This window comes from Ruegeria sp. G10 (assembly GCF_056533645.1).
Genome location: NZ_JBQFOQ010000012.1, coordinates 54,911 through 106,037, shown reverse-complemented (window position 1 = coordinate 106,037; position 51,127 = coordinate 54,911). Strand labels below are relative to the sequence as shown.

53 protein-coding genes (1 of these 53 only partly in view) are annotated in these 51,127 nt (G+C 59.7%); 27 read left to right on the top strand and 26 right to left on the bottom strand.

Features of this window, described 5'->3' with window-relative positions:
- Positions 1-863: 863 nt before the first annotated feature.
- The gene (locus tag ACR0KM_RS17935; protein WP_480860957.1) at positions 864-1,229 is read left to right on the top strand and encodes a hypothetical protein; all 366 of its coding nucleotides are present in this window, start codon (positions 864-866) and stop codon (positions 1,227-1,229) included.
- A 200-nt stretch (positions 1,230-1,429) separates the two neighbouring features.
- Positions 1,430-2,050: a 30S ribosomal protein S4 gene (gene rpsD / locus ACR0KM_RS17930; RefSeq protein WP_480860954.1), complete on the top strand. Its 621-nt coding sequence runs from the start codon at positions 1,430-1,432 to the stop codon at positions 2,048-2,050.
- Positions 2,051-2,174: 124 nt separating this feature from the next.
- On the opposite strand, the gene ACR0KM_RS17925 is transcribed toward rpsD, so the two are convergent.
- Positions 2,175-2,636 (bottom strand): Lrp/AsnC family transcriptional regulator, encoded by a 462-nt coding sequence (locus tag ACR0KM_RS17925; RefSeq protein ID WP_480731225.1) that lies wholly within the window; start codon positions 2,634-2,636, stop codon positions 2,175-2,177.
- Positions 2,637-2,739: 103 nt separating this feature from the next.
- On the opposite strand from ACR0KM_RS17925, the gene ACR0KM_RS17920 reads away from it, so the two are divergent.
- From ACR0KM_RS17920 to ACR0KM_RS17905, 4 genes are all read left to right on the top strand, one after another.
- A complete protein-coding gene (locus tag ACR0KM_RS17920) occupies positions 2,740-4,155 on the top strand; it encodes an aminotransferase class V-fold PLP-dependent enzyme (RefSeq protein WP_480860952.1) in 1,416 nt (471 codons plus the stop codon).
- Between the two features lie 64 nt (positions 4,156-4,219).
- A complete protein-coding gene (hisC, locus tag ACR0KM_RS17915) occupies positions 4,220-5,305 on the top strand; it encodes a histidinol-phosphate transaminase (protein WP_480860950.1) in 1,086 nt (361 codons plus the stop codon).
- Complete coding sequence (locus ACR0KM_RS17910) at positions 5,302-6,222, top strand: prephenate/arogenate dehydrogenase family protein (RefSeq protein WP_480860948.1); 921 nt, start codon at positions 5,302-5,304, stop codon at positions 6,220-6,222. Before hisC ends, ACR0KM_RS17910 begins: the two co-directional genes overlap by 4 nt.
- A complete protein-coding gene (locus ACR0KM_RS17905; RefSeq protein ID WP_480860945.1) occupies positions 6,219-7,037 on the top strand; it encodes an extensin-like domain-containing protein in 819 nt (272 codons plus the stop codon). The genes ACR0KM_RS17910 and ACR0KM_RS17905 overlap by 4 nt, the downstream gene beginning before the upstream one ends.
- On the opposite strand, the gene ACR0KM_RS17900 is transcribed toward ACR0KM_RS17905, so the two are convergent.
- On the bottom strand, positions 7,034-8,035 hold the full coding sequence (locus ACR0KM_RS17900; protein ID WP_480860943.1) for a DUF2125 domain-containing protein: 1,002 nt from the start codon (positions 8,033-8,035) through the stop codon (positions 7,034-7,036). The two genes, ACR0KM_RS17905 and ACR0KM_RS17900, sit on opposite strands and share 4 nt — an antisense overlap.
- 67 nt (positions 8,036-8,102) lie before the next feature.
- On the opposite strand from ACR0KM_RS17900, the gene ACR0KM_RS17895 reads away from it, so the two are divergent.
- The 3 genes from ACR0KM_RS17895 (at position 8,103) to ACR0KM_RS17885 (ending at position 11,584) form a co-directional block, all read left to right on the top strand.
- The gene (locus tag ACR0KM_RS17895) at positions 8,103-8,633 is read left to right on the top strand and encodes a gamma-glutamylcyclotransferase (protein WP_480860941.1); all 531 of its coding nucleotides are present in this window, start codon (positions 8,103-8,105) and stop codon (positions 8,631-8,633) included.
- A 68-nt stretch (positions 8,634-8,701) separates the two neighbouring features.
- A complete protein-coding gene (locus ACR0KM_RS17890; protein ID WP_480860939.1) occupies positions 8,702-9,880 on the top strand; it encodes a biopolymer transporter ExbB in 1,179 nt (392 codons plus the stop codon).
- A 3-nt stretch (positions 9,881-9,883) separates the two neighbouring features.
- On the top strand, positions 9,884-11,584 hold the full coding sequence (locus ACR0KM_RS17885) for a peptidoglycan -binding protein (protein WP_480860938.1): 1,701 nt from the start codon (positions 9,884-9,886) through the stop codon (positions 11,582-11,584).
- Positions 11,585-11,636: 52 nt separating this feature from the next.
- Here ACR0KM_RS17885 and clpA read toward each other — a convergent pair whose 3' ends face one another.
- Together clpA and gloB are read right to left on the bottom strand one after the other, a co-directional pair.
- Positions 11,637-13,961: an ATP-dependent Clp protease ATP-binding subunit ClpA gene (gene clpA, locus ACR0KM_RS17880; RefSeq protein WP_480823105.1), complete on the bottom strand. Its 2,325-nt coding sequence runs from the start codon at positions 13,959-13,961 to the stop codon at positions 11,637-11,639.
- Positions 13,962-14,135: 174 nt separating this feature from the next.
- Entirely contained in the window at positions 14,136-14,903 is a 768-nt protein-coding gene (gene gloB, locus ACR0KM_RS17875; RefSeq protein WP_480860936.1) for a hydroxyacylglutathione hydrolase, read from the bottom strand.
- A 61-nt stretch (positions 14,904-14,964) separates the two neighbouring features.
- On the opposite strand from gloB, the gene ACR0KM_RS17870 reads away from it, so the two are divergent.
- From ACR0KM_RS17870 to ACR0KM_RS17840, 7 genes are all read left to right on the top strand, one after another.
- Complete coding sequence (locus tag ACR0KM_RS17870) at positions 14,965-15,699, top strand: class I SAM-dependent methyltransferase (protein WP_480823101.1); 735 nt, start codon at positions 14,965-14,967, stop codon at positions 15,697-15,699.
- 299 nt (positions 15,700-15,998) lie between these two features.
- Positions 15,999-16,559: a F0F1 ATP synthase subunit delta gene (locus ACR0KM_RS17865; protein WP_480860934.1), complete on the top strand. Its 561-nt coding sequence runs from the start codon at positions 15,999-16,001 to the stop codon at positions 16,557-16,559.
- On the top strand, positions 16,560-18,098 hold the full coding sequence (gene atpA / locus ACR0KM_RS17860; protein ID WP_480783926.1) for a F0F1 ATP synthase subunit alpha: 1,539 nt from the start codon (positions 16,560-16,562) through the stop codon (positions 18,096-18,098).
- A 12-nt stretch (positions 18,099-18,110) separates the two neighbouring features.
- Complete coding sequence (locus ACR0KM_RS17855) at positions 18,111-18,986, top strand: F0F1 ATP synthase subunit gamma (protein WP_480860932.1); 876 nt, start codon at positions 18,111-18,113, stop codon at positions 18,984-18,986.
- Between the two features lie 18 nt (positions 18,987-19,004).
- Positions 19,005-20,429 carry a F0F1 ATP synthase subunit beta gene (atpD, locus tag ACR0KM_RS17850; protein WP_480860930.1) on the top strand — a complete coding sequence of 475 codons (1,425 nt, stop codon included), beginning with the start codon at positions 19,005-19,007 and terminating at the stop codon, positions 20,427-20,429.
- A 12-nt stretch (positions 20,430-20,441) separates the two neighbouring features.
- Positions 20,442-20,852, top strand: coding sequence for a F0F1 ATP synthase subunit epsilon (locus ACR0KM_RS17845; protein ID WP_480823095.1), 411 nt, complete (start codon positions 20,442-20,444; stop codon positions 20,850-20,852).
- 111 nt (positions 20,853-20,963) lie between these two features.
- Positions 20,964-21,314 carry an H-type lectin domain-containing protein gene (locus ACR0KM_RS17840; protein WP_480860928.1) on the top strand — a complete coding sequence of 117 codons (351 nt, stop codon included), beginning with the start codon at positions 20,964-20,966 and terminating at the stop codon, positions 21,312-21,314.
- A gap of 33 nt (positions 21,315-21,347) precedes the next feature.
- Here the strand turns inward: ACR0KM_RS17840 and rpiB are convergent, their stop codons facing one another.
- Complete coding sequence (rpiB, locus tag ACR0KM_RS17835) at positions 21,348-21,791, bottom strand: ribose 5-phosphate isomerase B (protein WP_480860925.1); 444 nt, start codon at positions 21,789-21,791, stop codon at positions 21,348-21,350.
- Positions 21,792-21,806: 15 nt separating this feature from the next.
- Positions 21,807-22,826, bottom strand: coding sequence for a ribose-phosphate pyrophosphokinase (locus ACR0KM_RS17830; RefSeq protein WP_480823089.1), 1,020 nt, complete (start codon positions 22,824-22,826; stop codon positions 21,807-21,809).
- A 108-nt stretch (positions 22,827-22,934) separates the two neighbouring features.
- On the opposite strand from ACR0KM_RS17830, the gene ACR0KM_RS17825 reads away from it, so the two are divergent.
- Complete coding sequence (locus ACR0KM_RS17825) at positions 22,935-23,537, top strand: DsbA family protein (protein WP_480860923.1); 603 nt, start codon at positions 22,935-22,937, stop codon at positions 23,535-23,537.
- Between the two features lie 82 nt (positions 23,538-23,619).
- On the opposite strand, the gene ACR0KM_RS17820 is transcribed toward ACR0KM_RS17825, so the two are convergent.
- The 7 genes from ACR0KM_RS17820 to ACR0KM_RS17790 all read right to left on the bottom strand — a co-directional run bounded on the left by ACR0KM_RS17820 (position 23,620) and on the right by ACR0KM_RS17790 (position 29,769).
- Positions 23,620-24,654 carry a threonine aldolase family protein gene (locus ACR0KM_RS17820; protein ID WP_480860921.1) on the bottom strand — a complete coding sequence of 345 codons (1,035 nt, stop codon included), beginning with the start codon at positions 24,652-24,654 and terminating at the stop codon, positions 23,620-23,622.
- Positions 24,654-25,127, bottom strand: coding sequence for a YcgN family cysteine cluster protein (locus tag ACR0KM_RS17815; RefSeq protein WP_480860919.1), 474 nt, complete (start codon positions 25,125-25,127; stop codon positions 24,654-24,656). The genes ACR0KM_RS17820 and ACR0KM_RS17815 overlap by 1 nt, the downstream gene beginning before the upstream one ends.
- Positions 25,124-26,056: a bifunctional riboflavin kinase/FAD synthetase gene (locus tag ACR0KM_RS17810; protein WP_480860917.1), complete on the bottom strand. Its 933-nt coding sequence runs from the start codon at positions 26,054-26,056 to the stop codon at positions 25,124-25,126. The genes ACR0KM_RS17815 and ACR0KM_RS17810 overlap by 4 nt, the downstream gene beginning before the upstream one ends.
- A gap of 60 nt (positions 26,057-26,116) precedes the next feature.
- Positions 26,117-26,560, bottom strand: coding sequence for a MaoC family dehydratase (locus tag ACR0KM_RS17805; RefSeq protein ID WP_480860915.1), 444 nt, complete (start codon positions 26,558-26,560; stop codon positions 26,117-26,119).
- Positions 26,561-26,661: 101 nt separating this feature from the next.
- A complete protein-coding gene (locus ACR0KM_RS17800) occupies positions 26,662-27,537 on the bottom strand; it encodes a TIGR01459 family HAD-type hydrolase (RefSeq protein ID WP_480860913.1) in 876 nt (291 codons plus the stop codon).
- Positions 27,538-27,768: 231 nt separating this feature from the next.
- The gene (locus tag ACR0KM_RS17795; RefSeq protein ID WP_480860911.1) at positions 27,769-28,689 is read right to left on the bottom strand and encodes a manganese-dependent inorganic pyrophosphatase; all 921 of its coding nucleotides are present in this window, start codon (positions 28,687-28,689) and stop codon (positions 27,769-27,771) included.
- A gap of 99 nt (positions 28,690-28,788) precedes the next feature.
- Positions 28,789-29,769 (bottom strand): TraB/GumN family protein, encoded by a 981-nt coding sequence (locus ACR0KM_RS17790; RefSeq protein WP_480860909.1) that lies wholly within the window; start codon positions 29,767-29,769, stop codon positions 28,789-28,791.
- 91 nt (positions 29,770-29,860) lie between these two features.
- Between ACR0KM_RS17790 and ACR0KM_RS17785 the strand changes: the two genes are divergently transcribed.
- From ACR0KM_RS17785 to ACR0KM_RS17760, 6 genes are all read left to right on the top strand, one after another.
- A complete protein-coding gene (locus ACR0KM_RS17785) occupies positions 29,861-30,535 on the top strand; it encodes a DUF2161 domain-containing phosphodiesterase (protein ID WP_480860908.1) in 675 nt (224 codons plus the stop codon).
- Positions 30,536-30,687: 152 nt separating this feature from the next.
- A complete protein-coding gene (locus ACR0KM_RS17780; protein ID WP_480521535.1) occupies positions 30,688-30,975 on the top strand; it encodes a co-chaperone GroES in 288 nt (95 codons plus the stop codon).
- A 56-nt stretch (positions 30,976-31,031) separates the two neighbouring features.
- Complete coding sequence (gene groL, locus ACR0KM_RS17775) at positions 31,032-32,675, top strand: chaperonin GroEL (RefSeq protein WP_480823069.1); 1,644 nt, start codon at positions 31,032-31,034, stop codon at positions 32,673-32,675.
- A gap of 180 nt (positions 32,676-32,855) precedes the next feature.
- Positions 32,856-33,698 (top strand): DMT family transporter, encoded by an 843-nt coding sequence (locus ACR0KM_RS17770; RefSeq protein ID WP_480860905.1) that lies wholly within the window; start codon positions 32,856-32,858, stop codon positions 33,696-33,698.
- A gap of 38 nt (positions 33,699-33,736) precedes the next feature.
- Positions 33,737-34,510, top strand: coding sequence for an esterase/lipase family protein (locus ACR0KM_RS17765; protein WP_480823065.1), 774 nt, complete (start codon positions 33,737-33,739; stop codon positions 34,508-34,510).
- Positions 34,507-35,658, top strand: a complete 1,152-nt coding sequence (locus ACR0KM_RS17760) for an alpha-D-ribose 1-methylphosphonate 5-triphosphate diphosphatase (RefSeq protein WP_480860902.1) — start codon at positions 34,507-34,509, stop codon at positions 35,656-35,658. Before ACR0KM_RS17765 ends, ACR0KM_RS17760 begins: the two co-directional genes overlap by 4 nt.
- A gap of 62 nt (positions 35,659-35,720) precedes the next feature.
- Here the strand turns inward: ACR0KM_RS17760 and ACR0KM_RS17755 are convergent, their stop codons facing one another.
- The 4 genes from ACR0KM_RS17755 to ACR0KM_RS17740 form a co-directional block, all read right to left on the bottom strand.
- The gene (locus ACR0KM_RS17755; protein WP_480860900.1) at positions 35,721-36,788 is read right to left on the bottom strand and encodes a 5-(carboxyamino)imidazole ribonucleotide synthase; all 1,068 of its coding nucleotides are present in this window, start codon (positions 36,786-36,788) and stop codon (positions 35,721-35,723) included.
- Positions 36,789-36,790: 2 nt separating this feature from the next.
- Positions 36,791-37,546, bottom strand: a complete 756-nt coding sequence (locus ACR0KM_RS17750) for an NAD(P)-binding domain-containing protein (protein ID WP_480860898.1) — start codon at positions 37,544-37,546, stop codon at positions 36,791-36,793.
- On the bottom strand, positions 37,543-38,028 hold the full coding sequence (purE, locus tag ACR0KM_RS17745) for a 5-(carboxyamino)imidazole ribonucleotide mutase (protein ID WP_480860896.1): 486 nt from the start codon (positions 38,026-38,028) through the stop codon (positions 37,543-37,545). Before purE ends, ACR0KM_RS17750 begins: the two co-directional genes overlap by 4 nt.
- Positions 38,029-38,104: 76 nt before the next feature.
- Entirely contained in the window at positions 38,105-38,329 is a 225-nt protein-coding gene (locus ACR0KM_RS17740; RefSeq protein ID WP_010441787.1) for a YdcH family protein, read from the bottom strand.
- Between the two features lie 165 nt (positions 38,330-38,494).
- On the opposite strand from ACR0KM_RS17740, the gene ACR0KM_RS17735 reads away from it, so the two are divergent.
- From ACR0KM_RS17735 to ACR0KM_RS17725, 3 genes are all read left to right on the top strand, one after another.
- A complete protein-coding gene (locus tag ACR0KM_RS17735; protein ID WP_058275530.1) occupies positions 38,495-38,908 on the top strand; it encodes an Hsp20 family protein in 414 nt (137 codons plus the stop codon).
- A gap of 5 nt (positions 38,909-38,913) precedes the next feature.
- On the top strand, positions 38,914-39,138 hold the full coding sequence (locus tag ACR0KM_RS17730) for a DUF1150 family protein (RefSeq protein WP_480530911.1): 225 nt from the start codon (positions 38,914-38,916) through the stop codon (positions 39,136-39,138).
- An 85-nt stretch (positions 39,139-39,223) separates the two neighbouring features.
- The gene (locus ACR0KM_RS17725) at positions 39,224-40,102 is read left to right on the top strand and encodes a PhzF family phenazine biosynthesis protein (protein ID WP_480860894.1); all 879 of its coding nucleotides are present in this window, start codon (positions 39,224-39,226) and stop codon (positions 40,100-40,102) included.
- A 5-nt stretch (positions 40,103-40,107) separates the two neighbouring features.
- On the opposite strand, the gene ACR0KM_RS17720 is transcribed toward ACR0KM_RS17725, so the two are convergent.
- From ACR0KM_RS17720 to trxB, 5 genes are all read right to left on the bottom strand, one after another.
- Entirely contained in the window at positions 40,108-40,956 is an 849-nt protein-coding gene (locus tag ACR0KM_RS17720) for a glycosyltransferase family 32 protein (RefSeq protein ID WP_480860892.1), read from the bottom strand.
- A gap of 124 nt (positions 40,957-41,080) precedes the next feature.
- On the bottom strand, positions 41,081-42,799 hold the full coding sequence (locus ACR0KM_RS17715) for a bifunctional sulfate adenylyltransferase/adenylylsulfate kinase (protein WP_480860890.1): 1,719 nt from the start codon (positions 42,797-42,799) through the stop codon (positions 41,081-41,083).
- A 203-nt stretch (positions 42,800-43,002) separates the two neighbouring features.
- Positions 43,003-44,688 carry an adenylate/guanylate cyclase domain-containing protein gene (locus ACR0KM_RS17710; RefSeq protein ID WP_480860888.1) on the bottom strand — a complete coding sequence of 562 codons (1,686 nt, stop codon included), beginning with the start codon at positions 44,686-44,688 and terminating at the stop codon, positions 43,003-43,005.
- A gap of 57 nt (positions 44,689-44,745) precedes the next feature.
- Positions 44,746-45,219: an RES family NAD+ phosphorylase gene (locus ACR0KM_RS17705; RefSeq protein ID WP_480823049.1), complete on the bottom strand. Its 474-nt coding sequence runs from the start codon at positions 45,217-45,219 to the stop codon at positions 44,746-44,748.
- A 1-nt stretch (position 45,220) separates the two neighbouring features.
- On the bottom strand, positions 45,221-46,162 hold the full coding sequence (gene trxB, locus ACR0KM_RS17700; RefSeq protein ID WP_480860886.1) for a thioredoxin-disulfide reductase: 942 nt from the start codon (positions 46,160-46,162) through the stop codon (positions 45,221-45,223).
- 227 nt (positions 46,163-46,389) lie between these two features.
- On the opposite strand from trxB, the gene ACR0KM_RS17695 reads away from it, so the two are divergent.
- A complete protein-coding gene (locus tag ACR0KM_RS17695) occupies positions 46,390-46,890 on the top strand; it encodes an Lrp/AsnC family transcriptional regulator (RefSeq protein ID WP_480823045.1) in 501 nt (166 codons plus the stop codon).
- Positions 46,891-47,008: 118 nt separating this feature from the next.
- On the opposite strand, the gene ACR0KM_RS17690 is transcribed toward ACR0KM_RS17695, so the two are convergent.
- The 4 genes from ACR0KM_RS17690 to lgt form a co-directional block, all read right to left on the bottom strand.
- Positions 47,009-47,791, bottom strand: a complete 783-nt coding sequence (locus ACR0KM_RS17690; protein ID WP_480823043.1) for a Hint domain-containing protein — start codon at positions 47,789-47,791, stop codon at positions 47,009-47,011.
- 728 nt (positions 47,792-48,519) lie between these two features.
- A complete protein-coding gene (pgeF, locus tag ACR0KM_RS17685) occupies positions 48,520-49,278 on the bottom strand; it encodes a peptidoglycan editing factor PgeF (RefSeq protein WP_480823041.1) in 759 nt (252 codons plus the stop codon).
- Positions 49,275-50,342, bottom strand: a complete 1,068-nt coding sequence (locus ACR0KM_RS17680) for a class I SAM-dependent methyltransferase (protein ID WP_480860885.1) — start codon at positions 50,340-50,342, stop codon at positions 49,275-49,277. The genes pgeF and ACR0KM_RS17680 overlap by 4 nt, the downstream gene beginning before the upstream one ends.
- On the bottom strand, positions 50,339-51,127 hold the 3' portion of the coding sequence (gene lgt / locus ACR0KM_RS17675; RefSeq protein WP_480860883.1) for a prolipoprotein diacylglyceryl transferase. Its footprint extends 96 nt past the window's final position; only the last 789 of its 885 coding nucleotides appear in the window; the start codon falls outside the window, past its right edge — the gene reads right to left on this strand; the stop codon is at positions 50,339-50,341. The genes ACR0KM_RS17680 and lgt overlap by 4 nt, the downstream gene beginning before the upstream one ends.

Genomic DNA, 51,127 nt, shown 5'->3' with positions numbered 1-51,127 from the left:
TCATCTCCACTCCTTGGCGGTTACGATGAGCCAGAAACCCTCTCTTATCAAATCGACTTAAACTGTCCCATTGGTGCTGACGTCAGACAGTCAGAACGGTTCAATTTATTGGGCATCTGAAATCGCCGAGGCGGACCGAAACAAAAAATCAAGGAAGGCAAAAAAAGTAGTTCGGGATCTGACGTTTCGAGAGCTTCAGCAAAAAGACAGCGAAGAATTATCTGATTACGAGACTTACTTACTGCTATTGGTATCTCACTTTCTGAATTAGATCAGGTGTGCAGGTCCATCGACCTACTCAATTACGGTGCCGCTGATTTGCTGTTCCCCTTTTTTTCGTCAGGCGCTGAAAGCAGCCATTGGCGCAGCCGCAGCGAAATGGCGCTTTGGTCCCGCATAACAGAAGTTTAGTGACGAGTTGTGCACGTCGGGTTCGTGCCTATACCTGACATTTCAATTGTGTTCGGCAACGGTGGTTGCATCCTCCCGCAACCAATATCCAAACAGCCCGTTCAATCTACAAAAAGCCCACCAGACTGCGTGCTTAACGTCCTCACCGCGGGGCTAGCGTCCAAAACCTAAGCCGAATCGCGGATGAGACACCTAGTCTCAAAGTGAGTTTGTTCTTTGGCAACATTTTTGTGAATGCTGCAATTCGGTCTCTTTTCTGCCCATTTCATCATTGATAGACAGAAATTGTTAATGGTGGGATGAGTAAAAGTGCGGGCGGGTAGATGAGAACCGGAACAAACGGTCATATAGCTATTTCTTGGTCTCAAACAGAAGTTGACGGTCTTGAGGCGGCACCTCTTGGTTTGGTGTCTGTAGGGGCGTCTTGGTCTTGGCGAGGTCGCGCGATTCAATTGACAAGCGAATTTGGTGGCGACCTGCGAGGTCAGGTGTTGTCCGACGAGTTCTCGGATATTGCGCGCTGGTTGCAGGGTGAAGCTGTTCAGGTGAGTTCGGATCTGGACAGGATTGAATTTTCGAATGGAGCACAGAAATTCGTGGCCCGATTGGCGACGGTTCTGGGCGAAACTGCACCGGTCCTGGTGTTTGAGAACGAAGCACCGCAGGCTGGTCAGGAATTCTGGATCAGCGCTGTTGCGGATCCGATCGAGCCTGCCGTGATCCACCGGGCAGCAGACAGCACCGTTATCGCGTTCCCAGCCGCAGCGCAGCCGCTTGCGAGAGCGGCTCCGGGCATGGCGACGCTGGCGGCAGAGTAATCTGACCTCAGATATTAATGGTCCGAATCTTGTTCAGTAGGTAACGAGACGTGTTGACTCTGCCAAAGTCCCGGATATAAGCGCGACTTCATTGGTGTTGGTGGCCCCCGCAAGGGGATGCCTGTCATGGGGGAAACCTCAAGAGGACAACGCCCTTCATAGTGGCCCACTGGGCCTCGACCTAAAGAAGGAGATCAGCCGTGACCAAACGCACGTCTGCCAAGTATAAAATCGACCGCCGGATGGGCGAAAACATCTGGGGTCGTCCGAAATCCCCGGTCAATCGTCGTGAATACGGCCCCGGCCAGCATGGCCAGCGCCGCAAGGGTAAGCTGTCGGACTTTGGTTTGCAGCTGCGCGCCAAGCAGAAGCTGAAAGGCTACTATGGCGACCTGACCGAGAAGCAGTTCCGCCGCATCTATGCCGAAGCCGAGCGTGTCAAAGGCGACACCGGTGAAAACCTGATCGGGCTGCTGGAGCGCCGTCTGGACGCGGTCGTTTACCGCGCCAAATTCGTACCGACCGTGTTTGCTGCGCGTCAGTTTGTGAACCATGGCCACGTCAAGGTGAACGGCAAGCGGGTCAACATCCCCAGCTACCGCGTCAAAGAAGGCGACGTGATCGAAGTGCGTGACAAGTCCAAGCAGTTGGCCGTTGTTGTGGAAGCTGTCGGTTTGGCTGAGCGTGATGTGCCTGACTACATTGATGCCGACCACTCGAAAATGACCGCGACCTTCGTGCGCGCACCGGGTCTGAGCGATGTGCCGTATCCGGTGATGATGGAGCCGAACCTGGTCGTCGAATTCTACGCGAAGAACTGATCTTCGCCGATATCGAGAAAACAAGGGCCGCGCTTTCAGCGCGGTCTTTTTTGTTTGGATGGGGGCTCTGCCCCCGTCGCTGTGCGACTCCCCCGGGATATTTTTGGCCAGATGAAGATCTGGATCAGATTGGGAGGGGGCGGCCTTCGGCAATGGCCTCCATGGCGAAGTAGGAGGTCACGCTGTCGAGTTCGACCTTTTCGATCAGGCGTTGGTAGACCTTGTCATATGAGGTCATATCCTGTGTGACGACCTTGAGCTGATAGTCATAATCGCCGCCGATGCGGTGGAAATCTACCACCTCGGGTATGGTCAGCACATGGCTGCGAAAGGCCTGCAGCCACTCGGCCGAATGGTGGCGGGTGCGGAGCATGACGAAGACCACGAGGTTCAGCCCCAGTTTCTCACGCGCGATCCGTGCTGACGAGCCTTGCAGTACGCCGTTATCGTTCAGGGCCTTCAGCCGTCGCCAGCAGGCGTTCTGGGACAGGCCGACCCGATCCGCCAGCTCGCGTTGGGACAGTGTGGCGTCTTTCTGCAGCTCTTTCAGGACGCGTTTGTCTATTTGATCTATTTTGTCTGCCATAGAGGGTCATATGACACAAAAAATTGTAATAGGATATAAAAATAGGGAACGTTTCCGCGCGACGCATCAATCACATTGGGTTTAGCAATACGGAGCTTGTGCAATGACCTTGTCGATCTTTCGCGCGGATATTCAATCTGCCATTCACGGAAATACGCTGCGTGACGGGCTGATTGGTGAGGGGGTACTCATCCCGGGTCTGCATCAGGATGTGCCGCTTGTATATGCGGATTACGTCGCCTCGGGTCGCGCGTTGCGGCAGGTCGAGGATTTTGTAGCTGCGCATGTGTTGCCGTTTTATGCCAACAGCCACACCGAAGCCTCCTATTGTGGGTCTCACATGACCCGTCTGCGCCGCGAGGCGCGGGCCGAGGTCGCCCGCATTGTTGGTGCCAGGGAAGAGGATGCGGTGATCTTCACCGGGTCCGGTGCCACCGCGGGCCTCAACCGGTTGGTCAGTCTGCTGGGAGTGCAAGAGGCTGACCGACCGGTTGTGCTGATCGGGCCGTATGAGCATCACTCAAACATCTTGCCATGGCGAGAAAGCAAGGCTGAGGTGGTGGAAATCCCTGAGGCAGCGGACGGTGGGCCGGATATGCAGGCGCTTGAGGCGGCTCTGGTCGAACATGCGGGTGCTGATCTGGTGATCGGATCGTTCTCGGCGGCCTCCAATGTCACGGGCATCATCACTGATCCTGATCCGGTAACCCGGCTGCTGAAGGCGCATGGGGCGCTGGCGGTCTGGGATTATGCGGGTGGTGGGCCGTACCTGCCGATGGATATGGGGTCGGATGGCGCGCGGAAGGATGCGATTGTGGTCTCTCCGCATAAGTTTCCGGGCGGGCCGGGGGCGTCCGGGGTGCTGGTGGTCAATCAGAATGCGGTTCAGCGCAGCTGCCCAAGCTGGCCGGGTGGAGGCACCGTCAGCTTTGTTTCGCCCTGGCGGCATGATTACAGCACCGATCTTGCGACGCGGGAGGAGGCGGGCACGCCCAATGTCATCGGCGACATCCGCGCGGCGCTGGCGTTTATGGTCAAGGATGCGGTCGGAACCGACGAAATCGCGCGGCGCGAAGCGCTTTACAACAAGATGGCCATCGAGGGTTGGTCGGACAATCCGCACCTGACCTTGCTGGGGACCGAGAATGCGCATCGTCTGCCGATCTTCTCGTTCCTTGTACGGGACAGCGACGGGCAGCCCGTGCATCAGCAGCTATTCACGCGGATGCTCAGCGATATCTACGGGATACAGGCGCGGGGTGGTTGCGCTTGCGCGGGGCCTTATGCGCACCGTTTGCTGGGGATTGATCGCGAAACCTCGGACCAGTTGCACGCCGCTTTGTCAGCGGGGGAAGAGATGAAGAAACCCGGTTGGGTGCGGCTGAATTTTTCGTATCTCATGAGCGAAGAGACGGTTCAGTTCATCATCGACAGCGTCAATGACCTGTCCCGCCGGACCGAAGAATACGCGCCGTTCTACAACGCCGATCCGGCGACGGCCCGCTTCAAGGCGGCCTGAGGGAATTGCCACTTTTCTCAACCCGTTGAGACAGGTATGAGGGGCGCAAGGAACGGAGCCCCTCATGACCAAACCCATACCCCAACCCGGCATTATGGACATCGCGCTGTATCAGGGCGGTCAGTCCCATGTGGCAGGGGTGGCCGAGGTCATCAAGCTCAGCTCGAATGAAAATCCGTTCGGGCCAAGCCCCAAGGCGATTGAAGCGGTACGTGATAGTGCCGCGACCTTGCATCGTTATCCCAGCACCGACCATGCCAGCCTGCGGGCCGCGATCTCGCGGCGGCACGGGCTGGACGCGGATCGGTTGATCTGTGGTGTTGGCAGCGATGAGGTGCTGCAATTCGTGGCGCAGGCCTATACCGGGCCGGGGGACGAGGTGATCTATACCGAACACGGATTTTCCATGTATCCGATCATCGCGCGCATGGCTGGGGCCACGCCTGTGATGGTGCCCGAGCGGGATCGGCAGGTGGATGTCGACAATATCCTGAACGCTGTGACCGACAAGACGCGGATCGTGTTCGTGACCAACCCGGGCAATCCGACCTCGACCATGATCCCCGAGGCCGAATTGGAGCGTCTGGCCGAAGCTCTGCCCAGCAACTGTCTGATGGTGCTGGATGGGGCCTATGCCGAGTTCGTCGATGGCTTCGACGGTGGGGCTGCACTGGTGGACCGGTTCGAGACAGTGGTCATGACCCGGACGTTCTCAAAGGTGTACGGGCTTGGGGGGATGCGTGTGGGCTGGGGCTATGCGGCGAAAGAGATCATCGATGTGCTGAACCGCGTGCGTCAGCCTTTTAACCTGTCGCTGACCGCCTTGGCGGCCGCTGAGGCTGCGGTGCAGGATGAAGACTACCTGCAATTCTGCCAGTCCGAAAATGCGCGCCTGCGGGTCTGGTTGTCGGATGAGCTGGCCAAGATCGGTGTGCCTTCGGACCCGTCATGCACCAATTTCATCCTTGCCCGTTTTACGGATCGGGCCGAGGCCGAGGCTTGTGATGAGTTCCTGAAAACTCAGGGTTTGATCGTGCGACGGGTTGCGGGCTACAACCTGCCAAATGCGCTGCGGATCACCGTCGGCGATGAAGAGGCCTGCCGCCGTGTGGTCGCAGCCATTACCGCGTTCAAAGGGGGCGCTGCATGAGCCAGATTTATGACCGTGTGGCGCTGATCGGGCTGGGCCTGATCGCCTCGTCGATGTTCTGGGCGATCAAGCGCGCAGGACTGGCCGGAGAGGTCACAGGTTATGCCCGCTCGGATGCGACCCGAGAGACCGCGCGCCGCATCGGTCTGTGCGACCGCGTTTGTGACACGGTGCAAGAGGCCGTTGAGGGGGCCGATCTGGTCGTGCTCTGCGTGCCCGTCGGTGCGATGGGTGCGGTTGCAGAACAGATGGCACCCGTCCTGAAGCAGGGCGCGACGGTTTCGGATGTGGGCTCGGTCAAGAGTCATGTGATTGAGGCGGTGTCGCCTCACATACCCGAAGGCGTGCATTTCATCCCGGCGCACCCGCTAGCCGGGACCGAGCATTCCGGGCCGGAATCCGGGTTTGCTGAACTGTTTGACAATCGCTGGTCCTTGCTGGTGCCGGTCGAAGGGTCGGACCCGGATGCTATCGCCCGCCTGCGTGCGTTGTGGGAAGGCATGGGCTCGAATGTCGATGAGATGGATGCCGATCACCATGACCTTGTGCTGGCGGTGACGTCGCACGCGCCGCACCTGATTGCCTACACGATGGTTGGTGTTGCCGACGATCTTCGGCGGGTGACAGATACCGAGGTTATTAAATACTCGGCGGCTGGCTTCCGGGATTTCACCCGGATCGCAGCCTCGGACCCGACCATGTGGCGCGATGTGTTCCTGACAAACAAAGATGCGACGCTGGAAATTCTGGGCCGCTTCACGGAAGAGCTTTTTGCGCTCCAGCGCGCGATCCGAACAGGTGACGGAGAGCAACTGTTCGATTACTTTACCCGCACCCGCGCCATCCGGCGGGGCATCATTGACGCCGGGCAGGATACAGACGCGCCGGATTTCGGACGGGGGAAAGCATCCACATGAGAGGGTTGAGCGGCTGTATTGCAATTGGTTTCGTCGTACTGGCGACGACTGTTCACGCGGCGGCACCCGAAACCTCTCTTGTTCCGTTGAAACGCCCGACGCTGTCGGATGCGGGGGCGGTCATCGTTCCAGCAAAAACCCGTCCAGCACTGCGGCCGGTTTCGCCTCAGGTGACGGCTGCTGCTGCCCGACCGTCAGACCTGCCATTTCTGAGCCCGGAAAATTCGATCCGGCCCTATCTGCGGTCCGAGGAAATGGAGCAGAAGATTCTGTTCAAAAAACGCAAGCTGCGGAAAAGCTCGGTGTGTGGCGATGTTGATATTCAGGGCACGCCTGTTGGCCGGGTGACTGGGAAGATCAAGGCCTGCGGGATCAAGGACGCGGTTCAGATCACCTCGGTCGCGGGGGTCAAGCTTAGTCGTCCTTCGACCATGGACTGTGGCACGGCGCAGGCCTTGAACAAATGGGTGGAAAAGAGCGTAAAGCCGACCTTCAAGCGACGTGGACCGGTTGTCGAACTGCAGGTCGCGGCGCACTACGCCTGCCGAACCAGAAATAACCAAAAGGGGGCCCGGATATCCGAGCATGGTAAGGGCCGGGCGATCGATATTTCGGGTTTCCGGATGGCGGATGGTGAGGTTGTGACGGTGCTGAAGGGCTGGCGCAAAAATCCATCAAAGAAGCAGCTGGTCAAAGTCTGGCGTGGGGCGTGTGGACCGTTTGGAACGGTGTTGGGACCATATGCAGATCGCTATCATCGCGACCATTTCCATCTGGATACAGCGCGTTATCGCAGAGGCTCTTACTGCCGTTAGCGCAGAATGAACCGCGGGGCGGGGCCCAGAGGCAGCGGCCCCAAAGCCACAAACCCATCGCGGAAGTTCAGCTGCATATCCAGCGCGTTTGGATTTCCGCCAAGACCCGCCATGAACCCCAGCGCCCGCGTCACCGGATCAACCGCCTGATCCGGTAGCGCCCCTGCAGCGTTGGCCATAGCCACCATGTCACGCCAGTTTTCGGCCTTGACCGCGATCTCTCCGGTGGGGATGCCCTGATCGTCAACGTCCAGTTCGCCGGTTGCGAACAGCCGTAGCTCGCCCCATTTCACCTCGGCCAGCCTCAGGTCAATCGCGACCGGCTGCGGGCGACCCTGTTCCAGCGCGCTGCGATCCCATGGCTTGTCAAAGGTGATAAAGCTATCCAGCTCCAGCGTCTCAAAGGACTGCGGCAGAGAGGAAGCCGAGCGCATAAGCCGTCGCAACTCTTCGCCCGGTGTGAAGCCATCAACTTTGGCGGTGATGTTGTAGCTTTCGGGCGTTCCGGATTGCGCCATGATCAGGCTGAGGCTTTGCCCGCCAGCCTGCGGGGCCTGCTCATCCGAGATCAGCCAGCGCTCGGCGGTCAGGGCCATCCGTTCAAGCACCAGCGCGACACCGGGTTGCAGGTGCAACTCGGCCTGCATCCCCTCGGCCTGAACGGTGGTGGTCTGGTCGAAATAGGACAGCCGCTGCGGTGTGCTGGCAAAGCGTAGCATCTGACGGCCCGGCCAGATGGCAGGACTTTCGAATTCGATCCAGTCGGCGCTCCAGGCGGTGCCGTTCACTGGATCGGCCAGCGCGGGATTGTTCAGACGCGTGATATGCTGCAGCGGATACCCGGCGGTGGCGACATCCGAGTAATCGGCCTGCCAACCCAATTCCTGCTGGCGATCGAACCACCCGGTGATGGCATTGCGCAGCCCGTAGCCTGCGACAAACCAATAGGCGCTCCACGCGAGGGCAATGAACACAAGTACGCGTATCAGACGCCGCATGATGAATGGCCCTTTTTCCTGCCTCGGATTTGGTGTTTACAGGGCCAAACGGGCAAGGACCAGAGCTATGACGATGTGGGTTTTCGGATATGGATCGTTGTTGTGGAATCCCGGCTTTCCGGTGGCCCGCAGCGAACGCGCCACGCTGCACGGCTATGCTCGGTCGTTCTGCATGCGTTCGATCCACCATCGCGGCACCGAGGAAGAGCCTGGTCTGGTGCTGGCCCTAGACGAACAGCCCGAGGCCCGCTGCACCGGTCTGGCGCTTGCGGTCGAGGCCGGGCATGAAGACCGCACGCTAGCGGAACTGCGCGAGCGCGAACTGATCTCATCCGCCTATCTTGAGCGAATGCTGGACGTGCATCTGGACGCCGGTGAGGTCGTCAACGCGGTGACATACGTAATCGACGCGCATCACGTTCAGTATTGTGGCGGCCTGCCGTTGGAAGAGCAGGCCCAGATCATCGCGCATGCCGTCGGAGGGCGCGGTCCTAACGACGAATACCTCTACAACACCGCTTCACATCTGAGCGAGATCGGCCTGCATGACCCCGACCTTGAGTGGTTGTCGCAACGGGTCCGCGCAATCAGCGCATAAACCCTTGGCGTCATGCCCGGAACTTCGATAGGTTCAGCCCAGAGCAGACAATACCGGGAGCCACGCGCATGGCGCAGGCACAACAGGGCGTGAGACCGCATTTCTCGCAGCCGATCCGTCAAATCCTCATGATGCTGATCGCAATCGGGCTGTCGGGCCTTGGCGTGTTCATGGCCCTGCCTTATGTGCTGCCCGTGATTCAGGCCAACCTGTACCTGAATGGATTCATCCTGCTGGTCTTTGTCATTGGTGTGGCGGCCTGTTTCCTGCAGGTGACGCAACTGATCGGTTCCGTTCGCTGGATCGAGGCCTTTGTCGGCGGTGTTGAACGCGACGACGTGCGCCCGCCGCAACTGCTGGCCCCTTTGGCCTCGCTGCTACGCGCACGTGGGGCGCGGTCCCAGATCAGTTCCAGCTCGACCCGGTCGATCCTCGACTCTGTGGCTGAACGGGTCGAGGAAGAACGCGAGATCACGCGCTATATCACCAACGTCCTGATCTATCTGGGCCTCTTGGGCACGTTCTTTGGTCTGGCGACCACGGTTCCGGCCATCGTAGACACCATCCGCAGCCTGAACCCGCAGGAAGGCGAGGAAGGGTTGGCGGTGTTCAACCGCCTGATGACCGGGCTGGAGTCTCAGTTGCAGGGCATGGGCGTTGCGTTTGGCTCGTCCCTGCTGGGGCTTGCCGGGTCGCTGATCGTCGGCCTGCTGGAGCTGTTCGCGGGTCACGGCCAGAACCGGTTTTATCGCGAGCTAGAGGAATGGCTGTCCTCGATAACCCGCGTCGGCTTTGCGGCGGGGGATGAAGGGGGCGCGGAACTGGCGGTTCTGACGCCAGTGCTGGATGCGATGTCCGAACAGATGGATGCGCTGCAGGACCTGTTTTCGGCGCATGAGGCGGACCGCTCCCAGGTCTCGGCCAAACTGGGCCATCTGGTGGATGCGATCACTGACATGAACCAACGGCAGGCCCAGACCGAAGGCGTCACCGCCGCGTTGGAACGCGTGGCGCTGGGGCAGGATGCGCTGCTAGATCACATGCGCGAACATGGCGCGGGCGAGGGGATTGATGCCGAAAGCCGTATGCGCCTGCGCTCGATGGACGTCCAGTTGCTGCGCATACTGGAAGAGATTTCTGCCGGTCGTCAGGACAGCATGAACGAGCTGCGCAAGGATTTTGAGCTGCTGGTCAAGGCCCTGACGCTGCCGCGCGGGGCTGTGCGCACCCCGTCGGACGGGGAGTAAAAGATGGCCCTGTCCCGCCGCACCGGTCATCGATTCTCGGGCTCGGTTTGGCCCGGCTTCGTCGATGCGATGACAGGGCTGTTGATGGTTCTGACCTTCGTGCTGACCATCTTCATGATCGTTCAGTTTGTTTTGCGCGAAACTATTTCGGGTCAAGAGGACGAACTGACCGCGCTGTCGGATGAGGTCGCAGCCCTGGCCGGGGCGCTGGGATTGGAGGAACGCGAAAACAGCCGCCTGCAGGCACGGTTGGGCACACTGAACGCAACACTCGGACAGGTCGAGGACGAATTGTCTGAGGCGCAGTCGCAGATCACGGGTTTTGAGGCACAGGTTGCAGCATTGCTGGCCGATCAGGTACGCGCGCGGGACGATATTGCCACCTTGGTTGATCAGCAGGATGCCTTGCTGCAAGAGCGTGCGGCATTGCTGGACGAGCAGGAGGCCCTGAACCTCGCTCTGGCCCAAAGCCGTAACGAGATTGATGCCCAGACCGAAGCCGCCCGCCTTGCTGCGGCCCGTCGCGAGGCGCTTGAGGCGCTGGTGGCCGATCTTGAGGCCAGCGAGGCCACGCAGGCGGGTCAGATTGCCGATTTGCAGCAGCAGCTAAGCGATGAGGAAGCCGCGCGTCTCGCGGAAGCCGCCGCCGCCGAAACTCTGCGGAACCGGCTTCAGGATGCGGATGCCGAGCTGACCGCTATGACATTGGCGCTCGAGGCGCAGCGACAGGAAGCGGAAGAAACCCTGACATTACTGGCCGCAGCACAGGCAGCCAGAGCCGAGCTTGAGCGGCAATTCGGTGAGTTGAATCCCGATGAACTGAAGGCGCAATTGCAAGCGGCACTGGACGCGCAGACGCAGTCGCAGTCGCAGGCAGATGAGCAAAGTTCACTGGCTGAAGAGCGTGCGGCCTTGTTGGCTGTGGCACAGGAGGCACTTGCGTCAGAGAAAGAAATCTCAACCGAGGCGCAACGCCAGACAGCTTTGTTGAACCAGCAGATGTCCGCGCTACGCGGCCAACTTGGATCGTTGCAGGCGCTGTTGGACGATTATGAGGAACGCAACGCGGCGGCCGAGATTCAGATCCAGTCGCTGGGCCAGGACCTGAACGCAGCGCTTGCCCGCGCCGCCTCGGAAGAGCGCCGTCGCCGCCTGCTGGAAGAGGCAGAACGCGTCCGGCTCGAGGCCGAGGCGGAAAGGCTTGCCGGGCAAAATCAGGAACTGACCGCGCAAGCGGAAGATTTGCAACGCTATCGGTCCGAGTTCTTCGGGCGACTGCGCGATGTATTGGGTGATCAGGAAGGCGTACGCATCGAAGGCGACCGCTTTGTGTTTTCGTCCGAGGTCTTGTTTGACACGGGCTCTGCCACGCTTTCTGTCGAAGGTCGTCAGGAGGTCGCGAAGGTGGCCGAAATCCTGCGAACTGTCGCTGCCGAAATCCCCGAGGGTTTGAATTGGGTCATTCGGGTCGATGGGCACACGGACAACGTGCCATTGGCGGGCAGCGGGCGGTATCGCGACAATTGGGAACTTAGCCAGGGTCGCGCGCTGTCGGTGGTGCGGTTCATGGTTGATGCGTTGGGTATCCCGCCCAATCGGCTTGCGGCCAATGGCTTTGGCGAGTTCCAACCGGTCAATCCCGCCGACACCCCCGAAGCCCGCGCCCAAAATCGTCGGATTGAGCTGAAACTGACCGAGCGCTAAACGAAAAACGCCCGCCGAAGGGCGGGCGCTGTTGTCTTCCAAGGTCTTTAAATCAGTCCGCTGTCAGCAGCGGAGGTTTATCGCCCGGAATACGAGGCTGGTCGGGTCCCAGAATTTCAAGGTTCAGATCACCTTTCTTGACCGAGACACGCACCACTCCACCCTTGGCCAACTTGCCGAACAGAAGTTCTTCGGCCAGAGGTTTCTTGATGTGCTCCTGAATGACGCGACCCAGCGGGCGGGCGCCCATCTTGTCGTCGTACCCCTTGTCGGCCAGCCATTCGGCGGCCTTGGGGGTCAGATCGATGGTCACATTGCGATCCAGCAATTGCGCCTCAAGCTGCAGGACGAATTTCTCGACCACTTGCAGGATGACTTCTTTGGGCAGCGGCGCGAACGAGATCACGGCGTCCAGACGGTTGCGGAATTCCGGCGTGAACATGCGTTCGATCGCGGCGGTATCCTCGCCCTCGCGACGGTCACGGGCAAAGCCGATGGCGGCCTTGGCCTGCTCCTGCGCGCCCGCGTTCGAGGTCATGATCAGGACCACGTTGCGGAAGTTCACCGTACGGCCGTTGTGATCGGTCAGCTCGCCATGATCCATCACTTGCAACAGAATGTTGAACACATCCGGATGCGCCTTCTCGATCTCGTCCAGCAGCAGCACACAGTGCGGATGCTGGTCGACGCCGTCGGTCAGCAGACCACCCTGATCAAACCCGACATAGCCCGGAGGCGCACCGATCAGACGGGAGACAGCGTGTTTCTCCATGTATTCCGACATATCGAAACGCAGCAGTTCCACTCCCAACGTATCCGCCAGCTGTTTCGCGACCTCGGTTTTACCCACACCGGTCGGACCGGCGAACAGGTAGTTGCCGATGGGCTTCTCAGGCTCACGCAGACCCGCGCGGGCCAGTTTGATCGCGCTGGACAGCGCCTCAATCGCTTCATCCTGACCGAACACCACCCGTTTCAGCGAGGTTTCGAGGTCTTTCAGAACCTCCGCATCATCCTTGGTCACATTCTTCGGCGGAATGCGCGCGATCTTGGCGACGACGGCCTCGATCTCTTTGACGCCGATGGTCTTGCGGCGCTTGCTTTCGGCCAGCAGATGTTGCGCGGCACCGGCTTCATCAATCACGTCGATGGCCTTGTCCGGCAGCTTGCGGTCGTTGATATAGCGCGCCGAAAGCTCCACAGCCGTTTTGATCGCATCTGCGGTGTATTTGATCGCGTGATGCTCTTCAAAATAGGGTTTCAGACCGCGCAGGATTTTCACGCTGTCCTCGACCGAAGGTTCGTTCACGTCAATCTTCTGGAACCGACGGCTCAGCGCACGGTCTTTCTCAAAATGCTGGCGGAACTCTTTATAGGTGGTCGAGCCCATCGTGCGCAGCTTGCCGCCCTGCAGGGCAGGCTTCAGCAGGTTCGATGCATCCATGGCACCGCCCGATGTGGCACCGGCACCGATCACGGTATGGATTTCATCGATGAACAGCACAGCGTCGGGGTGATCTTCCAATTCGGTCACGACCGCCTTCAGCCGTTCTTCGAAATCGCCGCGATAGCGGGTACCCGCCAGCAGCGCGCCCATGTCGAGAGAATAGATCGTGGTTTCCGATAGAACATCCGGGGCCTCACCGGCGACAATCTTGTGAGCCAGACCCTCGGCGATGGCGGTTTTGCCCACACCCGGATCACCCACCAGCAGCGGGTTGTTCTTGCGGCGGCGGCACAGCACCTGAATGCAGCGTTCCACCTCGTCCGAGCGGCCGATCAGCGGATCGACGTCGCCGGCGCGCGATTTGGCGTTCAGGTCGACGCAATACTTACCCAGCGCGCTTTCTTTCTGGTCCGCCTCGCCAGATGTGGTCTGCGCCTCATCTTCCACCTCATCCGCGCCGGTGACCGGTCGGTTTTCGCCGTAGGCCGGATCTTTGGCAACGCCATGGGCGATGAAATTCACCGCGTCATAGCGGGTCATGTCCTGTTCCTGCAGGAAATAAGCCGCGTTGCTTTCGCGTTCGGCGAAGATGGCAACCAAGACGTTGGCCCCGGTCACCTCGGTACGGCCCGAGCTTTGCACATGGATCGCTGCGCGTTGGATGACACGCTGAAAAGCCGCCGTCGGCACCGCTTCGGACCCGTCAATATCTGTGACGAGGTTTGACAGGTCCTCGTCGATGAATTCGACCAGTGTGCTGCGCAATTCGTCCAGATCGACGCTGCACGCTTTCATGACGCGCACTGCATCGGGTTCTTCCAGCAGCGCCAGCAGCAGATGTTCTAGCGTTGCGAATTCATGTCGCCGTTCATTCGCCGCCGCAAGGGCCGCGTGGATGGCTTGTTCCAATGTGCTCGAGAATGAAGGCACGCGGGTGCTCCTCTATATTGGGCCGGAAGGGGGTCCGAGCATCGGCCGGATCCCCATCCCAACCATGTCCTCATACTATTAGAGTTTGGTTGATCGTGGCCCGGCTTCAAGGGTTTTCTTTCACTTGACAGTCACATTTCCTGTGACCGTGGCCGTGAAGAGGGTTGAAACGCATCAAAAGCGGTCTTTTCGGGCACGGATTTCCGCAAAAACCGACGCAGGGTCAGATTTTTCCATGCCCAGATGCGCCTGAATCGCCGGATCGGCCGCGCGCAGAAACGGGTTTGTGGCCTTTTCAAGCGCCAGAACCGAGGGAACGGTGGGCTCCTGAGCGACGCGGGCGCGGTTGATATCGGCGACTCGATCCTGCAGGGCCGGGTTGTCGGGGTCGACGGTCAGGGCGAATTTGGCGTTTGACTGGGTATATTCATGTCCAGAACACACGATTGTTTCGTCCGGCAGTGCCGCCAGCTTGCTGAGAGAGGCCCACATCTGCGCAGGCGTGCCTTCGAACAGTCGCCCGCATCCCAGCGCCATCAAGCTGTCGGCAGTGAAAACCGCGCCCGAGACCGGCATATAAAAAGCGATGTGCCCCACGGTATGGCCCGAGACATCCAGAACCTCGACAGGCTCTCCTCCGATGTAAAAACTATCCCCCTCAACCACAGACTGATCGAGTTTCGGCAGACGATGTTCATCGGCCTTCGCGCCGATCAGGCGCGCGGGGTGTTTTTCCAGAATGCCGGGCAGGCCATCGACATGATCCCAGTGATGGTGCGTCAGCAGGACATGGCTGAGCCGCCAGCCACGTGCGTTCAGTTCCGCCAGAATCGGCTCCGCCTCGGGCACATCGATCAGCGCGGTCTCACCGCTGACCGGATCATGGGCGAGAAAGGCGTAATTGTCGCTGAGGCAAGGAATAGTGACGATCTCAAGAGGCATGGCCTTTTGCCCTTTCATTGCTAGACTGTGCCCAGCTAAGCCGATTGACCGGGTGTCCGCAATGCATCTTGATGTGCAGGATCTGAGGAATTTTTACTATCGCAGCACGCTGGGCCGTGCTGCGCAGGCGGCGATCCGCGGGCGGTTGGTCGATCTGTGGCCCGAAGCCAAAGGGCAAACCGTTGCAGGGTTTGGTTTTGCCGTGCCTCTGCTGCGACCCTATCTTGCGGATGCGCGGCGGGTGATCGGGCTGATGCCAGGGCCGCAGGGCGTGATGCCGTGGCCGGCGGGGATGCCCAATGTCTCGGTTCTGACCGAAGAAACGCTCTGGCCGATCGAGACAGGGCATGTCGACAAATTGGTGGTGATGCACGGGCTTGAGACCTCGGAACAGCCCAGCAAGGTGCTTGAGGAATGCTGGCGCGTGCTGGGGCCGGGGGGCAGGGCGCTGTTTGTGGTGCCGAACCGGGCCGGGCTTTGGTCGCGGTCGGACCGGACGCCCTTTGGCTTTGGGCATCCTTACTCTGCCACGCAGCTTGAGAACCTTCTGCGCAAGCATCATTTCGTCCCCGAAAACCACTGTTCGGCGCTGTACCTGCCGCCTTCATTCCGCCGGTTCTGGCTGAAATCGGGCAGCCTGATCGAAAAAACCGGCCAGCGCATCCCGACCGTCATGGCGGGCGGTGTGCTCATGGTCGAGGCCAGCAAGCTGATCCGCCCGCCCAGCGGCAGCGTGACCAAGGACACCGCCAAGCGTCCGATCAAAGCGCTAGACGGGCTGTTGAAGCCCGCCTGAGGCGGATCTTTGACTCGGCGAAAGTTGCGGGAAAAAAGTCACAGGAATCGCAAAAACCTGCATATTCGTAACATTTTTCAACTGCCCCAACCGGTCCAAAGGGTCGCACTTGGTGTAAGTATCTGAAAGTTAAAGGTTTGTGGATAAGTATGTTACCGCTATAGCGTATTGCTAGGTTGGAATACCTCTGCTACATCCCCGGTGATTTTGATCCCCGCCCTACATGGACGGGGTTTTCTCACGCCCCAAGGTAGCGGCCGCTACCCGAAATCGGGGCCTCAAATATCGGAAGGGTGGACGTGTCCGAACCAGCTTCGATTTCCACAGGCATCGCCGAGCGCTATGCCACTGCGATCTTCGAGATCGCGAAAGAGAATAATGACCTGGCGGGTCTGGAAACCGGCATCAACGATCTGGCAGCAGCATTGGGCGAAAGCGCCGAACTGCGTGACCTGATCGCTTCGCCTCTGGTTTCGCGCGCTGAACAAGAAGGCGCAATCACCGCAGTCGCCGACAAGATGGGTCTGAACCCGATCCTGCGCAACACGCTGGGTCTGATGGCGCAGAAACGCCGCCTGTTCGTTGTGCCGCAACTGGTGCAGGTTCTGCGCGACATGCTGGCCGAAGAGCGTGGCGAAGTGACCGCCGATGTCGCCTCGGCCAAGGCACTGACCAAGACTCAACTGGATAAACTGTCCAAAACGCTGTCCGAGCGTGTGGGCAAGACCGTGACAATCAATGCGACCGTGGATGAAAGCCTCATCGGCGGTCTTGTCGTTAAAGTGGGCTCGAAAATGATCGATAGCTCGATCCGTTCGAAGCTGAACTCCCTACAGAATGCAATGAAAGAGGTCGGATAAATGGGAATCCAAGCTGCAGAGATTTCTGCAATCCTGAAGGACCAGATCAAGAATTTTGGTCAGGAAGCCGAAGTGGCCGAAATCGGCCGCGTGCTGAGCGTCGGTGACGGGATTGCCCGTGTATACGGCCTGGACAACGTGCAAGCGGGTGAGATGGTCGAATTTCCCGGCGGCATCATGGGCATGGCGCTGAACCTGGAAAGCGACAACGTGGGTGTTGTTATCTTCGGGTCTGACCGTGACATCAAAGAAGGTGACACCGTCAAGCGCACCAACTCGATCGTGGACGTTCCGATCGGGGATGAGCTGCTGGGTCGTGTTGTGGACGGTCTGGGCAACCCGCTGGACGGCAAAGGCCCGATCAATGCATCCAAGCGTGGCGTTGCTGACGTAAAAGCCCCTGGCATCATCCCGCGTAAATCGGTGCACGAGCCGATGGCAACCGGCCTGAAATCGGTTGACGCGATGATCCCGATTGGCCGTGGCCAGCGGGAACTGATCATTGGTGACCGTCAGACCGGTAAAACCGCGGTGGCGCTGGACACCATCCTGAACCAGAAAGTCTATAACGACGCAGCAGGCGACGATGAGTCGAAGAAACTGTACTGCATCTACGTGGCTGTTGGTCAGAAGCGTTCGACCGTTGCGCAGCTGGTGAAGAAACTGGAAGAATCCGGTGCGATTGAATACTCGATCGTTGTGGCCGCGACCGCGTCCGACCCGGCACCGATGCAGTTCCTGGCGCCTTACTCGGCGACCGCGATGGCCGAATACTTCCGCGACAACGGCCGCCACGCTCTGATCATCTACGATGACCTGTCGAAGCAGGCTGTGTCTTATCGTCAGATGTCCCTGCTGCTGCGTCGTCCGCCCGGACGTGAAGCCTATCCGGGTGACGTTTTCTACCTCCACTCGCGTCTGCTGGAGCGTTCGGCGAAGCTGAACGAGGACTTTGGTGCAGGCTCGCTGACCGCTCTGCCGGTTATCGAAACCCAAGGTGGTGACGTTTCGGCGTTTATTCCGACCAACGTGATTTCGATCACCGACGGCCAGATCTTCCTGGAAACCGAACTGTTCTATCAGGGCATCCGTCCTGCTGTGAACACCGGTCTGTCGGTTTCGCGTGTGGGCTCCTCGGCTCAGACCGATGCGATGAAGTCGGTTGCCGGTCCGGTGAAACTGGAACTGGCTCAGTACCGCGAAATGGCGGCCTTTGCGCAGTTCGGTTCGGACCTCGACGCCGCAACTCAGCAGCTGCTGAACCGTGGTGCGCGTCTTACCGAGCTGATGAAGCAGCCGCAGTACTCGCCGCTGACCAACGCGGAAATCGTCTGCGTCATTTTCGCTGGCACCAACGGTTACCTCGACAAGATCGACGTCTCGGATGTTGGCCGCTATGAGGCCGGTCTGCTGGCGCACCTGCGCGGCAAACATGCTGACCTGCTCAAGTGGATCACCGACGAAGATCCGAAGATCAAAGGTGACGCAGCAGACAAGCTTAAGGCAGCGATCGACGAATACGCCGCGACCTTCGCTTGATAGGGGGTTCCGATGCCTAGTCTGAAGGACCTTAAAAACAGGATCGAGTCGGTCAAATCGACCCGCAAGATCACCAAGGCCATGCAGATGGTCGCGGCTGCAAAACTGCGCCGTGCCCAGGAATCTGCCGAAGCCTCGCGCCCTTATGCCGAACGGTTTAATGCCGTGATGGCGGGGCTGGCGGCGTCGGTCGGGGGCAGCGACAGCGCCCCCAAGCTGCTCCGTGGTACGGGCAGTGATGATGTCCATCTGCTGGTTGTGATGACAGCTGAACGCGGCCTGTGTGGCGGCTTCAACGCGAACATCGCCAAGCTGGCCCGTCAAAAGGCGGAAGAGCTGCGCGGGAAAGGCAAAACGGTCAAGGTTCTGACCGTTGGTAAAAAGGGTCGCGATGCACTCAAGCGCGACTTTGCCGATTTGTTCGTTGGTCACGTCGACCTGAGCGAGGTCAAGCGTATTGGTTACACCAATGCGCAGGACATCGCCAAGGACGTCCTGTCCCGCTTTGACGGGGGTGAGTTCGATGTTGCCACGATCTTCTACTCGAAGTTCGTCAACGTTGTGACCCAGATTCCGACGGCACAGCAGGTCATCCCGGCCTCGTTCGAAGAGACCGAGGGTGACGACAGCGGTGCCATTTTCGACTACGAGCCCAGCGAAGAGGCCATCTTGGCCGACCTGCTTCCCAAGGGGGTCGCGACCGCGATCTTCTCGGCTCTGCTCGAAAACGGAGCGTCTGAACAGGGTGCACGGATGTCCGCGATGGACAACGCGACACGTAACGCGGGTGAGATGATCGACAAGCTGACGATCCAGTTCAACCGCTCACGTCAGGCCGTGATCACCAACGAGCTGATTGAAATTATTTCCGGCGCCGAAGCGCTGTAAGAAAACCGGAGACGAAACATGGCGAATGCAAAAGGCAAAGTCACACAGATCATCGGGGCCGTCGTTGACGTGCAGTTCGAAGATCAGCTGCCTGAAATTCTGAACGCGCTGGAAACCACCAACAACGGCAAGCGCCTGGTGTTGGAAGTTGCTCAGCACCTGGGTGAAAACACCGTCCGTACCATCGCGATGGACGCGACCGAAGGTCTGGTCCGCGGCGAAGCGGTCACCGACACCGGCGCACCGATCTCGGTTCCGGTTGGTAACGCCACCCTGGGCCGCATCCTGAACGTCGTCGGCGAGCCGATCGACGAAAAAGGCCCGGTCGAAGCAACCGAAGCCCGCGCGATCCACCAGCCCGCGCCCGAGTTCGACGAACAGTCGACCGAGTCGGAAATCCTGGTCACCGGCATCAAGGTTGTTGACCTGCTGGCCCCCTACGCCAAAGGCGGTAAAATCGGCCTGTTCGGCGGGGCCGGCGTTGGTAAAACCGTTCTGATCATGGAACTGATCAACAACATCGCAAAAGTGCACTCGGGCTTCTCGGTGTTCGCGGGTGTTGGTGAACGGACCCGTGAAGGCAACGACCTGTATCACGAGATGATCGAATCCAACGTGATTAAGCCCGACAATCTGTCGGAATCTCAGGTTGCGCTGGTTTACGGTCAGATGAACGAACCTCCAGGAGCGCGTGCGCGTGTTGCTCTGACCGGTCTGACCCTGGCTGAGCAGTTCCGCGACCAGTCCGGTACCGACGTTCTGTTCTTCGTCGACAACATCTTCCGCTTTACGCAGGCGGGTTCCGAGGTTTCGGCTCTGCTGGGTCGTATTCCTTCGGCGGTGGGCTACCAGCCGACACTGGCCACCGACATGGGCGCCCTGCAGGAACGCATCACCTCGACCAAGTCGGGCTCGATCACCTCGGTGCAGGCCATTTATGTTCCTGCGGACGACTTGACCGACCCCGCGCCGGCGACCTCGTTTGCGCACCTGGATGCGACCACCGTTCTGAACCGTGCGATCTCGGAAAAGGGTATCTACCCGGCTGTTGACCCGCTCGACTCGTCCTCGCGTCTGCTGGACCCGGCCATCGTTGGTGAAGAGCACTACGCGGTTGCGACCGACGTTCAGCAGATCCTCCAGCGCTACAAGTCGCTGCAGGACATCATCGCCATCCTCGGCATGGACGAACTGTCGGAAGAAGACAAACTGACCGTTGCTCGTGCCCGTAAGATCGAGCGCTTCCTGTCGCAGCCGTTCGACGTTGCCGAAGTCTTCACCGGTTCGCCCGGCGTTCAGGTTCCTCTGGACGTGACCATCGCATCGTTCAAAGCTGTTGTGGCTGGCGAATACGATCACCTGCCCGAAGCGGCCTTCCTGATGGTTGGGGGCATCGACGAAGTGATCGCCAAAGCGGAGAAGATGGCCGCAGAAGCCGCCTAAGGAGTATCCCTGATGGCAAACACGATGCAATTCGACCTCGTCAGCCCCGAGCGGAGCCTTGCTTCGCTTGAGGCCACTGCGGTCCAGCTACCCGGCGCGGACGGGGACATGACGGCAATGCCCGATCATGCCCCCACCATCACCACGCTGCGCCCCGGTCTGCTGAAGGTTGAGGCACCCGCAGGAGCCAGCGAATACCTGGTCACCGGCGGGTTTGCCCAGATCAACGGCGACAGCCTGTCGGTTCTGGCCGAAAAGGCCATTCCGGTGAGTGAAGTGACCCGGTCGCACTTGGATGACATGATCGCCGAAGCCCGCGCCTCGCACGAGGCCGCAAAGGCTGGTGACGATCAGACCATTGTCGACGATGCCGCCAAACTGCTGGCCGACATGGAAGCTCTTGGAACGCATATGAGCCTGTAACGGCTCATGTCAGTTTATTCGAAACGGCCCTGCTATGCGGGGCCGTTTTTTTGTCGTGATTTCGTCAAAGGCGCGCGGTAAGGTGCCGGAATTGAATGAAAAGACGACACGATGAAGAAGTTTCATACCCACCCCATTGGTATCGATCAGGGCGAGGTTGTTCTGTTCTCGGATTTTGCCGACGGCGGAGAGATGTGGACTGGCGAGGGCGCACGTGAACGGCGTACAAGCGTCCAGTTTAGCGAAGCATTCCGATCAGCTCCGACTGTGCAGATCAGCGTTTCGCTGTGGGATGTGGACACGTCATCGGCCCTGCGTGCCGAGGTTCAGGCGCAAGACATCACACCACAGGGGTTCAGCGCCGTATTTCGCACGTGGTCAGACACGCGCATCGCACGTATACGCGTAATCTGGACCGCGATCGGAGAGGTCTTTCACGCGGATGATTGGGACATCTCGTAGGTTTCTGGTTCCCCCGGACGATCAACAGCGTCTTCAGCCTGCCTCGATCATGTCCACCCGCGTCGCGTGGCGGCCGCCCTCGAATTCGGCAGAAAGAAACGCATCGACAATATCCAGCGCTTGTCCCTCGCCGATGACGCGCGCTCCGATGGACAGCATATTGGCATCGTTGTGCTGACGGATCATCCGGGCTGAAAACGCATCTGAACACACCCCGCACCGGATGCCGGGCACCTTGTTGGCGGCCATCATGATGCCCTGCCCAGTGCCACAAAGAATGATGCCCAAACGGCAATCGCCGGCAACAACCATCTCGGCTGCGGCCTTGCCGTGCAGCGGATAGTGCGTGCTTTCAGCGGTGGTCGGCCCGATATCGACGGCCTCCCACCCTTGTTGGGTAATATGTTTGGCGATGGCTTGGCGCAGTTCAATCGCAGCGTGGTCGCTGGACAGAACGATACGGTTGTTCCCGGTCACGTCTGAGCCTCCCGCTCAATCCATATGGTAAAGAGATTCATAGATCGGTGTCAGGGTCTTGTCCTCGAACAGGGACGAGACGCTGGTGCCGTTCCAGATGTTCAGGATCGCCTGCGTGAAAATCGGCGCGGTGGGCACGATGCGGATGTTGGGCGCGTTGGCGACCTCAGGTTTGGGCTGGATCGAGTCCGTCAGAACCAGAGATTTCATCACCGAGTTGGTCACGCGCTCAACCGCCGGGCCGCTCATAACCCCGTGGGTGATGTAAGAATGAACCTCTTTCGCGCCATTGTCGATCAGCACCTGAGCGGCCTTGCAGAGGGTACCGGCGGTGTCGCACATATCGTCCACGATCAGGCAGATTTTATCCTTCACGTCGCCGATCACGGTCATCTCGGCCACTTCGCCCGCCTTTTCGCGGCGTTTGTCCACAATCGACAGCGGCGCGTTGATGCGCTTGGCCAATTCCCGCGCGCGGGCCACGCCGCCGACATCCGGCGACACCACCATCAGATCATCCATTTGCCCCTTGAACTGCTTCTTTACATCCAGCGCAAAGATTGGTGAGGCGTAAAGGTTGTCGACCGGCATGTCGAAAAAGCCCTGAATCTGCGCAGCATGCAGGTCCATGGTCAGAATACGCTCGATCCCCGCTCCGGTCAGCATATTGGCCACCAGCTTGGCGCTGATGGGCGTACGCGCCTTGGTGCGGCGATCCTGCCGCGCATAGCCAAAATAAGGGATCACGGCAGTGATGCGTTGCGCGGACGACCGGCGCAGGGCGTCAGCGATGATCAACAATTCCATCAGGTTGTCATTGGCCGGATTTGAGGTCGGCTGGATGATGAACATATCCTCGCCGCGCACATTCTCGAAAACCTCGACGAAAATCTCACCATCGTTGAAGCGTTCCACCCGCGCCTCGACCAATCCCTGATCAACGCCGCGGTGCAGGCTCATGCGGCGGGCAATGGTTTTGGCAAGCGGAAGATTTGCGTTCCCAGCGATAAGCTTGGGTTCGTGAAGTGTCGGCATCGGCTGATTTTCCCCGGGCAGCAATGGCAATGTGACAGATTCGTGATGTTGACACCGCTTAGCATGGCCTTACCGTCCCGCAAAGGTAACGCAGCGGAGAAAGTGAACATGGCCCAGATTGACTACTATTTTGCGACAATTTCGCCCTATTCCTACCTGGCGGGCACAAGGCTGGAAGAGGTTGCGGCAAAGCACGGTGCGACCATCAACTACAAACCGCTCGATATCATGGCACTGTTTTCCAGAACCGGGGGCACCCCGCCCAAGGACAGACATATCTCGCGCACCGAGTACCGCGCGCAGGAACTCCTGCGTCAGTCCAAAAACCTGGGGATGGATTTTAACCTTAAACCCGCCCACTGGCCGACCAATATGGCTCCGTCCTCATATGCAGTGATCGCTGCCACTCAAGAGGGTTCGGGGGATGTCGGGCAGTTGTGCCACTCTTTGCTGCGTGCCTGCTGGGCCGAGGAAAAAGACATCGCCGAGGACAGTGTGATCCGGGATTGCCTGACGCAAGCGGGGTTCGATCCGAACCTTGCCGATACCGGCCTGCTGGCGGGCGCTGAAACATACGCAGCCAACCTCGAAGAAGCCGTAGAACGCGGTGTCTTCGGCGCGCCCTTTTACATCACGCCAGATGACCAGCGCTTCTGGGGTCAAGACCGCCTCGACGACCTCGACCGTCACCTCGCGACGCTAAAGGCGTGACACAGTCCGCCTGCTTCATCTGGCCATAAATATCCCGGGGGAGTCGCAGCCTGCTGCGACGGGGGCAGAGCCCCCAACTCCCTTACAACAAGCCCAGAAATTGATCGATCTGATCCGCCGATATAGACCAGTCACACACCAGACGGCACGCGAGCATCTCATCTTCATCCGCGCCCTCCAACGTGTCGCCCCATAGGTGATATATTGCACCTGCGTCGTGCAGCTTGCGATGCAGACGACGCGGGAAGCGCGCAAAGATCATGTTGGCCTGAGGCTCATGCAAGAACGCAGCCCCCGCGGCGCGCAAACCATCAGCAAGACGCGCGCAGTTGGCGTTTGCCTGACGGGCTGATCTCAACCAAAGATCAGCCCTGAGATAGGCGGCCATCTGTGCCGACAAATAGCGATGCTTGGAAAACAAATGCGCCCCGCGTTTGCGGCGCAGCTCGAATTCCCAGGCTTTGCTTTCATCAAAGAACACCACAGCCTCGACGCCCATCAACCCATTCTTGGTCCCGCCGAAACTGACGGCGTCGACACCGGATTTCCACGTCATCTCTGCCGGAGAACAGTTCAGAGCGACCAAAGCATTGGTAAACCGCGCCCCGTCCATATGGACGGGCAGATCATACGTCTTCGCCACCCCGCACAGCGCCTGCAGTTCTTCCAGCGTATAGACCGACCCGCGCTCGGTCACTTGCGTGATGGAAACCGGACCTCGTTGCGGCCCGTGCACGCCGCGGGTTTCTTCGCCTTCGATGGACTGACGCAGCGCGTCGGGGCTCATCTTGTCACTACCTTGCACAAGGGTCAGCTTGGCCCCGCTGTAGAACTCGGGCGCATTGCATTCATCCTCATGGATATGCGCCACGGGGGAACAGAATACCGTCTCCCACGGTTGAGATAACGTAGCCAAGGCCAGAGAATTCGCCGCCGTCCCCGTCGCCACAAGATACACCGCCGCGCCGGGAGCCTCAAAAATACCTCTGATGCGATCGCGCACCTCATTCATCAGAGTGTCCGCGCCATAGGCCATCTGATAGCCCTGGTTGGCTTCGGCCAAAGCGGCGAGTACCTCGGGGTGGACAGGCCCGGAATTGTCAGAGGCAAAATGCATCAGCTCGGCTCCTCGATGATATAGTCTTCCCACTCTTCCAAGGGGGTTTCGAATTCAGATACGGTGCGCCCCTGCACGGATACGCCTGCGGCATGAACGCTGTCCGGCGTACCAGATATCAACGGATGCCAGTCGTAAAGGGGCTTGCCTTCCCACAGCAGCCGATAGGCGCAGGTCTGTGGCAGCCAATAGGCATGGCTGTCGATGTTGTCGGGGCGCATCACGATGCATTCTGGAACGAACTGATGCCGGATGTCATACTGCGTGCAGCGGCAGCTTTCGTCATCCAGCAGGCGGCATGCGACACAGGTCAGGGCAACCTCGCCCGTGTCTTCATCCTCCAGCTTGTTGAGGCAGCATTTGCCGCACCCATCACACAGCGCCTCCCACTCGCGCGGGTTCATCTTCTGCAGCGGCTTACGCTCCCAAAAACGCGGGGTCAGCCCCGTACGGTCGATGGGGTCTTTGCTCATGGGGCAGCCAAAAGCGCGCGGGCGCGGGTGCAATCGTCGTTCATCTGGGTGATCAACCCGTCGAGGCCATTAAAGGTCATCTCCGGGCGCAGATATTCTACCAACCCAACCGAGAGTGTCGCGCCATACAGATCGCCCGAGAAATCGAACAGGAAGGTTTCGATATTGGGTACTTCGCCGTTGAACATGGGCCGTGTCCCCACCGACGCCGCCCCGCGATAGCTGCCCTGATGCGGGCCGTCCAGCACGTCGACCAACACGGCATAAACCCCGAATTTCGGTGGGTGCAACCCTTCAATCGACATATTGGCTGTTGGAAAACCCAGTTCGCGACCGCGCTGTTCTCCGCCAACAACTTTGCCCTCGATACGATGCCAGTGCCCCAGCATTGCGGCAGCATCGCGCGGCCGGCCCTCGGACAAGGCCGTCCGGATCGCGGTGGACGACACCACATTCTCGGACCGTTCCATCAAAGGGGCGATCGTGACGCCAAAACCCATCTCGTTGCCGAACTGTTGCAGGTCCTGCGGCGTGCCACTGCGTCCTTTGCCAAAGCAGAAATCGGCGCCTACGACCACATGCGCCAAACCCAACCCATCGCAAATCACGTTCCGGGCAAATTCGATTGGCGTCAGACCGGCCAAGGCGGCGTTGAACGGCAACTCATAAAGCTTCTGCACGCCCAGTTTCTGCAACCGGTGCGCACGGGCATTGCCACGCATCAGGCGAAAGGGCGGGGCATCGGGGGCAAAATACTCCCGCGGATGCGGCTCAAAGGTCATCACACCCAGCGGAGCCTCGGGGTGAGCATTGCGCGCAAGTTCAATGACGGATTGGTGCCCAAGATGAACCCCGTCAAAATTCCCTATGGCGACGCTGGCACCACGGTCTTCTGGCTCGACAAACTGGAAGTCACGTATGATCTGCATGAAGATTGCCTAGCGGGACTGCCCGGCAGGTTCAAGCTGCAGATCGGACCAAGCGGGGGATCAGTCGAATTTACGGCTGGGGGCCAGCACCATCGCCTCACCCACCAAGACCTTTTTCCCATCGACCGCACAGTGACAATCCAGCTTCACGCGGCGTTTGGCAAAGTCGATATCGATCACCTTGACCTCGGCATAGACCATATCGCCGGGGCGTACCGGGGCGAGGAATTTCAGCGACTGGCCCATATAGACAGTGCCATGTCCCGGAAGTTGCTCTCCGATCACCGCCGAGATCAGGCCTGCTGTCAGCATCCCATGCGCAATGCGGCCTTCAAAGATCGTGTCACGGGCATAGTCATCGTCCAGATGCACCGGATTGCGGTCCGTCGAGACCTCGGCAAACATCTCGATATCCTCGTCCGTCACCACCTTACGCAGGTGTCGGGACATACCCATTTCAATGTCTTCGATACAAATCGTTCCGCGCGGAAGGTTGTCCAACATGTCGCCCTCATTCGAGATCTTGCGGGTAACAAAAGTCCATCAGAAGTCACCCCTCGGCAACTTTATTACTTCGCAACTGCAGAAAATCAAGCTTTTTCTGATTAACGCAAGCGACCGATAGAGAAGGTCGGATTTATATTTTCCTTTTCATTGTGGTATCTTAGCGCGTCCTCATCCGGGTGGTGCGACGTTTTGGTCTCTGCTGCTGCCAGCCCGCCGGTGATGAACAGCGTATCAATCCCTTCGCCCATCCCGCCCGCGATGTCGGTTTGGGGCCCATCGCCGATGGCCAGAATCTCGGAATCCCCGATATCGGCGCCAAGCGCCGTCAGCCTTCGGCGCGCCAGATCGTAGATCGGAGGGTGCGGTTTTCCAAAATACAGGCTCTCGCCACCCATATCGGTATAAAGCCGCGCCAACGCCCCCGCGCACCACTCCCGGGTCTCACCCCGGTCGACAACAATGTCGGGATTGGCGCAGAGCAGTTTCATGCCTTTTTGCTTGGCAAACAGAAAGTCGGGCCGGTTCACCGCGGGATCGGCCATCGGATCAAACGGGCCGCAGCACACGATGCCTTCGGCCTCATCCAGCGGCACGCGCTCGATGTGAATTGGATGATCCAAAATCTTCAGGGGCTCAAAGAAACCTGCGTCGCGCTGCCACTTACCCATGAAGTAAACCTTCTCACCCACCGCTCCTCGAAACATCGCCGACCGAGCCGAGTCGCCGCTGGTTGCAATCGTGTCATAGGCATCCTTGGGAACACCGAACTGAGCAAGCTGTTCGGCCACCCCGGCACGTGGTTTGGGAGAGTTCGTGACCAGCACCACAATACCGCCACTCTGCCGATACGCCTGCAAGGCGGCCACGGCCTCGGGGTAAGCAGTGATACCGTTGTGCACACAGCCCCACAGATCGACGAATAGCGCTTTGTAGTTGTCCGAGATTTCGGCAAGGGAAGAGATGATCCGGGTCATAGGCCCCTCATGTGGCATTGCTGTGAGATACCCAAGCCTATGGCAGAGCTGGCCTTGTTTGGCCAGAGGGGGCTCTGCCCCCGACGCGGCAAGCCGCGTCTCCCCCGGGATATTTGGGGCCAGATGAAGCAGGGGATCCGCACTTCATCTGGCTAAAAATATCCCGGAGCGCGAGGCAGAGCCTCGCAAAAAGAAAAGGGCGTCCGCTTGGGACGCCCCGTGGGATTGGGATCAAACCTTGAGGTTCGGGATGATCTGCTTTTTCCGGCTCATGATACCGGGCAGGACGACGGCATCGCCATCGACGGATGCGCCGAAGCTCTTTTCGGCAACACCTTTCACCAGATCGTTGGGCACCAGCAAGGTGGCCTCTTCGTTCAGGATGTCGACGACAAACAGCAGAATCTGATCCACACCATCTTCTTTGGCCACGTCGACCATCGACGCTGCAAGGCTGTCCTTGCGGTCCAGCACAACGCCCGGTGCGGTGGTTTCCAGGACCGAGACGCGGAATTTGGTGCCGTCGACCTCGTATTCCTTGCTGTCCATGCGGATCAGCTCGGCATCAGAGAATGACGATACATCAGATTTCGCGGCGAACATGTCGGCGGCGTAGGCCGATACGTCCAGTCCCAGATCGGCGGCCAGCTTCTCGGCCACGGCGCGATCATGCGCGGTGGTAGTGGGCGAGCGGAACTCCAGCGTGTCCGACAGGATGCAGGTCAGGGCTGCGCCCTTGACCGCGTCGGGCATTTTGGCAGCATCGTCGCCGATCAGGTCGATCATGATGGTTGCCGTGCAGGCCAAGGGGCGCACGGTGATATCGATCGGGCCTTTGGTTTCCAGACCACCGACCAGCTTGTGGTGGTCGATGATCGCGCGGATGTCGGCGCTGTTGATGCTGGCGGGCAGCTCTGCAGGGTTATTGGTGTCGACGATGACAACCGGCGCGCCTTCGGCCACGTCTTCGATGATCTGCGGCTTGGGCAGGTCCCAGCGCTGCAGCATGAAGTTGGCTTCGGTGTTGGGTTCACCCAACAGAACCGGGGAGGCTGCCTCGCCTTTGATCTCGTTCAGGTACCAGGCCCAAAGGATAGGTGAGCCGGTCGAGTCGGTGTCAGGGGATTTGTGACCAAGAACTTGGATTGTCATGTCTGCGCCTTGAAGGAATGTGGATTTGCGCGCCTTATAGGGCGGTCAATCGGGCTTGTCACCTGCAAGCCGACCTGCTGCGACCCTTGGTCTGAAATCTTAGAAAGGGGCGCGTTCCAACGTGTATCCGGCGTTCTGCAATTGGTTCAGCAACCCGTACTCATTGTTCAGATGTCCAGCCCCGACCGCAATCACGACTGTCTGATCTTTCATGGCGAGAATCTTCTGCATCCAGTTGGCGTTTCGCTGCACCAACAATTGATCCTCGAAGCTTTGCCATTCGGCGTCAAATTCTTCGGGCGTTAACCCGGATGCCTCAAGGCCCTGCAGCTTGGCAAGCTCGATGATCAGGGCGTGCTGTTCGTCGAGATAGGTGTTGGCCATGGTGATCATCTGATCATCGCCGGCCTGCAATGCGCCGGCCAGTCTGGTCAGCGAGGCAACCTGCTCCTCAAGCGAGTGGCTGTCGAACATGGCGATCAGATCGTCGATCCGCTCGAGCGAGAATTGAGGGATGTCGTGCTGTTCGGCAAGTTCGGTCAGGCGGGTGTCCATGCCGCGGTCGAAATCGGGGGTATCCATCAGGCAGGGCGGGATGCCCAGCATCATGCTGAGGAACCATGGGCGCATCTTGGCGGCCATCCAGCCCGGGATGCCGCGCTCGGCCAGAGTGGCAGAGAGCGCGGCCCAGTCTTCCTCGGGCATCAGGTCGATCAGCGTGGGGCCAGAGGTGATCAGAACCGGGCTGAAATCATTGGCCAGATCGCGCTCGAACGCGTCCATCTCGGCCTGCGTGACTTCGAAATAGAAGGCATCGGCGGTGCTGAGGGTCGGGGTGAGCCGGTCGATCACGGCCCCCATGCGAGGGTCATTGGTGTGCAGGGTTCCGATCAGATGCAGGACCGTATCGCCCTTCTGCGCAATCCAGTGATTGCCTTCGGGGAAGGGAATCGCGTTGACGGTCTGATCCAGTTCGGCCCTGATCTCGGGCGACAGGTCCAGCCTCAGGTCACGCCCTTCGCAGGCGGCGTGCGCGGTGAGGGGTAACAGAAGGCCGATGCAAAGGCTGAGCAAGCGCATTGGGTCTCTTTCTTGGGGCTGGTTTCTTGACCAAGACTTATCTATGTGTCCAGCGGCTGGCAATCCGCGCGAAACCGCATAGCATGGCGGCATGAAGCGCGAACAGGACCTCTATCCCCCAATCAAAGCCCTGCTGGAACGGCAAGGCTATACCGTCAAGGGCGAGGTGGGTGCCGCTGATATCGTCGCCATCCGCGAGGGTGGAGAACCCGTTATCGTGGAACTCAAGCTGAGGTTCAGTCTTGCGTTGTTTCATCAGGCGATCACGCGGCTGAAGGTGACCGATCAGGTCTATCTTGGGGTATGCAAGCCCACGGGGCGTAGCGCGCGCCGGGCGTTGAAGGACAATCTGGTGCTGTGCCGCCGGTTGGGTCTGGGGTTGATCACGGTGCGTGCCGATGGCGTGGTCGAGGTGCAGTGCGATCCGGGACCCTACGCGCCCCGCAAAAGCAAGACCCGAACCCAGCGTCTGCTGCGCGAGTTTGAGCGGCTGCAAGGCGATCCGAATTCCGGCGGTGCGACCCGGCATGGAATCGTGACTGCCTATCGTCAGGACGCGCTGAAATGTGCGGCGCATTTGGCAGAACATGGCGCGACCAAGGGCGCCGCAGTCGCGCAAGCCACCGGCGTCAGCACTGCGACCCGCGTGATGTATGACAATCACTATGGTTGGTTCGACAAGGTTGCAAAGGGTGTCTATTGCTTGACCGAAGCCGGGCGAGAGGGCCTGAAACACTGGGCCTACAGCTGGGATCAGCCCGACTGAGCTGTTTGGTGAAAAAATCTCTCACATCTTGTTGACTCACCGCGGGTGACCTCCTAGCTATGCGTCGTTATCACTCGATGACCTTGAGTGCTAACGCCCCGCCAATCGGCGAGGGGAGGATTAACAAACTTTGAGCCCAAGGAGCTGCAAAGATGGCATTGAAACCGCTTCATGACCGTGTGCTGGTTCGTCGCGTTGAAAGCGAAGAGAAAACCGCAGGCGGCCTGATCATTCCTGACAGCGCAAAAGAAAAGCCCAGCGAAGGCGAAGTCGTTGCAACCGGCGAAGGCGCGCGCAAGGACAGCGGCGAACTGATCGCAATGGCTGTGAAAGCCGGCGACAAGATCCTGTTCGGCAAGTGGTCGGGCACCGAGGTTCAGGTTGGCGGCGAAGAGCTGCTGATGATGAAAGAAAGCGACATCATGGGGATCATCGAGTAAGCCCGCGCGCTTCACTCTGATCTTCATTCAAAACTAATTTCTCAAGGAGAAACGACATGGCTGCAAAGGACGTCAAGTTCGACACCGATGCCCGTAACCGGATGCTGGCAGGCGTAAATGTTCTGGCCGACGCGGTTAAAGTGACCCTGGGCCCCAAAGGCCGCAACGTGGTTCTGGACAAATCCTTCGGCGCGCCGCGCATCACCAAAGACGGTGTTTCGGTTGCCAAGGAAATCGAACTGGAAGACAAGTTCGAAAACATGGGCGCGCAGATGGTGAAAGAAGTCGCCAGCCGCACCAATGACGAAGCCGGTGACGGCACCACCACCGCGACCGTTCTGGCCCAGGCCATCGTTCGCGAAGGTCTGAAGCAGGTTGCAGCTGGCCTGAACCCGATGGACCTGAAGCGCGGCATCGACCTGGCAACTGCCAAGGTTGTTGAAGGCATCAAGTCGGCTTCGCGTGAAGTCAAAGACTCGGCCGAAGTTGCTCAGGTTGGCACCATCTCGGCCAACGGTGAAGCCGAAATCGGCCAGCAGATCGCAGACGCGATGCAGAAGGTTGGCAACGAAGGCGTCATCACCGTCGAAGAAAACAAAGGTCTGGAAACCGAGACCGATGTTGTCGAAGGTATGCAGTTCGACCGTGGCTACCTGTCGCCTTACTTCGTCACCAACGCAGACAAGATGATCGCAGAACTCGACGACTGCATGATCCTGCTGCACGAAAAGAAACTGTCCTCGCTGCAGCCGATGGTCCCGCTGCTCGAGCAGGTGATCCAGTCGCAGAAGCCGCTGCTGATCATCGCGGAAGACGTTGAAGGCGAAGCGCTGGCGACTCTGGTTGTCAACAAACTGCGCGGCGGCCTGAAAATTGCAGCTGTCAAAGCACCGGGTTTCGGCGATCGCCGTAAAGCCATGCTGCAGGACATCGCGATCCTGACCGGCGGTCAGGTCATCTCGGAAGATCTGGGCATGAAGCTCGAGTCCGTCACCATGGACATGCTGGGCACCGCCAAGAAAATCGAAATCACCAAAGACGAAACCACCATCGTCGACGGTGCTGGCGAGAAAGCCGAGATCGAGGCACGCGTTGCTCAGATCCGCACTCAGATCGAAGAAACCTCGTCGGACTATGACCGTGAAAAGCTGCAAGAGCGCGTTGCCAAACTGGCAGGCGGTGTTGCTGTTATCCGCGTCGGCGGCATGACCGAAGTTGAAGTGAAAGAGCGTAAGGACCGTGTGGACGATGCTCTGAACGCAACTCGCGCTGCTGTGCAGGAAGGCGTTGTCGTCGGCGGTGGTGTTGCTCTGGTTCAGGCCGGTAAAGCACTGGAAACTCTGGAAGGTGCAAACGCTGACCAGAACGCGGGTATCAACATCGTTCGCAAAGCCATCGAAGCGCCGCTGCGCCAGATCGCCGAGAACGCAGGTGTTGACGGTGCGGTTGTTGCGGGCAAAGTTCGTGAATCGTCCGACGCAGCCTTCGGTTTCAACGCCCAGACCGAAGAATATGGCGACATGTTCTCGTTCGGCGTGATCGACCCGGCCAAAGTTGTCCGTACCGCTCTGGAAGACGCGGCGTCGGTTGCTGGCCTGCTGGTTACCACCGAAGCAATGGTTGCCGACAAGCCCGCCAAAGAAGGCGCGGCGCCTGGCGGTGGCATGCCCGACATGGGCGGCATGGGCGGCATGATGTAAGCTGCTTGGGCCATAGTGCTTACGAGCGGGGTCGCCTTTTGGCGGCCCCGTTTGCGTTTGGAATGCCCGCTGCGCGGTCATGCCTCCGGCGGGAGTATTTTTGAAAAGATGAAGGCTGGGCGGGTCTGGGCTGTGGGAAAGTGAGTGTGCAAACGCTGCCGAAACGGCTATGCGGTTGGTATGCGATTGTTTTTGCTGACCGCCCTGACCATGTGCGCCTTTGCGGCGAATTCCATTCTGAACCGTCTGGCGATTGACAGCGGGGCCAGTGACCCGGCGGGGTTTGCTGTCGTTCGGGTGCTGAGTGGCGCCGTGGTGTTGGCTGGCTTGGTGCTGCTGAGGGGTGGTTCGGTCCCTGTTCTCAGCAGGCGAAGACTCGTGGGGGCAGGGTCGCTATCGCTGTATATGATCGGATTTTCAGTTGCCTATTTGACTCTGGATGCGGGGTTGGGCGCGCTGATCCTGTTCGGCGTCGTGCAGATCACCATGTTCGCGGCTGGGGCCGCTTCCGGCGCTGCCCCGTCGGGACGGCAGGTTTTGGGGGCGGTCATTGCGCTGGGCGGGCTGGTTTATGTTTTGTGGCCCTCAGGCGCATTGCAGGTGGACCCGGTGGGGGCCGGTCTTATGACTTTGGCGGGGATCGGATGGGCGGCGTATTCGATCGCCGGGCGGTCTGAGCCGGACGCGCTGTCGGGCACAGCGGCCAACTTCGTCGTGGCGTTGCCAGTGACCGGCGCGGCCTTGCTTGCCTTGGGTGGGGCCTGGGAGATGACCGCGGCAGGCTACGGGCTGGCCGCGCTGTCGGGTGCTGTGACATCGGGGTTGGGCTATGCGTTGTGGTATCGTGTGCTGCCGCAGTTGGTCCCCGCCGTGGCAGCCATCGTGCAACTCAGTGTCCCGGTCATCGCCATTGCTGCAGGGGTGGTGCTACTGGGCGAAGTGGCCAGCCTGCGCCTGTTACTGGGGGCGGGATTGGTGTTGGGTGGAATTGCACTGGCGGTGGTGCGCCTGAACCGAGGCTAGGGGTTCCCTCAGGCCCGGATAGGGCTTATCTGGCGGGCATGAAGTTCCTGATTGTCATAGTGTTGCTCATCGTCCCCATCGCGGCGCAGGCAAAATGTGTCGTGCTGCTGCATGGGCTTGCGCGTACCGAGGCGTCTTTCGCGGTGATGGAGCAGCTGTTCCGCGCCCATGACTACACCGTCGTCAGGCCGGGATACCCATCGACCGACCTGCCGATTCCAGAGCTTGCAAACCAGACCTTGCCCGACGCCTTTGCGGCTTGTGGCGATGACACAGTCAATGTCGTGGCGCACTCTATGGGTGGCATCCTACTGCGCTATTGGCTGCAGGATCATACGCCCGAGAATCTTGGTCGTGTGGTCATGTTGGGGCCGCCGAATCAAGGGAGCCAGCTGGTGGATGAATTGGGTGCATGGGAGGTTTTCGGCATGCTGCATGGCCCCGCCGGTCTGGCCCTTGGGACCGGTCCCGAAGGTATCCCGCGGCGTCTGCCGCCCGTGGATTTTGATCTGGGCGTGATTGCTGGCGAGAACTCTCTGAACCCTGTGTTCTCATCCCTGATCGACGGGCCAGACGATGGCAAGGTCTCGGTCGAGACCACACGGGTTCAGGGCATGCTCGATCATATCGTCTTGCCTGTGACCCATACCTTTATGATGAATAACCCGCAGGTCATGGCCCAGACACTTCATTTCATTGAATTCGGTCGTTTCTCTCCCGAGATCACCTGGCTCGACGGGGTGCAGGGCATCATCGATCAGATATGTATCGGGCAGGACTGCTCGGAACCTGTCTCGGAGCCGTCGCAATGACGAAGCTGGACCTGACTTTCACCGGGGCAGAGGTTCTGCTGCCGGGCGCTGGCCTGACCCATGCCGATCTGTCGATTGCCGATGGGGTTGTGCAAGACAGCGCAGCAGGGCGGCGGGTTGACCTTGCGGGGTACCGTGTTTTGCCTGGCATCATCGATCTGCACGGCGACGGGTTCGAACGCCACATCGCGCCGCGCCGTGGTGCGATGAAACAGATGGGCGAGGGGATCGTTGCAGCCGAAGCAGAGCTTGCCGCCAACGGGATCACGACCGCGGTGATGGCGCAGTTTTATAGCTGGGAAGGCGGTGTGCGGGGGCCTGATTTCGCGGCGCAGGTGTTTACCGCGATTGACTCGGTAAAGGCCGAGCTTGCCACCGATCTGATCCCGCAGCTGCGTTTCGAAACCCATATGCTGGATGATTACCCGGACCTGCCGGGCCGGATCAGGGACTGGCGCGTTCCTTATGTGGTTTTCAACGACCATCTGCCGCATGACCGTCTGGCGCAGGGACGTACGCCGCCGCGTCTGACTGGGCAGGCTTTGAAGGCAGGGCGTAGTCCCGAAAAGCATCTGGAGATGCTGCAGACCATGCACAAACGCGGGGCCGAGGTGCCAGCGGCGCTGGACGCACTGTGCGCGACTTTAGCTGAGCGCGGTATTCGCATGGGCAGCCATGACGATGCCACGCAGCAGGGTCGCGACGAATGGCGCAGGCGTGGCGTGGGCATCGCCGAGTTTCCCGAAACGCCCGAGGCTGCCGAAGCCGCCCGGGCAGGTGGCGACCACATTATTCTTGGTTCACCCAACGTTGTGCGCGGCGGTTCGCACAAAGGTAATGCCAGCGCGCTGGACCTGATCGCAATGGGGCTGTGCGACGCGCTGGCCTCGGATTACCACTATCCCAGCCCGCGCCGCGCGGCGCTGATGCTGGCCAAATCGGGGCTGTGCGACTTGGCCACTGCCTGGGCGCTGCTCTCGTCAGGTCCCGCGCGTGTGCTGGGTTTGACGGATCGCGGTGAGCTGTCGCACGGAAAACGCGCCGATCTGGTCGTTATGGATGCCACAACCCATCGTGTTGCGCTGACCATGTCCGCAGGCCAAATCAGCTATCTCAGCGGCGCAATCGCCAGCCGTTTTCTGCGCTGATCCAAGCTTCATCTGGCCAAAAATATCCCCGCCGGAGGCATCGCGCGGCACGCGCGATTCTCCTAGCGCACGATCCGGTTGAAATGCGCCATCTTCCGGCCCGACTTGACCTCGGTCTTGCCATATAGATGCAGCGCCACGTCGCGCTCGCGTGCCAGATCAGGCACGCGGTCCATATCGTGACCGATCAGGTTCTCCATCACCACGTCCGAATGCCGCTGCCCGTCGCCCAAAGGCCAGCCCGCCACGGCGCGGATGTGCTGTTCGAATTGATCCACGGCGCAGCCGTTTTGCGTCCAATGACCCGAGTTATGCACGCGCGGCGCAATCTCGTTGACGATCAACCCCTGCGGCGTGACGAACAACTCAACCCCCATGACGCCGACATAATCCAGCGCATTCAGAATGTTGGCCGAGAGCAACACTGCATCCGTCCGTTGTGCCGGAGACAGCCGCGCCGGAACCGTGGTCGTATGCAGGATTCCGTCGCGGTGCACGTTCTCACCCGGATCGAAGCAAGCCACCTGACCGTCCAGACCACGCGCGGCTATGACCGAGACCTCGTGGCTGAACTTCACAAACCCCTCCAGAATGGAGGGAGCGCCCGCCATATCGGACAAAGCGGCCTCGGCGTCTTCAGGGCTGCGCAACCGAGCCTGTCCCTTGCCGTCATAGCCGAAACGACGGGTCTTCAGAATGGCGGGGGTACCGATCTGATCAACCGCGTCGCGCAGGCTGTTCAGATCCGTGACATCCGCGAAAGCTGCGGTTCTAAGACCCAACCCTTGCAGGAAGTCTTTCTCGGTCAACCGGTCCTGACTGACCCGCAGCGCCTCACGACCCGGACGGATCGGGCGGTGCGCTTCGAGCAAATCCAGAGCCTGCGTCGGGATGTTCTCGAACTCATAGGTGATCACATCGACCGAATCCGCGAAGGTTTTCAGCGCCTGCTCATCATCATAAGCCGCGGTTGTGACGCGATCTGCAACCTGACCAGCGGGCGGGTTGGCGCCGGGCTCAAAAATATGGGTCTTGAACCCCAGCCGGGCCGCTGCAACCGACAGCATCCGGCCCAGCTGACCGCCGCCCAATATCCCGATCGTTGCGCCGGGGGGGAGCATATCTGCCATCGTCACGTCTCCAATCGTTTGCCAATCGCGGTCAGAGCGGTGCGCAGCGCATCATGCGCGCCCTCGGACTGCAGGGTATCCGTCATCTGAAGGCTCAGCGTGCCCTCGGTCGCCAGCGCGTCGCGCTCGGTTGCCAACCGGCCCGCGCGCCCTTTTTTCAACGTCGCCAGAAAGCCTGACATAAGCTGTGTGGTATAAAACTCTGCGCCGTCCTTGTCGCCGGTTTGATTGGCCAACCACTCGGCCCCGGTTGCCATCAGGTCCAGCAGACCCGGTACCATGGCGCAGATGGCAAAATGTGCATTCAACGCCGCCTCATCCGCAACCTTCACCACGGGGTTTTCGGGTTCGAACAACTCTGCCAGCAGGCGGTCATTGCCATAGGCGGCCAGAGGGCAACCTCCGGTCTGCAAAAAGCCCAGCGGGATGGTTTGTACGAAATCCGATGCAGGCGCGCAGAGGGTCGAAAGCTGCGCCTGTGAAACTGCGGCCATCACCGAAACGATCTTCTGGTCGGCGCGAAAGGTCAGCGGGGTCAGCACATCTGTGGCGACCTGAGGGCGCAGGCAGAGGAAAACGATATCCGACGCGTCGATCACCTGCTGTGGGGTGCCGACACTGACCCCAAGCTCGGCTTGCAGGGCTGAGGAGACCTGCACATTGCGCTCGGTGACCCAGATGTCATGACCTTTTGCAGCCATCAGCCGCGCGATCGGGGCCGCGATATGGCCAGTGCCGATCAGGCCGATGCGTCTCATCCCTGTGGTGCCTCGGGGATCGAAGCCGACAACGCCTCGCGCCATGCGTCCAGCCGGTCCGCCAGCGCGGCGTCCTGCAGCGCCAGAATGCCTGCTGCCATCAGCCCCGCATTGGCCCCTCCGGCGGACCCGATGGCCATGGTGGCGACCGGAAAGCCCTTGGGCATCTGCACGATGGAATAAAGCGAATCCACTCCCGACAGGGCGCGAGTCTGCACCGGCACGCCAATCACCGGCACGCGCGTTTTCGACGCCATCATGCCGGGCAAGTGTGCTGCCCCGCCTGCGCCAGCGATAATGACCTGCAGGCCCCGCGACACGGCGGTTTTGCCGTAATCCCACAGGCGGTCTGGTGTGCGGTGGGCGGACACAATACGCGCCTCGTAAGCAATGCCCAATTCATCCAGAATATCGGCGGCCTCTTTCATCGTGGGCCAATCCGATTGGCTGCCCATGATGATCCCTACTTTCACATCGCTCATCCGCTTACGCCCCTGCCTTCGGAAAGAGCGCGCACTATAGCCAAATCCGCATATGTGGCAATGTGTTCCGCACCGTTCAGGCGATGATATCGGGGGTCAGGCGGTCTTCGATCAGGCGGATGATGTCTTTCAGCCGCAATTTCTGCTTTTTCAGCCGCTTGATCGTCAGCTGATCCGAGGTGCCCTTGGCCTGCAACGCCTCGATCGCCTCGTCCAGATCGCGGTGCTGGCGGCGAAAGACCTCCAGCTCCACCCGCAGGACTTCATCGGTTTTCATCGAAAGATCGGTGGGCGCGTTCATGGGCGACTCAGTGTTTCAAGTGGTGCTTGCGACACAAGATAGTGTGTCAGGGTTTATCCGGCCAGACCTTGTGGACATCCCTGTATCTTCCCATATTCTATAACACGCGGTTGCCGATGATGGGGCCGCAGAATACGTCGCTTTGACAATGAAGGACGAAAATACGTGTCGAAACTTACCTTGGGCTCATACCCGCATCTTTTGGGGTTCGAGCAATTGGAACGCCTTCTGGAACGGTCTGCAAAGGCCGGAAACGAAGGATACCCGCCCTATAATATCGAGCAGACCTCGGATTTTTCCTATCGCATCACCCTGGCCGTGGCCGGGTTCGCGGAAGAGGACCTGTCGATTACCATCGAGGATCGCCAACTGGTGATCCGGGGCCGTCAACGCGACGACAGCGAGGGGCGCATATTCCTGCACCGCGGCATCGCGGCACGCCAGTTCCAGCGCATGTTCGTGCTGGCTGACGGGGTCGAGGTGGGCGAGGCGATCATGGAAAACGGTCTGCTGCATGTGGACCTGACCCGCGCCGTGCCTGAAACCGTGGTTCAGACAATCAACATACGGAAGGGGTAAGAGCAATGAATACGCCGATTGAGCTTAATACCGAAGGGGATCGGATCGTTTACGTCAAGGCCGTCGATGTGGCTGACCTGCCACGTGATGTGCGCGAACAGGCGGGCGATCTGGATCAGCTATACGCCGTCCACGATTCTGACGGGCAGCAACTGGCGCTGGTCGCCGACCGCAAACTGGCCTTTGTTCTGGCGCGCGAACATGACCTGTCCCCGGTGGCCGTACACTAGACGGCCCCGCGTTCAGCCTAAATAACGTGACAATTGATGCGTTGCCGGTGAAACATGCGGCGACGCTTTTTGTTGGAGGACGCGCGTGGGCTGGCATGATTTTGATTGGGTGGACGCCTTCAGCGACCGGGCCTTCGGCGGCAATGGCTGCGCGGTGGTCCATGGCGGGGCGGGGCTGTCGGATGCTGTCTGCATGGCCTATGTGCGCGAGACGTCTTTGGTAGAATGCACCTTCACCGGGTCCTCTGACGTCGCCGATATCCGGATCCGCTATTTCCTTGCCAGCCGCGAGATACCCTTTGCCGGGCACCCGACCATTGCCACCGTCGCCGCGATGCGGTCTCGCGGTCTGTTTCAAGGCGATGCCCTGACGCTTGAGACCGGCGCGGGGATCGTGTCGATCAGGCTGAATGGTGACGAGATCGAGATGACACAGATCGCCCCGCAATTTGGCGCCCATGTGCCTATAGAACTGGTTGCCGCAGCCACCAATCTTTCGCCCGAGGATATTGTGTCTCCGCCGCAATTCGTGTCGACGGGCTTGCCCTTCTGCATCACCGTCCTGCGCGATCATGCGGCGTTGCGGGCCGCAAAGCTTGATGCGACGGCGCTGGGCAAAGTCTCTGAAAAGGCTGGTTTCCCGGGCAATGACATGGCCGAGCCGTTTCTGGTCACGCTTCAGGGCGCAACTGAGGTGGGTGATACCTTTTCGCGCCTGTTGATGGCCCCACCCAGCCCGCCCGAAGACCCGTTTACCGGATCGGCCACCGGCGCGATGGCGGCGTATTTGTGGAGCCATGGCTTGATGGACAAAGAGACCTTCATCGCCGAACAGGGCCATGACATGGGCCGCCCCGGTCAAGCGCGTGTGACGCGTGTCGGGCCTGCGGAGGCGATGACCGGGATCAAGGTCGCCGGGCGCGGCCATATTCTGATGCGCGGGCAGGTGAATTTGCCGGACTGACCCGCTCAGGCTCTTGGTTTCATCCACTCAAGCCGTGCAATGGGGTTTTGGGCCGGGTCAATTGCATGTCGCTGGCAGAGCCGCTGCAAATACGAGCCGGACACCGGCAGCCCGGCCCGCTGCGTGGCCAGCCACTTTTTCTGATGACCGTAGATATGGACAGAGTGGACGCCCGGACGCTCGATCTGGTCGAGCGGAACTCTGGGATCATGCAGCTTCCATAACTCTTCGACCGCCAGCGGATAGAGCGCCTTGGACGGCAAGGCGTGCTGATCCTCTCCGGTTTTGCGCAGGAAATGGCTCAGCGCTTTGGGGCCGGAGCAACCCCATGACAGCGCCTCGATCCCCCAGGTTTCGCCGTTCTGAACGCGTTCCCGGTTGATCCGGTGCAGGCGCGATCCGCGCCACGGCTGGGTCGGGTTCTCCGAGGTGATGAATTCCAGCATCTGCACCAGCGTTGGCGAGTCGGGCGGCAGCCTCAGGACGCCGTTCGGGTAGGACCCGTCGCCTGTTGGGGCAAACACATAAGGTGTGCTGAAATCGAAAGGCCGCACGCAATAGGCATCCAGATCGACCCAGATGAAATCCGTTTTCTGCAGCAGGTGCAGCCGGAAAATATCCGAGAACACTGCGACCCGGTGACGGATGTTTTCCTTCAGGTCAAACGGCGGCGGCCACAGAATGTCCGAAGCGGGGCGGATATCGACGCCCTGCGGTACGCCGCCCACGTGATCTGAGGTGTAGAGAACGAAGGCATGCCCGTTGTCCAGAAACGAGCGGATGCACAGGACCTCAAGCCAGGACAGATCCGAGCCGTACCAGAAACCGGCGATAGTCGGCAGAGTTTGCCCCATGGATTGATCGCGCCTGCAAGTACCCCTGCCCAAGCTATAATCCGTTTCACCCAGCGGCGGCAATGCGGACGCTGAAACGAAAACAGCCCCCGGAAGGACCGGGGGCTGTTTGACATGCGTAGGCTTAGTTGCCCGCGATCAGGCCCATGCTTTCCAGCTTCAGGAGCACCTGATGGGCGCAGTTGTCGACCTCGACATTCTCGGTTTCAACGCTGAGTTCGGGGTTCGCGGGCACGTCATACGGGTCGGAAATCCCGGTGAATTCCTTGATCTTGCCCTCGCGCGCTAGCTTATACAGGCCCTTGCGGTCGCGGCGTTCGCATTCTTCGATCGAGGTCGCGACATGCACCTCGCAGAAGGCACCGAACTGTTCGATCTCTTCCCGAACGGCGCGGCGGGTGGTGGCATAGGGCGCAATCGGCGCGCAGATGGCGATGCCACCATTCTTGGTGATCTCAGAGGCCACATAGCCTATGCGGCGGATGTTCAGATCGCGGTGCTCTTTCGAGAACCCCAGTTCCGAGGACAGGTTTTTTCGCACGATATCACCATCCAGCAGCGTCACCGGACGGCCACCCATCTCCATCAGCTTGACCATAAGCGCGTTGGCGATGGTGGATTTGCCCGAGCCCGAGAAGCCGGTGAAGAACACGGTGAAACCTTGCTGGCTGCGCGGCGGCTTAGTTTTGCGCAGTTCGGCGACAACTTCGGGGAAGCTGAACCATTCGGGGATTTCCAGACCTTCTGACAGGCGGCGACGCAACTCGGTGCCCGAGATGTTAAGGATCGTGACGTTGCCCTTGTCCTCGATCTCGTCATTGGGCTCGTACTGGGCGCGCTCTTGCACATAGACCATGTGTTTGAAATCGACCATCTCGACGCCGATCTCGTCCTGGAGCTGACGGAACAGGTCCTGCGCGTCATAGGGGCCATAGAAATCCTCACCCGCCGAGTTCTTGCCCGGACCGGCATGGTCGCGGCCCACGATGAAGTGGGTGCAGCCATGGTTGGCGCGGATCAGCCCGTGCCAGACCGCCTCGCGCGGGCCAGCCATGCGCATGGCGAGGTTCAGCAGGCTCATCGAAGTGGTTGAGGCCGGGTACTTGTCCAGCACCGCCTCATAACAGCGGACGCGGGTGAAGTGATCGACATCGCCCGGTTTCGTCATGCCGACGACGGGATGGATCAGCAGGTTGGCCTGCGCTTCCTTGGCGGCGCGGAAGGTCAGTTCCTGATGCGCGCGGTGCAGCGGGTTGCGGGTCTGGAAGGCCACGATGCGACGCCAGCCCAGCTTACGGAAATAAGCGCGCAACTCGTTCGGGGTATCGCGGCGACCACGGAAATCATAGTGAACGGGTTGCTGGATGCCGACCACAGGGCCACCCAGATAGACCTTGCCAGCCACATTGTGCAGGTAGTTCACCGCAGGGTGGGCATCGTCATCCGCGCCAAACACTTTCTCGGCCTCACGCGCCTTATCGGGCGTCCAGCGGTCGGTGACGGTCATGGTGCCGAGGATGACGCCCTCTTGGTCGCGCAGGGCAATGTCCTGACCCAGTTCGATCGTCTCGGCGAAGTCTTCGCTGACATCCAGCGTGATCGGCATCGGCCAGAGCGTACCATCTGCCAGCCGCATGTTGTCGACCACATTGTTGTAGTCCGCCTCGCTCAGGAACCCTTTCAGCGGGTTGAACCCGCCATTCATCAGCAGTTCCAGATCGCAAATTTGACGCGGGCTGAGATCCCAGCTTGTCAGGTCAGCGGCCTCGATCTTCAGTTTCTGGGCAGACTCGTATGAGACATACAGTTCGGGGATTGGGGCCAGATTGGCAAGCATCGTCATCGGAAAACTCTTTTGGACGTGGTGTTTTACGTGTGGTTTAAGGCGTGTTTGGATGGCGATTTGCACCGGGGCGACAGCGAAGTCCAGAGGGGCATCGCAACAAAGGACGATATGCGCTGTTTTTTCGGCGAATGGAACGATGTTCCTGTCTGCTTGCATAATTGCGGCGAATCTCCCCAGTGTGGCTACGTGAGTTTGTATATTTAGGCGATCCGTTCTTCCGGCGTGATCTGCTGCTGTAACGCCGAAGCGTGCGGAACGGGCAGGGCGGGGACAGGGGCCGTAACGCCCCGCAGCTGGAAATCACGAAGATCAGAGGGATTACAGGTCAGGCCAGCGGCGACCAGAACATCGTTGGAAACCAGCAGTTCGACGCCCAGAGCTTTGGTTTCGCCTTCCAGTCGACTGGCCACGTTCACCGCGTCGCCAATGATCGTGCGAGGCGCATGTTTTGCCGCACCGATTTCACCCAGTACCAGGTCGCCCAGATGCAGGCCCATACCGATGCGGACGGGCTGACTGCCTTCGGCCTCAAGCTGCTGGTTGAACCGCTCCAATGCGCGCCCGATACCGGCTGTCGCGTTCAGCCCCGCACGCGCGGAACTTGCGGCGTTTGCTGTTTCGAACACAGCCAGCAGCCCATCGCCCATATATTTGTCAACAACGCCGCCTTCCGCGGTGATCGATGGCACGATGGCGTCGAAGAACCGGTTCAACAGGAATACGATATCGTAAGGCAGTTGCCCTGTGGTTCGGGCGGTGAACCCACGCATGTCCAGAAACAGCACCGCCAATTGCCGTTCCTGCCCCTGACTTGCATGCGCGCGGTGACGTGCGCCATCCGGGCGAAAGACGCGAAACACTGTCATGGGGTCCGTCGGGCGCATCTGACAGGCCAGCCTTGTGCCGTTCGGGGCACCAACAGCTTTCAGACTGCGCGCCTCGATCTCGGTCGGCGGAGGAAGGCTGTCGGCCCCCTGCTCGACAACCACGCGGCAGGTCGTGCAGCGGCCTTTGCCGCCACAAAGCGCGGTATGCGGTATGCCATTTGCATGAGACATCTCTAGCAGGGTCAGACCCTTTTCCGAGACCACCTCGGGGCCGTTCACATATCGGATGCGCACCGAATGCCGCCGCCGCCACAGTTTACGGCCCAGATAAATCAGCGCAGTCAGGGCAAGAAGCGTCCAGAACACGGCCAGCGTATTGTCCTCGACCACAGACATGTCCTGAAACGCCTCGGACGAGGGCCAGTTGTAGTGATCTATGTATTGCTCACGCAGGTCCGGATCAGCGAAGTCGGCCCAGATGCGGCGCCCCTCGGTCAGGACGCCAGCCAGCGCGAAGGCGGGGACAAATACCGCGACACCGATCAGATAAGGCACAAGCTTGTTCCACCACGACGTCATGCGCAGCCACATATGCAGGCCGATGCAACCATGCACCCAGACCAGCAACAGCAGCAGGCTTTGCATCCAGATCGCTGTGCCCGTCCACATCAGGATGATGATATAGCCCATCTCATCGTTCACCCCGTAGATCTCGTGCGCATAGCGGGTATGGACCACATGAGCGATCAGTTGCAGCGGGATGAGCAGGCCCAAGATCACCTGCAGCGCGACACTGAACGGCATGCGCAGCGTCCTGCGCTGCGCGATCGACAGCAGCGCCAGGCCAGAGTGGACCAGCAGCGAGATGTACAAAAGCAGGCTTACCAGATCGTGTCGGGATACGGTTTTGCGGCCATCCTGCATTCCGTGCAGCAGGTCTGTATGAAACAGGCCGAGGCCGATATTGGTAAAGTGAAAAAACGCAAAGACAAACAGCACCAGACCGCTTGCGATCCTGAGCCGGCTGATCCACCCGCCGCGCCAAAGAGCATTCTCCAAAAGCTCACCCGTTTTTCGCTTTGCCTCAGGTGATCCTGATATGCCGCCGCGTCGCGGTCAAGACGTGGGCGCCCCATCATGCGGGCGCCAGAGCTGAGCGTTGCCCAACGGCGCGATCAGGCGGCGGTGGACCTTGAACAAGACCAGATGGCTAAGGTCCGGTCGCGATCGCGAACTGTAAAGCAAACCGTCTGCGCCTTCGGCCCGCGCCAGATCAGAATATTGCCATGTTGGCGCGGGATCACCGCGCTCTCGTGTGTCCTGCCACACAACCGAGACATCGGGCTGCCCGCGGAAATCCATCATCTGCGCGCCGTTGACCTGAAAGTGTTGCAGAACGCGCGGCGGATCATCGGATGATATGTACCGCCGGATGGCGATCCCGGCCCCTTCGACGCTGAGCGAGGCATAAAGAGCGAATTGTCCCGAATGATGAAACCGGCCTTCGGGCGCGCGCGCACGGCATAGTGGGCTGTCCGATTGCGATCGGAACAGAATTCTCCAGACCGGACCGGAGAATTCTGTGATCATATCAATCGTTCTCGGCCAGGAAGCGTTCGGCATCCAGTGCGGCCATACAGCCCATGCCCGCGCTGGTCACAGCCTGTCGGTAGACATGGTCGGTCAGGTCCCCGGCGGCAAACACGCCCGGGATCGAGGTCTGCGTGGTGCCCGGTTTGGTGACCACATAACCGCCCATATGGGTTTCCAGCGTGTCCTTGACCAATTCGTTGGCGGGGGCATGACCGATTGCGACGAAGACACCTTTGCAAGGAATTTCAGTGATTTCACCGGTTTTCACGTTCTTGACGCGCACAGCTTCCACGCCCAGTGGCGCATCGGTTCCGACGACTTCCTCCAGTTGATGGAACCAGAGCGGCTCGATTTTCTCATTCTTGAACAGCCGGTCCTGCAGGATCTTCTCGGCGCGCAGTTCGTCGCGACGGTGGATCAGAGTGACCTTGCTGGCGAAATTGGTCAGAAACAGGGCTTCTTCGACTGCGGTGTTGCCGCCGCCGATGACTACGATTTCCTGTCCGCGATAGAAGAACCCGTCGCAGGTGGCGCAGGCAGAGACACCAAAGCCCTTGAATTTCTCTTCGGACGGCAGGCCCAACCACTTGGCACGCGCCCCGGTGGCCAGAATGACGGCATCGGCGGTATAAACCGTGCCGCTGTCACCCTTTGCAGTGAAGGGGCGCTGGCTGAGGTCCAAATCGCTGATGATATCGCCGATTACTTCGCAACCCATCGCCTTGGCGTGGTCCTGCATCCGGACCATCAGGTCGGGGCCCTGCACTTCGGTGTCACCGGGCCAGTTCTCAACCTCGGTCGTGGTGGTCAGCTGCCCGCCCGGCTCGATCCCCTGCACCAGAATCGGCTCTAGCATGGCGCGGCTGGCATAAACGCCCGCAGTGTATCCGGCAGGTCCCGATCCGATGATCAGAACCTTGGTGTGTCGTGTTTCGGCCATGGTATCCCCACTCAATTTGCCCTTCTGGACAATTGTCCAGTGCGGTTCGATATAACGACCCGTTGTCTGCGCTTAAAGCCCCTTCCTGTTGCATACCCGATTTGCACCGGCACTGTGCTGGGCTTGGAAAAACCTATATGTGAAATAAAGAATATTGCGCGGTTGTGAAATATAATTGCGCCCGCCACACCTGCTGCTATAACAACTGAAAACTTCAGGAGCATTAAATGGTCACGACTCGGCTGGATGAAATCGACCGCAAGATTCTGGCGGAACTTCAGGCCGATGGCCGGATGACCAATGTCGAGCTTGCCAAACGCGTCGGAATTTCTGCGCCTCCCTGTCTGCGCCGTGTCCGCACGCTTGAGGATTCGGGATATATCCGCGGCTACCACGCCGAGGTCAACGCCCGCGAATTGGGATTTGAGGTTCAGGTTTTTGCCATGGTCGGGCTGGAAAGTCAGGCTGAATCTGAACTCAGCGCCTTCGAGGACCGTTGCCGCGACTGGCCGTTGGTCCGCGAATGCCACATGCTGAACGGCGAGGTGGATTTTATCCTCAAATGCGTCTCACCCGACCTCAGCAGCTTTCAACAGTTCCTTACGGGCGAGCTGCTGACCACGCCGAACGTGGCCAGCGTCAAGACCTCGCTTGTTATCCGAGGCGCAAAAGACGAGCCAGGCGTACCATTTGACGTGCTGGAAGACCGGATGAACCGGACGGCCTGAGCCTGACATTGCCTTGATTGGTTGCGCAGGGCGGCAAAAGGGCCGCCACGGCCATATAACAGATCCAACTTAGTAATAGCTGCATGATGCCCCCACACTTGCAGTACTCGTTAACATTCTACGCAGTCAGCGCATCGATTTCGCCATCCCCGGCACGCGGCAACAGCAGCGGTCCGAAGTCACTGAGCGATTCTATATGTGAGAATAGATTCAGATAGACCGAACGCAAAGAGTGACTGATCATTCGCACCGCATTTGCGCCCGGATGATAGGTCTCGAACTGTAGACCATCGACGCGAATGACCGAATGGCGCGCGACACAGATGTGAAACAGCTCTACCGGAGTGGGCGGCAGAGTTTCGATGACACCCGTGCCGTCCTGAAACTCGTGGACAGGTGTCAGCATCGGTTGCCCACCATTCAGGTGCCGCAAATGGGCAGGCGTATGCAGCAGGCGCGCTGCGGGCCCGGCGATCACGCCGGACATTGGCTTTTGCATACCAAAGGTATCGGCCATGATCCGGGTCAGCGGGCGGGTACGTCCCCGCGAATCTTCGCGCCCGGGGATCAGTGTGACCGACCCTTTCCATAGAACCGTCTCGGACCCGCCGTCCTGCGTCAGAACCTCATCGCCGGGCAGCAGGTCTTCGATCGCCATTGGGCCTTGGGGCGTTTCCACCAAAGAGCCGCGCGTGAATGCGCAAAAGGCGTCTTCGAACATCGGCAAAGCCGGGGCGATATGACGGGTCTGCGAAACATCCCCGTTTTTCAGCAAAGAGCTGACCTCATAGCGCCGCAGCTGCGCCTTGGGTGTAGTTGTCGGACGCGGTGTATCGCGCAGCAGTGCAGATGTACCGACCGCGTTTCTGGCCGCGCGGGCCAGCGAATTTGGAATACTCATGTATATTCCGTCCCCTCTAAAATTCGCCCTGACGGGTTGAACCCCCGTGCAGTCCCGCAGGACGACCTTGTTCTTTGTCTTTAATCAAAAGGGCAAACGCAGACTGGACGTCGCAAAAGCACCGCGCCGCGTTAGAAAATAACAGTATCTTGGCCAAGTACATGACCCCCCAGACAAACTCGTAAATCGCAGGCATCAATTGCCTGCGCAGACACAACTCCGAAACCATGGTCGCAAATCCCATCTACGACCGCACATACCGGACCGGAGTCCCCCCGATATGCGCTATGCCCGTGAGGCCGGCAGCTGGCCTCGTGGGGTGCTTATGTCAGCGACGTGCGGCCAGACGGCGCGCGACCCTGACAGAGTGACTTGAAACCCGCTTCCAGGGCATTTCCAGTTCCTGGTCTTTGACAGCCGCAAAAACGGCGTTGAGAAAGCGTGATTTCGATTTCATTTTTTTGTCCTGCTTCGATGGAGCAAACCGCCCCGGTTTCCGTTTATGAACCCAATGTGACGCTGATTTGCGGCACTCATAAGGCTGCACCGGGATGAATTGAGGACAAAATGAAGGTTTCAAGTACCTCTTTTCTCGCGTTCCCAGCGCTCGATCGCCCGGATTCCGGGTAACCGTCTGAGCACTGGCTAAAATTTGTGACGATTCTGCCTTAGGTAAACACAAAGAATGTGGCGAAAGCTGGGCAGTTTTGCCTTATTTGGCGTCAGAGTTACAATCTGATCGCGGAAATGAGGCGGCCATAATCGGCCTCATTGGCGTGGGTCGCGCGCCGATAGGAATAAAAGCGGTCGGGATCGGAATATGTGCAATGTCGCGTCCATTCTGCCTGTCCGACGCCAGCTTGCCTGAGGCGGTGCAGGCCAAAGGCGGGCAGGTCAAACAGCATCCGATCCCCCCGTCCATTTGCAAAGAAACGTGTGTTTTCTGGTGCGCCAGCGACGAAGTCATCCAGAAACTCGGGGCCCACCTCATAGGCGCGCTGCGAGATCGTTGGGCCAATCACCGCGATCGTGTTTTCCCGTTTCGCGCCAAGCGCTTCCATTGCGTCCAGCGTCGCCTCAAGCACGCCGTCCAAAGCACCGCGCCATCCGGCATGGGCTGCGCCGATCACCTTTGCGTCAGGATCGGCGAACAAAACCGGTTGGCAATCGGCCGTCAGAACCGTCAGGGCCAGGCCCGGTGTCGCACTGACCACGGCATCGGCTTTGGGCTTGTCGCCTGAAATAGGACCGTCGACGGTTATCACGGTTGGTGAATGCACCTGATGCACCCCGATCATGGCCTCTGGGGCGACTTTCATCGCGTCGGCGACACGCTTGCGGTTCAGGGCAACGACCTCGGCCAGGTCAGAAGAGCCGGTGCCACAATTCAGGCCGCTGAAGATGCCCGACGATGCGCCGCCGCGGCGGCTGAAAAACCCGTGCTGTATCGGCGACAATGTGTCTGAAGTCAGAATTTCCAGCGTCATGGTTCCAGTCCCGGTGGCGGCGTGGCGTGGGGTGGGTAGAGGCCCAGCACTTTGAACAGGTTTCCCATTTCATCGGGATGCGTCAACCGCCGATGTGCTGCGATCAGCGTCTCAAGCTGAGCACCGCTCAGCGATGTCGCGAGTGACTGAGCGCGCGCAGTGATCCCAAGCCGTTCAAGAAACACGCCCTGCGGTGTGAGTTTGGTATGTGCGCAGCCGGCGGCGTGGGCGGCCAGAGCCAGGGGTTCGAAATCGACATGCGCCGTCAGGTCCGCCTGTCCGGGCGCATCAAGCGGTGCGACCGTTTTATGAGCGCGAACCGCCTGCAGCGTATCGCTAAGCGAACGCCAGTCTCCATAGTCGATGATCAGGGCGGCACCGCCATTGCGGGCGATCTGCGCAGATATATGGCTGAGAATGGGGATGGCGGCGGCACAGTGTTCCACTAGGTCGCCGTCATTTGTGTCGGTCAGGCGATGACCCAACGCGCTTTGCGCGGCGCGCGGGCCGAGGCCGAAAGACAGCGTATCGTCATCGCGCCCGACCAAGCGCTCGCGCCAGCCTGTCCCGTCGCGCAGGAACTGACGAACGGGCAGAGCGTCGAAGAATTCATTCGCGATCAGAAACATTGGAAGATCCGGAACGGCGTCGATGCGGTCGACCCACTGCGGTTCATATGCACCTAGCGTCGCCGCCTGAATCTCACGCAAGGCCGAAGACGCTTCGAGCAATGTGATCTGTGCCGCATCATGGAAGCCCGGGACCTGACGGGTCGCGCGCAAGATATCCGCCATCAGGGTGCCACGTCCCGGGCCAAGCTCAGTCAGCGCAAATCTGTTGGGCTGCCCCTGATCGATCCAGCTTTGTGCAAGAGACAGGCCGATCACCTCACCGAACATCTGGCTGATTTCCGGGGCGGTGACGAAATCGCCCTGCGCGCCGAAAGGGTCCTGTGTGCTGTAATAGCCGTGAACCGGATGCAGCAGGCAATCAGCCATGTAGTCGGCGACGCTTATCGGGCCATCGTGCTCGATGCGTGCCAGAAGGTGGTCTTTGAGATTCATGCTGTGCGCCGTGCGCGCAAGACGAACCAAAGACCAATCGCGATCATCGGCAGACACAGCAATTGCCCCATGGTCAGGCCATACCCTCCGACATGCCAGGCCAGACCCAACGGGTTTCCGGGCGCAACGAATTGTGCATCTGGCTGGCGGAAGAATTCAACGAAAAAGCGCGCTGCGCCGTAGCCGGCCAGAAAGATGCCCATGACCAGACCGGGCCGACTGAATGCGCCGCGCCGATAGACCAGCCATATCAGTGCGAGCCCCAGCACCAGCCCCTCAAGCAGGGCTTCGTATAGCTGCGAGGGATGCCGCGCGCACAGCCCGATCACATCAGGGCAGTCCTGCGCTGCCGCGCCCGGAAAGATCACGGCCCATGGCAGGTCCGAGGGGCGGCCCCAAAGCTCGGCATTGGTAAAGTTGGCCAGCCGCCCCAGCAGCAGGCCGGGGGGGACGGTATGGGCCACCAGATCCGCGAGCGAAAGTAGGGGGATTTGGTGCCGTCTGCCGTACAGATATGTGGCGATGATCACGCCCAACAGCCCACCATGGAAGGCCATGCCGCCCTGCCATACCATCAGGATCTCAACCGGATGCGCCAGATAATAGGCCGGCTGGTAGAACAGAATAAAGCCAAGCCGCCCGCCCAGAATCACGCCGATAATGATCCAGGTGACCAGATCCTCAAGCTGTTCCGGCTGCATCGGTGGGGTCTGGCCGGGCCAGAGCGCCGTTCTGCGCAGCGCCACCACTGCCATGCGCCACGCGATCACAATGCCCGCAATATA

Excerpts from the sequence above, each read along its gene's own strand:
- ACR0KM_RS17925 (WP_480731225.1), bottom strand. The coding sequence starts at position 2,636 with ATGGCAGACAAAATAGATCAAATAGACAAACGCGTCCTGAAAGAGCTG.
- ACR0KM_RS17920 (WP_480860952.1), top strand. The coding sequence starts at position 2,740 with ATGACCTTGTCGATCTTTCGCGCGGATATTCAATCTGCCATTCACGGA.
- hisC (WP_480860950.1), top strand. The coding sequence starts at position 4,220 with ATGACCAAACCCATACCCCAACCCGGCATTATGGACATCGCGCTGTAT.
- ACR0KM_RS17910 (WP_480860948.1), top strand. The coding sequence starts at position 5,302 with ATGAGCCAGATTTATGACCGTGTGGCGCTGATCGGGCTGGGCCTGATC.
- ACR0KM_RS17905 (WP_480860945.1), top strand. The coding sequence starts at position 6,219 with ATGAGAGGGTTGAGCGGCTGTATTGCAATTGGTTTCGTCGTACTGGCG.
- ACR0KM_RS17900 (WP_480860943.1), bottom strand. The coding sequence starts at position 8,035 with ATGCGGCGTCTGATACGCGTACTTGTGTTCATTGCCCTCGCGTGGAGC.
- ACR0KM_RS17895 (WP_480860941.1), top strand. The coding sequence starts at position 8,103 with ATGACGATGTGGGTTTTCGGATATGGATCGTTGTTGTGGAATCCCGGC.
- ACR0KM_RS17890 (WP_480860939.1), top strand. The coding sequence starts at position 8,702 with ATGGCGCAGGCACAACAGGGCGTGAGACCGCATTTCTCGCAGCCGATC.
- ACR0KM_RS17885 (WP_480860938.1), top strand. The coding sequence starts at position 9,884 with ATGGCCCTGTCCCGCCGCACCGGTCATCGATTCTCGGGCTCGGTTTGG.
- gloB (WP_480860936.1), bottom strand. The coding sequence starts at position 14,903 with ATGCCTCTTGAGATCGTCACTATTCCTTGCCTCAGCGACAATTACGCC.
- ACR0KM_RS17870 (WP_480823101.1), top strand. The coding sequence starts at position 14,965 with ATGCATCTTGATGTGCAGGATCTGAGGAATTTTTACTATCGCAGCACG.
- atpA (WP_480783926.1), top strand. The coding sequence starts at position 16,560 with ATGGGAATCCAAGCTGCAGAGATTTCTGCAATCCTGAAGGACCAGATC.
- ACR0KM_RS17855 (WP_480860932.1), top strand. The coding sequence starts at position 18,111 with ATGCCTAGTCTGAAGGACCTTAAAAACAGGATCGAGTCGGTCAAATCG.
- atpD (WP_480860930.1), top strand. The coding sequence starts at position 19,005 with ATGGCGAATGCAAAAGGCAAAGTCACACAGATCATCGGGGCCGTCGTT.
- ACR0KM_RS17845 (WP_480823095.1), top strand. The coding sequence starts at position 20,442 with ATGGCAAACACGATGCAATTCGACCTCGTCAGCCCCGAGCGGAGCCTT.
- ACR0KM_RS17840 (WP_480860928.1), top strand. The coding sequence starts at position 20,964 with ATGAAGAAGTTTCATACCCACCCCATTGGTATCGATCAGGGCGAGGTT.
- ACR0KM_RS17830 (WP_480823089.1), bottom strand. The coding sequence starts at position 22,826 with ATGCCGACACTTCACGAACCCAAGCTTATCGCTGGGAACGCAAATCTT.
- ACR0KM_RS17825 (WP_480860923.1), top strand. The coding sequence starts at position 22,935 with ATGGCCCAGATTGACTACTATTTTGCGACAATTTCGCCCTATTCCTAC.
- ACR0KM_RS17820 (WP_480860921.1), bottom strand. The coding sequence starts at position 24,654 with ATGCATTTTGCCTCTGACAATTCCGGGCCTGTCCACCCCGAGGTACTC.
- ACR0KM_RS17815 (WP_480860919.1), bottom strand. The coding sequence starts at position 25,127 with ATGAGCAAAGACCCCATCGACCGTACGGGGCTGACCCCGCGTTTTTGG.
- ACR0KM_RS17810 (WP_480860917.1), bottom strand. The coding sequence starts at position 26,056 with ATGCAGATCATACGTGACTTCCAGTTTGTCGAGCCAGAAGACCGTGGT.
- ACR0KM_RS17805 (WP_480860915.1), bottom strand. The coding sequence starts at position 26,560 with ATGTTGGACAACCTTCCGCGCGGAACGATTTGTATCGAAGACATTGAA.
- ACR0KM_RS17800 (WP_480860913.1), bottom strand. The coding sequence starts at position 27,537 with ATGACCCGGATCATCTCTTCCCTTGCCGAAATCTCGGACAACTACAAA.
- ACR0KM_RS17795 (WP_480860911.1), bottom strand. The coding sequence starts at position 28,689 with ATGACAATCCAAGTTCTTGGTCACAAATCCCCTGACACCGACTCGACC.
- ACR0KM_RS17790 (WP_480860909.1), bottom strand. The coding sequence starts at position 29,769 with ATGCGCTTGCTCAGCCTTTGCATCGGCCTTCTGTTACCCCTCACCGCG.
- ACR0KM_RS17785 (WP_480860908.1), top strand. The coding sequence starts at position 29,861 with ATGAAGCGCGAACAGGACCTCTATCCCCCAATCAAAGCCCTGCTGGAA.
- ACR0KM_RS17780 (WP_480521535.1), top strand. The coding sequence starts at position 30,688 with ATGGCATTGAAACCGCTTCATGACCGTGTGCTGGTTCGTCGCGTTGAA.
- groL (WP_480823069.1), top strand. The coding sequence starts at position 31,032 with ATGGCTGCAAAGGACGTCAAGTTCGACACCGATGCCCGTAACCGGATG.
- ACR0KM_RS17770 (WP_480860905.1), top strand. The coding sequence starts at position 32,856 with ATGCGATTGTTTTTGCTGACCGCCCTGACCATGTGCGCCTTTGCGGCG.
- ACR0KM_RS17765 (WP_480823065.1), top strand. The coding sequence starts at position 33,737 with ATGAAGTTCCTGATTGTCATAGTGTTGCTCATCGTCCCCATCGCGGCG.
- ACR0KM_RS17760 (WP_480860902.1), top strand. The coding sequence starts at position 34,507 with ATGACGAAGCTGGACCTGACTTTCACCGGGGCAGAGGTTCTGCTGCCG.
- ACR0KM_RS17755 (WP_480860900.1), bottom strand. The coding sequence starts at position 36,788 with ATGGCAGATATGCTCCCCCCCGGCGCAACGATCGGGATATTGGGCGGC.
- ACR0KM_RS17750 (WP_480860898.1), bottom strand. The coding sequence starts at position 37,546 with ATGAGACGCATCGGCCTGATCGGCACTGGCCATATCGCGGCCCCGATC.
- purE (WP_480860896.1), bottom strand. The coding sequence starts at position 38,028 with ATGAGCGATGTGAAAGTAGGGATCATCATGGGCAGCCAATCGGATTGG.
- ACR0KM_RS17740 (WP_010441787.1), bottom strand. The coding sequence starts at position 38,329 with ATGAACGCGCCCACCGATCTTTCGATGAAAACCGATGAAGTCCTGCGG.
- ACR0KM_RS17730 (WP_480530911.1), top strand. The coding sequence starts at position 38,914 with ATGAATACGCCGATTGAGCTTAATACCGAAGGGGATCGGATCGTTTAC.
- ACR0KM_RS17720 (WP_480860892.1), bottom strand. The coding sequence starts at position 40,956 with ATGGGGCAAACTCTGCCGACTATCGCCGGTTTCTGGTACGGCTCGGAT.
- ACR0KM_RS17715 (WP_480860890.1), bottom strand. The coding sequence starts at position 42,799 with ATGACGATGCTTGCCAATCTGGCCCCAATCCCCGAACTGTATGTCTCA.
- ACR0KM_RS17705 (WP_480823049.1), bottom strand. The coding sequence starts at position 45,219 with ATGATCACAGAATTCTCCGGTCCGGTCTGGAGAATTCTGTTCCGATCG.
- trxB (WP_480860886.1), bottom strand. The coding sequence starts at position 46,162 with ATGGCCGAAACACGACACACCAAGGTTCTGATCATCGGATCGGGACCT.
- ACR0KM_RS17695 (WP_480823045.1), top strand. The coding sequence starts at position 46,390 with ATGGTCACGACTCGGCTGGATGAAATCGACCGCAAGATTCTGGCGGAA.
- ACR0KM_RS17690 (WP_480823043.1), bottom strand. The coding sequence starts at position 47,791 with ATGAGTATTCCAAATTCGCTGGCCCGCGCGGCCAGAAACGCGGTCGGT.
- pgeF (WP_480823041.1), bottom strand. The coding sequence starts at position 49,278 with ATGACGCTGGAAATTCTGACTTCAGACACATTGTCGCCGATACAGCAC.
- ACR0KM_RS17680 (WP_480860885.1), bottom strand. The coding sequence starts at position 50,342 with ATGAATCTCAAAGACCACCTTCTGGCACGCATCGAGCACGATGGCCCG.